The organism is Bradyrhizobium macuxiense (genome assembly GCF_001542415.1).
Taxonomy (GTDB): domain Bacteria; phylum Pseudomonadota; class Alphaproteobacteria; order Rhizobiales; family Xanthobacteraceae; genus Bradyrhizobium; species Bradyrhizobium macuxiense.
Window position 1 is genome coordinate 8,857 of the sequence record NZ_LNCU01000112.1, and the last position, 55,964, is coordinate 64,820.

The window sequence follows — 55,964 nt, forward strand, 5'->3', positions numbered from 1 at the left end:
GAGCCGATACAGGATCGACGTCTTGCCGACCCCCATGTCCCCGAGCAGCATGACCTTCGCGGTAAGCATCAGTGGGACACTTCGGATCGATAGACGTTTTCGAACGACACCCGGCGGTTGCCGCCGACGGTGGTGTCGATCCGGTCGGTGATCGGCATGGTCGCCGCGCGCGACACCAGGGTCAGCCGCGCCGGATCGACCCCGAGCGCGGTGAGCCGCCGCATCACCTGCTCGGCCCGCTTGCGCGCGAGCGCCTTGTTGGTGCCCTCTGTGCCGCTCTGGTCCGCATAGCCGACGATGCGAACCCTGAGATCGTTGTTCGCCAGCAATTTGGCGAGCTCCTCGAGCTGTCGCTCAGCCTGATCGTTATCGAGGAATTCGTCCGAATTGTTCGCGAAGAACACTGCCGTCGAGGTGATGAAGCGCTCGAACCGCGCGGCGGGGCTGTCGACGACCGACTGCAGCGCCGCAGACTGCTCGCTCAGCCTGACGTACTGCTCGCCGAGCTTGTCATATTGCGCTTGCAGCGCTGCGGATTGCCTGTCGCCCGCCTTCGATTGCTCGGCCATCGCCTCGCGCATCTGGTCGACACTCGCCTGCAGGCGCGCCAGGGTCTGCTGCAGGCCGGCAACTCCAGCCTGCGATGCTGCCAACTGCTCCGGCGCGGACACGAGGCCGATCCGGTCGACGACGCGGTATGGCGCGGCAGCCGCCGCGAGCGCATTGATCAGCGGCGCGGTTTCCACCTGGCTCGGCTCGATGCCGGATACCGCGACGCTCCGGTTCCGGTGATCGAACTCGAGCCGAAGCGGAAACGTCGTCAGCAACGGCTGCTTCGCCGCGAGTTGCTCCAGCGCCGCTTGGGTCCGCCGCTCCAACAGGCTCCGCGTCACCGACACCGCGCCGAACCAGAGCAGCAGCGCGGCGGCGGTCGCGAGCAGGCCGAACAGGATGACCTTGCCGCGCCGGCCCGTCGCCTTGCGCGGCGTGTCATCGGTCTCGATCGACGCCGCCAGCGACGCGAGCATCGGGCCATCGCAGTTAGCGCCGCGGTCGATGCGCTCGATCGAATCGAAGAACAGCGAATTGATCCGGGCGTTGTCGGCAGGACGCAGCGGGCCGAGGCACTCCGCCGCGAGGATGAAGCGCGGCGAGGCGCGCAGCGCGATCTGCCGGCCGCCGAAATCGAGCGTCTGCAGATTGCCCTCTCCGGCCAGCGCCTGAACGGAAAACTCCAGGATCGCCGCGACCATCGCGCTGAGCAGGTCGGCGCGTTCGTCGGGGGTCTCGTCGCGCTTCCAGTCCGCGACCAGGCGACCATTGCCGCGTTCGATGAGCAGGAGCCGGTTCACCCGCGGCGGATTGTCCGCCAGCACGAACTCGCTGATCGGACGTCCCGTGACCAGCGACTTGACGCGCCCCGTCCAGAGTTGCGTCGATGTCAGCGCATTGATGCGCTGCTCGAGCCCGGCAACCATTTCCCGCAAGGAATTTGCCACCGCAGCGCTGACCAGCCGGCCGACAATCGGATAGAGCGCCTCGACCATCAGCTCGCGCGAATTCCTGATCTCGCTCCTGATCGCGGAGACCACGGTGGGCGCGATGGCATTGGCAAGCTCGCGCGGCCGATTGACCTCGGCCCGCTCCAGCGCTGCGACCAGGATATCGGCGGTTGCCGTCTCGAGACGGTCGGCGGAGCCGACATATCGCTGCAGCGACGCAAGATCAGACTCCAGCGACTGCAGACGCGTCGCCTCTGGCTGAAACAGCAATGTCTTGAGCTGCTCGATCTCGCGGTTCTGGCCGGCAGCAGCTGCCATGCTATTTTCCCGTGCGGCCGGATCCCAATCCGCTGATGGCCGCACCGAGCTGCGAAATGGACGCACCGATATCCTTCAGCGAGTCGAGCCGCTTCTGTTCGGTGTCGCGCTCGAGGTCCGAGACCCGCGCCTGAACCGCGGCTATCTCGTTGGCGAAGTCGGCCTGCATCTGCTTCAGCGACGCCTGCATCTCCTCGCGCAGGCCCGCCAAATTACCTTCGATCGAGCGTTGCGCGCCGCCGAACAGAAGGTCGCGGACCTGGTCGATCGTCGCCGCCGCGTTGTGCGCAGCCGAATCCGCGCCGTTTCCCGCGGCTGCGGCATCGGCGGTTCCATCCGTATCCCTGGTCTGGCGCTCGCTGCCCTTCATGATCGTAATCCTGCTCGTCCGAAGCTACGCAAATCCGGCTTTGCTGCAAAAAGCAAATCCAGAACAATCCTATAGCCAATTTCGTCGGCCCGGCACAGGGCAACGCGAGCAATCAGGCGGGGATGAAACCGGACGGCGTGCAGAAGCGAGCAATTATTTTTAATAAGTTATTGCCTTTATTGCGAGTTCTGTACGGTTCTTGACCTGGCATTTTTCCAGAATCGTGCTGACATAATTCTTCACGGTTCCCTCAGCCAAGTGCAGCCGTTCGCCGATCTCGGTATTGCTCTTGCCCTCGACGATCAGGGTGAGAATTTCATTCTCCCGCGCCGTCAGCCCGTCGCGAACCGGCAGCTTCGCCGATACGCGTGGGCCGCGCAGTCGCTTGAATTCGTCGAGAATGCGCGCGGCCACGCCGGGTGACAGGCCCGACTGGCCGTTGATCACCGCCCGGATCGTCGCAGCGATTTCCTCCATCTTGGCGTCCTTCAAGAGATACGCCTTGGCGCCCGCGCTCACCGCTTCGAAGATCAGATCGTTGGTCTCGAACGTGGTCAGGACGACGATATGGATCTGCGGCAGCTCGCGGAGGATCCGCTGGGTCGCCGCAATGCCGCCGACCCGCGGCATCTGCAGGTCCATCAGGATGACATCGGGCCGGTAGCGCCGCGCAAACTCGATGGCCTGCTCGCCGTCGGCCGCGCCGGGAAGCATTTCGAAGTCGTCGTTCTGCTGGGCAAGGAGCGTGGCGATCCCTTCCCGGATCAGTGCCTGGTCCTCGGCGATCAGCACCCGCACTTTCTCGATCTTGCTCACGGGTGATTCCATCGTTCTCTCGAAGGCCTCATCATCCTGAATGCCATGATCCTGAATGCGATGGCCGGTAACTCAGTCGGCCAGCATACCGGGAGACGCCGCCGGCGGCACCCCGACCGGCAATGATATCCGGACCAGCGTTCCCTGTCCCGGTGCGCTTTCCACCGCGCAGTCTCCGCCGACGAGTTCAGCAAATTCGGCCATTCCAATCAATCCGAAATGTCCGGGCTTCGGAAGCGCCGTATCGAAGCCGCGCCCGTCGTCGCGAATCTCGACGACCAGTTTACGGCCGACCGCAGCCGGCTCCTCGAACGCACGAAAAGTCACATGCCGTGCTTTGGCATGCGCCTGAACGTTGCGCAGCGCCTCGCTGACGACACGTTGAACCGTCAACGCGCAATCGCGCAATCCGGCGCGCGCACGATCGTCGATCTGGGTCGACACCTTGATGCCGCTTCGCTCCGCGAAGTCGGTCAGCAGTCCTTCGACGTCCAGGTCGAGCTCCAGGTCGTCAGGCATGCGCAGGCGGGCAATGGCTTCGCGGGCGCGCGTCAGGCCGCTCGCCGCCGCGTCTTCCGCCGTCGCAAGTCCATCGGCGACGCGCGCCGGATCGGTCGACAGATAATGCCGGATCAGCCGGATCTGGGTCAGCAGCGCCACGATCGAGTGCACGAGCGTATCGTGAAGGTCGCGCGCGAGGCGAAGGCGGGTGCGCGCGAGCGAGGCGAAGCGCACCTCGGCGCTCGCCGCCTCGAGCTGCTGCTCCATCAGGCGGCGGGCGCGGCGTTCGCTTCCGAGCAGCGTTTCGACCTGACGCGCGGCGAAGTCCGGCATGGCGATCACGAAATAGTGCGACTGCTCGGCATTCCACAGCACCACTGCGGTCACCGGCTGGGCTATCCCCGGCGAAGCGCCACGCACACCTGCGAGCGCGATCATGTCGCGCTCTCCCGCGGCAAGCGCCGCCAGTTCGGCTTCCATTCCGACCAGCAGCACACAGTCGCAGCAATCGGCGCCGATCGCGGGAAGCCATTCCACAAGGCGCCCGATCTTCCGCACCATCGCTCTGTCGGCGCCGATGACAGCGAGGCCGATGACGTCGGCTTCTGCGGCCGGAAGCAAGTCCGCGCTCAGATCGATCATTCGTTGCCCAAATCAGCTCAGCGAGCCGCCCACTCTGGCGTAAGCCCGCGGCGGCCGCAAACGAATATGACTTTCGTCATGACTGATCCTGACTTTCGTCAGATGCCACCGCCGTCCGAAATGCGGTCTCTGTTCAGTAACGAGCGAAATTGTGCAAGCCGCGATGGGCCACAAGCCCGCGCACGCGGCCGTGCCAACCGGACCGCGCCTCAGCAAGGCCGTGCCGATCGACCGGAGTGAGCTGACGGATGAGCGTTGCGCCACGAAAACTGTCGCGCGCGGAGCCGCCTATTTTGGGCGACACGGCAAAGCCCGCAAAGCGCCGTCGCTTGAGCGCGACACAGAAGGCGGCGCTGCAGGAGGCCCTCGCCGGCCGCCTACAGCTCTTTCCGCGCGGATATGCCTCGAGCAAAACGGGCCCATTCCACTCGCGCCGCGCCGTCCTCGGACTGGTGCGCGCAGGTCTGATGAGTATCAGCGCCACGATGCGCTATGCGGCGGCAACAAGGCGCGCGCGGGAAGCCTATGCGGCCACGGCAGCCGGCGGAACAAGCGGGTCCGGCGATCCGCAGGCATCGAAACATCGTGCCAACGGCCGCCTCGATGGTCCCGTCGATTCCGACAACGGGGCCGCGCGCGAATAGGGTGCCGGGCGGGCGGCTATGCACCCGGACATGCACTTCGCCGGCAGCGAGCGCTGTGCTAGTCGGGAACGAGCCGCATCCGTCGCCGTTGAGTTGCGCGACCAAGGCTGCAACAGAAACGAGGATGCATGCTCGCGCTCTGGATCATTGGGTTGGCATTTGTGGGAAGCGGCCTTGCCGCGATCCTGTTCGGCGTCCGCGCGCTTGAAACGCCCTTCGGCAGCGCCCTGCTCGGCAGCGGGCTGATCCTTGTCGCCTCGGGGGTCGTGATTGCGGCGCTCGGCCTCGTGGTCCGGCACCTCGACCAGCTGCGAGAGGCGATCGAGACGCGCGCGGACCCGGCGATGCCGGAGCCGACCGAAATCGCTCCCGTCATTGCGACTGCGACGATGGAACGTCCTTCTCCGCTCAGATCGCGCGAAGCCAGGCGACGGGCTGCACAGGATGCCAGGCCGGACGGCGCGGCCGCGCCGGAGCAGCCAGCGCGCCCTGCGGCAGGCAGGTCGTTGCGGACCGACCTATCCTCGCTGCGCGCGCAGAGAGCGCCTGCCCAAAGCGAGCCGCCGCAGGCACCTGGACCTGGCGTCCTTCACTCCGGCACCATCAACGACATGGACTATCAAATGCGCGCCGACGGGACCATCGTCGTGATGTTGCCCGACCGCAAGTTGGAGTTCGCGTCGATCGACGAGCTTCGCGCCCGCCTCGCGACCCTTCTGCACGACGACGAAGATGCATCGGCCGGCGAACGCTCGGCCTGATCGACGGCATGGCGCCGGATGCGCCTCGATCTGCCGCTAAAGCGCGATGCGATCAGACCGAATCGTCATCGCGCTGTAGCTTCTTGCTTGAGCATGATCTCCGCGCAAACGCGTTCCGCGTTTGTCGCGAGGGAAAACCGCTTCACACTTTGCGCTAACGCGGCCCTGCGGATCCGGATTACGCTCTAGAACGGAAACGCGAACTCCCGCACCGGGTATCTGGAGTCGAAGTCCACACCCGTCGCCGGTCCGGCGCGGTAATGGCCATCGTAGTAGCCAACGGGACGGCGTGCGGCGGGCGGACATGCCAGGTCGGGGCGGCCCGCGAGCATCGGCCGGCGCTCGTGATAGCGCGTTCGCCAGCAGTGGCAGTCCTGATCGCAGACCATCCTGACCTGCTCGACCGGCGGCTGCCATTCGCGCGCCGTGGCCGGGGCGGCCGGGCTGCTCACGACGAGTGCCATCTGGACGAAATCGAGAAGTAAATTTGCCATGACCATATCCGGGACGGTTTGAGCTAGCGGGCCGATCGCAGCGCGACCGGCCGCGTATCGCGCAGCCGTTCGCAGTCGATCCAGAACTTGTCGCCACGGCGGAGCGTGACCTGCCATGGCGAGTTCTTCAGGAAGGTCTGGTCGACCGTCTGGCCGTGCGGATAGGTGACCCGGACGGTTGCCTTGAGCAGCCAGGACCCGATCGGCGCGTAGGGCAGCTCCTCGGATCGGAGGACCTCGGCACGGCAACGTCCGGCCGGTGCTGCCGCGGACACAGCGCCGCTCGAAGCGATGCCCAGGCACAGGATAATTCCGGAAATCGTGCCGCACCTCATCGGACAGACCCGTTTAACCAAGTCGGTTGTCATCTGGCGGTAGTACCGCACAAAGCTGTGCAGATGCTTATTCAATTGTCGGATTCGTGCTATATGTTGATTTGAAGAGAGTGATGGATGGCTCGAAGGATATGCGGTTCCTCGGTCTCGCTCTACGAACGCTCTTTCTGCTGGTTGTGGTGGTGGTAACGGCCCGGGTGGCCACACCCCAAAATGAGAGCCTGTTGACGGTCTACGACACGCCGGCTGACCTGCTCCGTATCCTCCTCGGCGCCGCCGTCTGCTTCTTCGTCATTATCCAGATCTTCCAATACTCGCGGAATCCGGCCGACATGCGCAAGTGGGTGCCGATCGGCCTTACGATCCTGCCGCTCGCGCTGATTTGCGCACGCGTCATCTGGTAGCGCATTCGCTTCCTGTTCAGCAGACATCTTAGCTCGCCGAAGTTCGCACTGTGACGTCGGTGGAGGAGCTTCGTGCTTCCGCCGCTGTCGTATTGCGGACGGCCTTGTCGACCCGACACCATAGGATCGCGGCCTACTGCCGGGGCGTTGACCATGGATGGAGCTCCCTGCCACCGACAGATCAGCTCTGCAGATAAACTGCACAGATAATCTTTACAGTTTATCTGTATATCTGTATCGATACCGACATGAACGATTCACCGGAATCCCCCCGGATGGCACGCGTCTCGGCACTGGCCGAAGACCTGCGCCTGCTGATCGGACGACTGAAGCGCAGGCTGCGCGAGCAGAGCGATCGCGGAGACCTGCCGCCCTCGCAGGTGGCGATCCTGCTTCGGCTCGAGAAAGACGGGCCCGCGACGGTATCGAGCCTGGCGCGCTCCGAAGGGATGCGCCCGCAATCGATGAGCTCGGCCGTCGCCGCGCTCGAGGCGGCGGGCCATGTCACGGGCAGGCCCGATCCGGACGACGGCCGGCAAACCATCATCTCGCTCACGGATGCCTGCCGCGACTGGATCCGCGCCGGGCGCGCCGCGCGGCAGGACTGGCTGTCGCGCACCATCACCGCACGGCTGTCGCCGCAAGAGCAGGACGAACTCGCGGCCGCCGTCGGGCTTTTGAAGCGGCTCATCGACGATTGATGCGGCCTCAACGCATCGGTCGCGGCAGCAAAAGGAACCAACATGGCCCTCACGACACTGGATCCGGTCACGGCCCTTATCGTTGTCGATTTGCAGAGCGGCATCATGGGCTCGCCCTTCGTCCATCCGATCAAAGATGTCGTGGCGTGCGCGAGCGCCCTCGCCACCGCGTTCCGGCGGCACGGCCTGCCGGTCGCACTGGTCAATGTCGACGGCGGTGCACCGGGACGCACTGAGCGGGCCCCGCACCTCAGCGGCCCGTTTCCAGACGGATGGACCGACCTCATTCCGGAGCTTGATCGGCAGGCAGGCGACATCGTCGTGACCAAGCGAACGCGGGGCGCATTTGCAAGCACCGACCTCGAGAGCAGGCTGAGGGCGCGCGGCGTCACGCAGGTCGTGATCGTCGGCGTCGCCACCGCCGGCGGCGTGGAATCAACGGCCCGGCAAGCTTATGAGGCCGGCTTCAACGTCACGCTCGCCACCGACGCCATGACCGACATGCGGCCGGACGTACATGACTACAGCATCGCCAATGTATTCCCACGGCTCGGCGAAACCGGCTCGACGCAGGCGGTCATCGATCTCCTTGAAAGGACGCGCGCACATGAACTGGCTTGACCTCGTCGCCTATTTCTTCGGCGGCGCCTTCCTCACCAATGCCATCCCCGATGTCGTCGCCGGCATGATGGGAGAGCCGTTCCAGACCCCGTTCGCGAAGCCGCCCGGAGAGGGGCTGTCGACGTCGACCGTCAATATTGTCTGGGGCTTCGTCAATCTGCTCGTCGGATATCTGCTGGTCTGCCGCGTCGGCGAATTCGGCCTGCGGACCACGAGCCACGTCGCGGCGCTTGGGCTCGGCGGGCTCGCGATCGGCGTCTTCCTGGCGCGGCGGTTCGGGCAGTTTCACGGCGGCAACGAGCCAAAGCAATCATGACAAGGCAATCATGAGACGGGTATTTCGATCGCTGCGGAGCTTCAACTACCGCGTCTGGGCCGCAGGCGCGCTGGTGTCCAACATCGGCACCTGGATGCAGCGCGCCGCCCAGGACTGGCTCGTTCTCACCCAGCTCACGAACCACAGCGCAGCCGCCGTCGGTATCGTCATGGCGCTGCAGTTCGGACCGCAGCTCCTGCTGATGCCGTGGTCCGGCTATGCCGCCGATCATTTCAACCAGCGCAAACTGCTGATGGCCACCCAGGCCATGATGGGCACGCTGGCCCTCATCCTCGGAATTCTCACCGTCACCGGGCTGGTACAGCTCTGGCATGTCTACACCTTCGCCTTCCTGTTCGGCTGCAGCGCGGCGCTCGACGCGCCGGTGCGCCAGACATTCGTGGCCGAGCTGGTTGGCGATGCCGACCTGTCGAACGCGATCGCACTGAACTCGACCTCGTTCAACGCCGCGCGCATGATCGGACCTGCGGTCGCCGGCCTCGTGATCGCCTCGGTCGGCACCGGCTGGGCGTTCCTGTTCAACGGGACATCCTTCCTCGCCGTGCTGGCGTCGCTCTCGCTGCTGCGCACCTCGGAGTTGCGCCCGAATGCGCGCGCCCACCACACCAAGGGCAGCGTCATGCAGGGGTTTCACTACGTCTGGTCCCGCCGTGATCTCAGGACCACCCTGGTGATGCTGTTCCTGATCGGCACCTTCGGACTGAACTTTCCGATCTTCATCTCGACCATGGCGGTCGGCGTCTTCCACACCGACGCGCGCGGCTTTGGCCTGCTGTCCTCGATCATGGCGGTCGGGACGATGTCGGGCGCGCTGCTGGCCGCGAGCCGCGATCGGCCGCGGTTCGGCGCGCTGTTGCTCGGCGCTGCGATCTTCGGACTGGGTTGCACGCTCGCGGCGCTGGCGCCGGACTACTGGCTGTTCGCCGCCGCATTGGTCGTGATCGGCGTCGCCGCGCTGACCGTCACCAACACCTCGAATGCGCTGATGCAACTCTCGACGGAGCCTGCGATGCGCGGACGGGTGATGGCGCTCCGGCTCGGCGTCGCGCTGGGCGGCACGCCGATCGGTGCACCGATCGTCGGATGGGTCGCCGATCATCTCGGCCCGCGCTGGGCACTCGGCGTCGGCGCCGCCGCGGGCTTTGCCGCCGCGCTCGTTGCGATCGCCGCCCTCGCTCAATGGCGCGCTCAGACCAAGTCCGACGGCCTGCCTCACGCGGCTGAATGATCGGCTACTGACGCTCGGCTTGAGTGTGCTCTCGCGCGGCGCAGTTCTAATAGGCGTAGGAAGTCTTGCTCGGCTGCACGGTCAGACGCAGGGCGACCTCCGTCGACCCGTCCATCAGCTCCAGGACCTGATCGCAGACCAGGCATCGAAACTCTCCCGCGACGCCGCCCTTCGACGTCAATTCGATCCGGCGATAGCCGGCCTGGCATGTGGGACACATCACATCGGATTTGCGCATGGGACAGCAAGCCGTTGTTCGCACTATTCTTCCACACGCCCATGAGCGGAAATGTGACAGCAACGCCGGGAGGCTCGGCGTCTCCCGACATCGACAGCGCGCATTGTTGCCCAGGCGGCTAAACGCACCGACCGGAAATTCTCGGGCTCATCGCGATCGAAGCGGTGGTCGCGGCGACTTCACGCCGGACGCGACGTCATCACAGAGAACCGCCGTCAACCCCGACCTTCGGTCGGAAAACGAGCGAGCGCTCTCTCAGAAAATTTTCACCGCCCCCTTTCCCGACGGCTGGTCCCTGGGCTACCAATTATGCAAGGGCGCAAAAGCGCTCACGCCCGGACCGACAACAACAACAGCGAGTCCGGGACTTTACATGGGAGGAGGCAACGTTGGGTCTCGCGCGCCAGCGACCGACGACGAATGCGTTCGCGATGGACGTGCTGTGTGCACGTATCCTCGAACGTCATCGCGATTCCATCAAGGTCCAGAAGCCGCACCTCGCCGTTCCGAATCTTGCGCGCATCATCGGCGCCACGCTCACACTGTCCAACAAACACGGCTTTCACGCCACCACGCTGCGCCAGCTCGCGGAGGCCTCTGGGCTCAGCATGGGCGGCCTTTATACGTATTTCGACAGCAAGCCCACGCTGCTGTCGATGATCCTCGGCGAAGTCGCGGCGACGGCCACCGAAGTCCTGACGTCGCCGCCCGACGACGTGAAGCAGGATGCCCGCCGTCACCTCGACTGGATCATCGCAACGCACGTCCGCATGAGCGAGGCGATGCAGCCCTGGTTCGTGTTCGCCTTCATGGAGGCGAAGTCGTTTCCGCCCGCCGAGCGCCAACGCGCCGTCGACATGGAAGTCATGACCGAGAAGATCATCGCCGACGTCCTCAAGCAGGGCGTCGCCAGCGGCCTGTTCACCGTCGAGCAGGTCACGCTCACTGCGTCGCTCATCAAGCCGCTGCTGCAGGACTGGTACGTCAAGCGCGCCAAGTACCGCCGGCGCGGCACCTCGATCGACGGATACATCGACGCCGTCGGAACATTCGTCGGTGCCGCCTTGTCGAACAAGAGCCGGCTCGGCACTCGTTCAAGACCAAGGCAGATGGCGCAGCCATAGCCGACAAGGGGATCAGGCAATGAAGCGATTGCGATTCAATCAACAGGAGATCGTCTTCGCCGTCTTTGCCGTGCTGTTCCTGGCGTTCTCGGTCTTCCTGCGCGGCTTCCTGACGCCAGAGAACATGCTCACGCTGCTGCAGAACGTCGCGGTGCTCGGCATCCTCGGGCTTGCCATGGCGATCGTCGTGATCGGGCGCGGCATCGACATCTCGCTGATCGCAGCACTCGCGGTGCCGCCGGGGCTCGTGCTGCAGATGGTGCAGGACGGCCACTCGCTGCCGGCGTCGCTGCTGACCGCCGTGCTGCTCACGATCGCCTTCGGCCTGGTCAATGGCTGGCTGATCGCCTACGCGGAAGTACCTTCGCTGTTTGCGACATTGGCAACCGGCCTGCTGCTGGCCGGGCTCGGACAGGCGGCGCTGTTTCAGCTCGACGTCGTACAGTGGAGCGACGGCATGAAGGGCTTCGAGCGGCTCGGACAGGGTACCATCCTCGGCATTCCGACCTCGATCGTGATGTTCGCGATCGCCTGCATCGTGGTGGCGTTCCTGCTGCGGCGGACGCGCTGGGGTGCCTATATCTACGCGATCGGCGACAACCCCTACGCGGCCCGCGTCACCGGCATCCCCTCGCGGCCAATCATCGTCCTGCAATATGTCGTGGCGGCACTGATCGGCTGCTTCGCGGGCCTGGTGATGGCGGCGTCCGTCAACTCGATGCCGACCCGCATCTTCAATTCGACCCTGATCTACGACGTCATCCTGGTCGTCGTGCTCGGCGGCATCGGCCTGTCGGGCGGCCGCGGCGGCGTTCTCAATGTTATCATCGGAACGCTGCTGATCGGCACCATGCTCAACGGCATGACCATCATGGACATCTCTTATGCCGGACAGAATCTCGTCAAGGGGGTGGTCCTGCTGCTCGCCGTCATCACGGATTCCTTCCTGAATCCGCGCAACGAAGAAACGGCGCAGCAGGGCGACATCTGAGTGAAACGCCAACGACACCAACCAAGGAGGAAGCAGTGAAGCGCGTGATCAGGACTGCAAAGATACTCGTTGCCACACTCGGGCTTGCGGCAATCGCCGGGCCGGCCCTGGCCCAAAAGGGCCTCGACGAGCCGTTTCAGAAGCCCTTCAAGGAGGCCCTCACCGGCAAGACGGTGGCCTATGTTCCGGTCGCCATGAACTTCGATCTCACCGAAGGCTGGTACGCCGGCCTGAAGAAGGAACTCGAGCCGTTCGGGGTGAAGTTCGAGATCCGCGATCCCAACTGGAACACCAACGCCGGCGCGCAGGCGGTGACCTCGCTGATCTCCGAGAAGCCCGCCGTGATGGTGATCCACAATCCGGACGTGCAGACCTACGCCAAACTGCTGCAGCGCGCCGAGAACGAAGGCATCTACGTCATTCAGATCAACATGGGCTCGGCCTATCGCAGCTCGGCCTTCGTCGGCGCCAACTGGATCGAGATCGGTGAGAAGGACACCGAAGCGGTGGTCAAAGCCTGCCAGGGCAAATCGAACAAGATCGCCATCGTGCAAGGCGCGCTCTCGGCGGCCGCCAGCGCCTACACGCTCAAGGGCGTCGAGAACGTCCTCGCCAAGCACCCGGAGATCAAAGTGGTGTCGAGTCAGGCGGCCGATTGGGACGCGGCAAAGGCCAAGGCGATCACCCAGACCGTGCTGAAGCAGAATCCCGATCTCTGCGGCATCGTCGGCTTCTGGGACGGCATGGACATCGGCACCGCGGCGGCGGTGAAGGAAGCCGGCCTCACCGGCAAGGTGTTCGTCGCAACCTCCGGCGGCGGCGAGCGCAAGGGCGCCTGCGAACTGGTGAAGTCCGGCGCCTTCGACCTCAACCTGAGCTACGACGTGCCGACGCAGGCGGCGCAGATGGCGGGCACGATCAAGTGGCTGCTGTCATCGGGCGCCAAGCCCGGCTCGATCAAGGGTTCAGAATACACCACGCTGATTCCGATCACCAAGGAAAACGCCGATAGCCAGACCGCGTGCTGGAACCTCAGCGACCTGAAGAAATAGCCAAGACGAAAACGTCCCGGGCCGCTGTGCGCCCGGGACGCCATCCCCCGCCATTCGAAGCCGCGATGGAATGCCGATGCGCGACACCCTGACGAGCCTGCGTTATCGCTATTGGCCGGATCATCTCCTCGGTGAGATCCTGTCCAAGCGATGGACCGAAACTGCCGTTCCGGTCATCCTTCTCCTGATCGTCGGCTTCGCGCTGAGCCAATCCATCGATCATTTCCTGTCGCCCGCAAGCCTCGCCGATACCGCACGTCAGGCCGGAGAGATCGGCTTCATCGGGCTCGGCATGGCGCTGGTGGTCATTGTCGGCGGCATCGATCTATCGGTCGGATCGATTTTTGCGCTGACCGATTTCTGCGCGCTCTATCTGCTCGACGTGCTGGGCTGGCCGGTGCCGGCGGTGGTGGCGGCCACCCTGCTCTGCGGCGCGCTGCTCGGCGCCGTCAACGGCGTGCTGATCGGATACCTGCGACTGCGCGCCTTCATCACCACGCTGATCACTCTGATCATCTACCGCTCGGCCTTCGATCTCCTGATCCAGCGCTACTCCAACGACATTGCCGCCGCCTTCCCCGACATTCCGTCCTGGAACTTCATCGGCGGCGGTGACGTGTTCGGGATTCCGAGCGTCGCGCTGGTCTATATCGCGATCGCGATCTTCGGCCACGTCTTCATGACGCGGCTGCGCCCGGGCTGGCACATCACCGCAATCGGCGGCTCGCGCCGTTCGGCCTACAACTCCGGCATCCCGGTACGGCGCACGATTGCACTTTGCTACGTCGCAAGCGGCGTGCTGACCAGCATCGGCGCGCTGTTCTTCGCCGCGCGCCTCGGCACCGTCGGCGGCGACATCGGCGTCGGGCTCGAGGTGATCGTGCTGACCGCAACCGTGCTCGGCGGCATCACGCTCGGCGGCGGCAAGGGCTCGGTCACCAAGTCTCTCGTCGGCGTGCTGATCGTACTCCTGATCACCAACGGCCTGACCACGCTGAACGCGCGCGGCGGCATCAATCGCATGGCGCTCGCCGGCATCCTGCTGGTCGCCGCCATGGTCGACATCCGCTGGCAAAAGAACCGCACGCGCATCATCAGCAAAGTCTATGTCGCGCCGACCTACCACGCCCTACCGCCGCCTCCGCCAACCGAGATCGGCAAGGGCGGGCCGTTCGAGCAGAACGACAAGCTGCGCGACGTCCAGTTGATCGGCCTCGGCCGTATCGAGGCGCCGGAGGACGTGATCCTGGATCGCAACGACAATCTCTACGCCGGTTCACGCCACGGCGACATCATGCGTTTCCTCGCGCCCGACTATCAGCGCATGGAGGTGTTCGCCCATATCGGCGGCCAGCCGCTCGGCATGGCCTTCGACCGGCAGGACAATCTCTACGTCTGCATCGGCGGCATGGGCCTTTACCGCATCAAGCCAGACGGCACGGTGGAGAAAGCCACCGATGAAACCAATCGCAGCATGCATTCGGTCAATGACGATAGCCGGCTGCGGCTGGCCGACGACCTCGACATCACCGATGACGGCCTGATCTTCTTCTCCGAAGCCACCGTGCGCTACGAGATGGACGAATGGCCGATCGACGGCCTGGAAGCCCGCGGCAACGGCCGCATCATCTGCTACGACACCAAGACCGGCGCCACGCACACGGCGCTGCGCGGCCTCAAATTCCCCAACGGCATCTGCGTCGCCGGCGACGGCCAGTCGATCCTGTTCGCCGAGACCTTCGGCTGCTCGATCAAGCGCTATTGGTTCGCGGGCGCCAAGAAGGGCACGGTCGAGGTGGTGATGGACAATCTGCCGGGCTACCCTGACAACATCAACCTCGCCTCCGACGGCAATTACTGGCTGGCGCTGGTCGGCATGCGCAGCCCCTCGCTCGACCTCGCCTGGAAGATGCCCGGCTTCCGCCGCCGCATGGCCAAGCGGGTCCCGGTCGACGAATGGCTGTTCCCGAACATCAACACCGGCTGCGTCGTCAAGTTCAACGAACAGGGCAAGATCCTCGAGTCGTTCTGGGACCTGCGCGGCGAGAACCATCCGATGATCACGTCGATGCGCGAGCATCGCGGCTATCTCTATCTCGGCGGCATCGCCAACAACCGGATCGGCCGCTACAAGCTCGACAACGCCGATCCGAAGTTCGTGCAGTATGACAAGCGCTGGGGGAAGTTGTCGTGATCGCGGCCGTCAGGGAATTCACCAACCGCTTCCTCGGACGCGGCGAAGCCACCATCACCGTGCCGTCGTTCGACGGCGCGCTCAAGCCGAACCAGAAGCTTGAGGCCGCGACGACCTTGCTGGAATGCGAGGCGCCCGAGGACATCGCAACCGATGGACGCAACCTCTACATCGCGGACGACCGGCGCCTGCTGCGCCTGGACGGCAACGCCGCGACCGAGATCCGCAGCTTCGAGCAGCCTATCTCGGCGCTGTGCGCGCTGACAGACGGTGGCATCGCGGTTGCACTCGGTGGACGCGAGGTGCGCCTCTATCCAAGCCCCGCTTCAGGCGAGCCGAGCGTCACCTTCAATGACGCGACCTTCAATGCGATCAACGCGCTGGCGCCGGCGGACGACGGCACCTTGATCGCGACCGACGGCTCGACGACATGCGGCGTCGACGACTGGGCGCGCGACCTGATGGAGCTCAACCGGAGCGGCCGCGTCTTCCGGCTCGATCCCAAGGCCAGGTCGGTGACGCAACTGGTCTCCCGGCTCGGTTACGCCTTCGGCGCCTGCGCCCATGGCGACGGCGTGCTGGTCAGCGAGAGCTGGCGCCATCGCGTAGTGCGCGTCGCAGGCGGGCAATCGCCGCAAGTCGTACTCGCTCACCTGCCCGTCTACCCGTCGCGGCTGTCGAAGGCGGCCGGTGGCGGTTATTGGCTCACGGCATTCACGGCGCGCACCCAGCTGATCGAGTTCGTGCTGCGCGAACCTGCCTACCGCCGCCGCATGATGGCCGAGATCGATCCGGCCTACTGGGTTGCGCCGCGGCTGCGTTCGGGCTTCTCGTTCAAGGAACCGATGCAGGGCGCGCACATCAAGACGATGGGCGTCATCAAGCCGTGGGCACCGCCGCGCTCCTACGGGCTCGTCATCCGCCTGAGCGCGGACGGCAAGCCGCTCTACTCGCTGCACAGCCGCGTCGACGGCGTCAATCACGGTGTCGTTGCAGCGCTGGAGATCGGCGCCGACCTCATCCTGATCGCCAAGGGGCCGGGCCGCATCCTGAAACTGCCTCTCGCCGGCCTTGCCGAGGAGTCCGGCTCATGACCGATACCGTGCTTTCACTGCGCAAGGCCACCAAGCTCTACGCGGGCGTGCCCGCCATCGAGGGCGTGGACTTCGAACTCCGCCGCGGCGAGATCCACGCACTTGTCGGCGAGAACGGCGCCGGCAAGTCGACCCTGACCAAGGTGATGGCGGGTGTCGTGACGCTGACCTCCGGCAGCATGACGGTCGACGGCGCGGAGGTCATGCCGCGGACACCGCTGGAAGCCCGCCACCTCGGCATCGCCATGGTGTTCCAGGAGAACAGCCTGGTGCCGACCATGACCGTGGCGCAGAACCTCTTCCTCGGGCAGGAGAAATTCTACAACCGCCTGCGCGGCATCTACATCGCCGCGCAGCAATTCCTGCAATCGCTCAATTTCGACGTGACGCCGACCGCGACCGTGAGCGGGCTCGGAGCGGCCAAGAAGCAGATGGTCGAGATCGCGCGCGCGGTCCTGCACAAGGCCAAGGTCATCATCTTCGACGAACCGACCGCGTCGCTGACGCCGGAGGAGAAAAAATACTTCTTCGACCTCGTCCGTGACCTGAAGAAGCGGGGCGTCTCGATCGTCTTCATCTCGCACGCGCTGGAAGAAGCCCTGCTGCTCGCCGACCGGATCACCGTGCTGCGCGACGGCAAGCACGTCGTCACCGACGACGCCGCAAAGTTCGACCGCGCGGCGATCGTGCAGGCGATGGTGGGGCGCGATCTCTCCAATACGCTCTATGGCACGCGGAAGAAGACCGTGCGGCCGGCCGGAGCGCGTGTCCTCACGGTACAAAACCTCAAGATGGCGCCGATGGTGAAGAACAATTCGCTGTCGGTTTTTGCCGGACAGATCACCGGCGTGTTCGGCCTGGTCGGCGCCGGCCGCACCGAAACTTTCAAGATCGTCTCAGGTGTGTTGAAGCGCGACTTCTTCCACGGCGGCGAGATCCTGCTGCACGACAAGCCGGTGCGCTACCGGGTGCCAGCACCGGCCGTGAAGGCCGGCATCGCCTATGTGACCGAGGATCGCAAGGTCGAGGGCTTCTTCGAAACCGCCTCGATCGCCCGCAACATCTATCTCGGCCTGCTCTCGAAGTTTCCGAAGGGCCGGATGATCCTGTCGGGCCGCGAGACCAATGCGGCCGGCAAGACCTGGACCGAGCGGCTGAAGGTTCGCGCCATCGGCGACGAGGCCAAGGTGGTCGAGCTCTCAGGCGGCAACCAGCAGAAGGTCGTGATCGCCAAATCCCTCGTGCAGGAGCCCGACCTGATCATCTTCGACGAGCCGACGCGCGGCGTCGACGTCGGCGCCATTGTCGAGATCCACGAGCTGATCAATCAGCTCGCCGACGAGGGCAAGGCCGTGGTGGTCATCTCATCCTATTTGCCCGAGATCATGGCCCTCTCCGACCGCATCCTCGTCTCGCGTCAGGGCAAGGTCGTCGAGGAGTTCTCCGCCGTCGAGGCGACCGAAGAGAAGATCATGTACGCGGCGATCCATTGACGGCCCGACGCGGCATCAGGAATCCGCACCCTTCGAACGGTTCGCCAGTCCGCCGCGGCGCGACATGATCGTGCGGCCAAGCTATTGCTTGGGCCCGACCGTCCCAGCTTGCTTCAGTCGCGCCGATCTCACCCAGCCCGAGACGTTGTTGCCCGTCGTAGGATTTGCATACATCACGGACGACCAGCCGTCACGGGTTTGTGCGTAGGTCACGAGCTCATCCTTCGGAACGACGAAGACGCCGTTGATCGGGCAATGCAGGTTCGGCGCCGAATAGAATTGCACGCGTCGCGTCCCTGTCACCACGCTGGCGAGCGGCGGCGAGAACAGTGGTGCGCCCTTGGCGCCCGCATGCGTCCCCTTGCAGCTCGACGGCGTCTGCGCGTGCACCGACGCGCCCAGCGAACCCAGGATCATGGCACTGCAGAGGATGGAGGCGAGTATCGACTTGTCCGACATCAATTCATCTCCTGGACCGCGCTGGCGCCGATCACCGATTGCTTCGATGTATCTGTCGCCGACCAAGGGTAGCAGGTTCTGACGATGCGACGAAAATGCCGCGCTGAACAGAGCGCGGCAGCATTGCCGATTTGACCATGACGCAAATCACCTGCGGAGCCATGGCTTGTGGCCCGCGCATCAGACCTTGGCCCCTCGAGGCACAATTGGGCGTTACCCGCTGTCAGTGGGCGTGCGGAAGCATCGAGAGACCCGCGAGTTGATCGATGCTGTCACGATGGCGATCGAAGTTGCCAAGGACATCCCCTTGCAGCACCCGACCTCCAGACAATTTGACCCGGAGAGGATCAACGTTGCGGCCGTTGATCCGGACCTCGTAATAGAGATGCGGCCCCGTCGACAGCCCCGTCGATCCGACGAAGGCGATCGTCTCGCCCTGACGGACGCGGTCGCCCACCTTCAGCCCGCGCGGGAAGTTCGCGACATGCGCATAGGTGGTCTCGTAGCCGCGGTCGTGGAGCACCCTGATATATTTCCCGTAGCCTCGCTCGAATCCCATGGTCTCGACGACGCCGGCACCGGCTGCTGCAACCGGCGAACCAAAGGGCGCGGCGAAATCGGCGCCCTCGTGGAAACGGCGATCACCCAGGATCGGATGAATGCGCCAGCCAAAACCGTCGCCGAGTCGGCCATTGACGACCGGCTTGCGCAACAGGAACTTGGTGATGGAATGCCCACTCTCGTCGTAGAAATCCGAGCTGCCGTCGTCCGGCGCGGTGAAGCGGTAGTAGCGGCGCGTCTGTCCGCCTGCCGTGAGGTCGACGAACACCAATTCCGGTTGGCCGAGCTCGTTGGGCGCGTAGATGATCTTGGCTACATCGCCCTCGCCAAGCGGCTCGCCGAGGTCGAAATCGCGGCCGCACAGGCGCATGAGCTCGGCGACGATCGCTTCGTCGACATGATTGGAGCGTGCAAGCGCGTCGAGCCCGTCACGCAGCGTCTCTCCAGAGACAGGGCGGGTGTCGACCGTGTCACGCAACAAACTCTCGGCAGGTCGGGCGGCGCCCGCTTGTTCCGGCACGATCGCCTGGTAGTCGCCCGCATCCGTGCGACCGACCGCAGCGACAGCCGAATCTGCCCGCTCGATCGACACTTTCAGGATATGACCGCGTGGCACGCCGGCGTCCGCGTCCTGTTCGATGATTGTGATCTTCTCGCCACCGGACAACGTCGCCGGGCCGCCGGGCCGCGAGAAGGCCGCCAGGATCGCCGGTTCATCCTCCGCTCCCGCGGCCACCGCGCGCAGAATGGCCGAGAGCGTGTCGCCGCTCCTGCCGATCACGACATGTCGATGAGTATCAGCCAAGGCGGATGACTTCGGAACGCTGCTGACGTTGAGCGCCTCGCCGATCGGAGACAGCGGCGACCGCGCGTCTCCGTCGTCAGCATAGGAGCTGACGCTGCCGGGCAGTCTACGGCGTGACGAGCCGAAGCGAATGATGGGCGGTAGCTGCGATGACGATGTCCCCTGCTGGTCAGCGTGCCGGTTATTCTCGCCGTCTCCCGCCGGTGCGCGACCGTCCTCCGGATGCGGCTCCGGGTCGATCTCGGCGAGCCGGGCCGACACGCGTGTAAATGGACGGACCGCCCCCGCGTCACTCAACTGCTCGATCCTGATCGCTGAGGGATGGCCCTTCCGTCCCGGCTTCCGGTCCAGACGGTCGCCGCGCCCGGCTTCGTCGACCATCTGCCGAGCGAGGCGCTGAATGGAGACAATGGGTGACATGGCGAATTGAGCGCGCTCGCCAAAGACTCCACGAAGCGCTCCGCCAAACAAGGTGACCGCGGCAACCCCCATCAGAACAGTCCCGGCCATCCAGCGAAAACTGGCCGTCCGCCGATCCGGCGGCCCGCCTTCGCCGCCCAGCGGCGGCTCGTTGCCAAGGACCTCGCGCATGCTCTGCGAATACGCATTCGCTGCCCGCGCGTCGCTGCGGTTGGTCATCGGCGTACTTTTCATCCGGTCGGCTCGTTCTGGGGCGACGTCCGCGGCAGGGTTGCGTTCGATGTGCACCGTTGATGGGCGGGCGATCATCACCTGCGGGCGGGCTTGATTGCCCGCAGCGAGTCACAGCGGAAGGAGGCATGCACCTGAGGCGATTGTTTGACCGCCGCTCGATTCCGTTCGCTATTGCCGTTCCGCCGGTGCGAGTTTACCCGGCACGGAAAATGCCCCTTGGATGATTTGTCGAAACCGGGTCCGGCCGTTCGTCGATCCGTTGAAGAGAACACCGTTACAGGAGACGTCATGACGAAGTACCTGGTCACTATTCACCATCCCGACGACTACGACCCGTCCCTCGAGGACGAAGCGATGCGCCGCGACATCGAGGCGCTCAACGACGAGATGAAAGCCGCCGGTGTCAGGATTTTCGTAGGTGGCCTGCACCCGCCAAGCCGCGCGAGGTCGCTGCGGGCACAGCCCGATGGCAAGGTGCTGATCACCGATGGGCCGTACCTGGAGACCAAGGAGTATGTGGGCGGATTCTGGGTGCTGGAAGCCGCTGACATGGACGAGGCGCTAGCGTGGGGCCGCAAGGCCGCCGTCGCTTGTCGGGCACCGGTCGAGGTGCGGCCGTTTCACTGACGGCGAATACAACCGCAGGACAGGACGCTTTGCGTAGCGAATATTCGGCGAAAATGGCGCGCCCGGAACGATTCGAACGTCCGACCCTCAGATTCGTAGTCTGATGCTCTATCCAGCTGAGCTACGGGCGCATTTTCGCGGCAGGGCTTGGGCCCGTGTGGGTCCGGGAAGGCCCGGACCGACGCGAAAGAGCGCTCTAGCTACAGGCTCCGGGTCCAGTTGGCAAGGTCTGGCAGGCATGTTCAGGCCGGCGATTTGAAGGGAGAGCCGGAAACCGCGCCCGAAGCAGCCCTTTCGGTCATTCCGGCACACGATGGCGTCCGGAAGCGCCGCGGTATCAAGCATTTCCGGGCGTCATGCAGGGATCCCTTGGATTGGCGACGGGATCCGGCCCGGCTTATGCCCGCGCCCGCTCGTTTCGGATCGAAAGCAGTTCCACCGGGCGGTCCGGGATCGAGATCCGGAACGTGGCGCCGATCGTGCCCTCGACCAGATGGATGTTGCCGCCATGGGCGCGGATCAGCTCGGCGGCGATGGCAAGACCGAGCCCGCTGCCGCCGGGACGGCCGGAGGTCTGGAACGCCTCGAACAAATGCTCGCGCGCCTTCGCCGGCACGCCGGGGCCGGTGTCGGAGACCTCGATGATTGCCACCGTCCCCTCGCGGCGACCGGTGATGCGGATCTGCGTGCTTGAGGCATCGGGATGGCTCTCCAGCGCCTGCACTGCGTTGCGCACCAGGTTGAGCAGCACACGGAACAGCTGGTCCGGATCCGCGTCGATGGTCAATCCGCGCTCAATCGCACAGATCCAGGTGATCGCGGCGTCCGTCGCGAGGCCCGCCGATTCCCGAACCTCGGCAACCGCGGGCTCGACCAGCATCACGCGGCGGTCGGGCGCCGCTTCCTGCGCGCGGCCGTAGGACAATGTCGACTGGCAGAACGCGATGGCACGCTCGAGCGAGCGCAACAGCTTCGGCGCGAAGCGCTGCACGCGCGGATCGGGCACGCTGGCAAGCTGGTCCGACAACAGTTGCGACGACGCCAGCAGGTTGCGCAGATCGTGATTGATCTTGGACACGGCGAGCCCGAGCGCGGCGAGCCGGCTCTTCTGATGCAGCATCGAGACGAGGTCGCGCTGCATATCCGATAGCTCGCGCTCGGCCACCCCGATCTCGTCGCCGCGCTGGCTCGGCACGATGATTCGCGCTGAACTCTCGGGATTTTCGTGGAAGCCGACCAGGCTCGCAGTCAGCCGCCGCATCGGGCGGACGAACAGATAATGGAGCGCGAGATAGACGAGGCCGGCGGTCAGGCCCGCAATCAGCAGCGCGACGACGAGCACGTTGCGGGAGAAGCGGTACATCGCCTGCCGCAGCGGCTTCTCGTCGATCACGACCTCGATGAACTGCGCCTTGCCGGGTGCAGGACCGACCACGCGGATAGTCTGGTCGCCATGCTCGAGCATCAGTTCGATGGAATCGACGATCGCCGACCACACCGTCATGGTCCGCATGTCGACGTCATGGTCGATCGAGGCTGGCAGGTCGGCACTAGCGAGCAGGCGGCGTTGCTGCCCCAGCTTGATGGCGACGGCGCGGGCGCCGATGCTGGTCAGAATCTGCCGCGCCAGCGAATCCGGCACCATGCCGGAGGGCGCGGCGTCCAGCACCAGCGCCGCGGTGTTGGCGGCGGCCAGACGGTCGTTGAGCCTGTTCATGCGGAAGTTGGCGATCGCGGGCACATAGATCAGGAGCCCGGCAATCATCACCAGGGGGATGGTCAGCAGCAGAAGCTTGCCCGACAGCCCGAGCCGGAGGGACGGCTTGGGCCGCTGCTTCAGCGCGGTTGCCTGATCGTCAGTTACGGCCACAAGAGAAAGCCTTGTTTGGCTCAGGGGTCGGAAGATGCGGCCCGGCCCCCAAGCCGGTCAAATTACGGATCGCTAATGTCGGCGGGTTCCCCCAGGGTGCCGCAAAGCGCCTCCCCTCACCGTCAAAAACCCCGCGAAAACAGATATATTCGCCTCAATTGCGACGTTTCGAAGAAGGCCTTTTGCGTCACCCTGTGACATTGACGAAAAGGGGGCACTCCCTTATAAGCCGCGCCAACTGTCCGCGATGGCCCGGTTCTTGACCCGGGGGCGGCTCATTTGGGGCCGTGAACGGCCCGTTTGGGCCCGCCAGCATTATCGGACTTCATCTCAATTCAACGGCAAATTGCCCGGTCAGCGGAGACTTACCCGTGAAGCGGACTTATCAACCCAGCAAACTGGTGCGCAAGCGCCGTCACGGCTTCCGCGCCCGTCTCGCCACGGCCGGCGGCCGCAAGGTCCTCGCCGCACGCCGCGCGCGCGGCCGCAAGCGCCTGAGCGCCTGAGCCCGGACATCTCCTCTTCGGAGATTCTTTATGGATCGGCTAAGGCAGCGGGCGGACTTCCTCGCCGTTGCCAATGGCGCACGGGCGACGTGCGCAGCCTTTGTGCTGCAGGGGCGCCGGCGCGGCGATGACGGCCCGATCCGCGTCGGCTTCACCGTCACCAAGAAAAACGGCAGCGCGCCCGAGCGCAACCGCATCCGCCGCCGGCTTCGCGAGGTGGTAAAGCAGGCCGGCGTCATATCGATGCGACCGCACCATGATTATGTGCTAGTCGGCCGCCGTGATGCGCTGACGCGTGACTTTGCGACCATGCTTGACGATCTGCGGTCGGCGCTGCGCCGCCTCGACCGGCCTGCGCCCCAGGCGCGTAACAAGGCGCGTAATCCGAACGGAATGACGAGACCTTAAGAGATGTCCGACAACCGCAATACGATCCTTGCCGTCATTCTGTCCGGCCTCGTCCTGATCGCCTGGCAATATTTCTACAACATGCCGCAGATGGAGAAGCAGCGCGCGGAACAGCAGCGGCAGGCCGAGTTGCAGAAGCCGACCCCCAAGGCGACCGCGACGCCGGGCCAGACCTCGACGACTCCCTCGCCGTCCGCCACCGGCGCGCCCACGAGCGCGCAGCCGACCGCCGCTGCCGCCGGGCCGACCGTCAGCCGCGAGGCGGCGCTGGCCGCGGGCCCGCGCGTCAAGATCGACACCCCGCACGTCACGGGCAGCATCTCGCTGAAGGGCGCCCGCATCGACGACATCGCGCTGGTCAAGTTCCGCGAGACGGTCGATCCCAATTCGCCGCCGATCGTGCTGTTCTCTCCGTCGCAGACGGCCGCTCCCTATTACGCCGAATTCGGCTGGGTGCCCGCGACCGGATCGACGGTGCGGCTCCCTGACCAGAACACCGAGTGGCAGCAGGAAGGCTCGGGCAGCCTGACCCCGACGACGCCGGTGACGCTGAAATACGACAATGGCGAGGGCCTGACCTTCCGCCGCACCATCTCGATCGACGACCGCTATTTGTTCACCATCAAGGACGAGGTCAGCAATGTCGGCAACGCGCCGGTCACCCTGTATCCGTTCGCGCTGATCGCGCGTCACGGCACGCCGCAGGTCTCGGGCTATTACATCCTGCATGAGGGCCTGATCGGATATCTCGGCGAGCACGGCCTGCAGGAATTCTCCTACAAGAAGATCGACGACGCCAAGTCGGTCACCTTCGACGCCACCAATGGCTGGCTCGGCATGACCGACAAGTATTGGGCGTCGGCGCTGCTGCCCGACACTTCGGCCAAGCTGCATGTGCGCTACTCGTCCGAAGCGGTCGGCGACAGGCACGATTACCAGACCGATTATCTTCTTGGCGCGCAGACACTCCCGATCGGCGGCACGATCAGCGCCAACGCGCGGCTGTTCGCCGGCGCCAAGGAAGCCAGCGTGGTCGGCATGAACTTCCCGCTGGTCGGCTTCGGCGGCTACAACAAGGAGCTCGGGCTGAACCATTTCGATCTCCTGATCGACTGGGGCTGGTTCTACTTCATCACCAAGCCGATGTTCCTGGCGCTCGACTGGTTCTACCGCCTGTTCGGAAACTTCGGCGTCTCGATCCTGCTCGTGACCGTGATCGTGAAGCTGCTGTTCTTCCCGCTCGCCAACAAGTCCTATGCCTCGATGGCGAAGATGAAGTCGGTGCAGCCGCAGCTGCAGGCGCTGAAGGAACGCTATCCCGACGACCGCGTGAAGCAGCAGCAGGAGATGATGGAGATCTACAAGAAGGAGAAGATCAACCCGATCGCCGGCTGTCTTCCCATCGCTCTCCAGATCCCGGTGTTCTTCTCGCTCTACAAGGTGCTGTTCGTCACCATCGAAATGCGGCATGCGCCGTTCTTCGGCTGGATCAAGGACCTCTCGGCGCCCGATCCGACCAACCTGTTCACGCTGTTCGGCCTGCTGCATTACGATCCGACGCAGCTTCCGATCTTCGGTCACTATCTGGCGCTCGGCATCTGGCCGATCATCATGGGCATCACGATGTGGTTCCAGATGAAGCTCAACCCGGCGCCGCCGGATCCGACGCAGAAGATCATCTTCGACTGGATGCCGCTGATCTTCACCTTCATGCTGGCAGGCTTCCCGGCAGGTCTCGTGATCTACTGGGCCTGGAACAACACGCTGTCGGTGCTGCAGCAGAGCTTCATCATGCGCAAGAACGGCGTGAAGGTGGAACTGTTCGACAATCTGAAAGCGACGTTTGCCAGGAAGGCGACGTAGCGCTTCCAGGCAAATCAGCCTTCTCAATCATGATGCCCGGCCTTGTGCCGGGCATCAGCGTATTGGAGGGTGACAAACATTGGACGTGGATGGTTGGGCCGAGCCCCCGCCATGACGAACCGGAGATCTTCTGGATGGCCGCCGAACCGGACGCGAAACTGATCGAGCAGGGGCGAAAGCTGTTTGCCGGCGACTGGCGCTTCATCTGGGCCTCACCCTCGATCGAGACGCTGCCGCCGATGGCAGGGCTCGAGGTCGCCTTTGCCGGCCGTTCCAATGTCGGCAAGTCGAGCCTGATCAATGCGCTGACCGGCCGCAGCAATCTGGCGCGCACATCGCACACGCCGGGCCGCACCCAGGAGCTGATCTTCTTCGAGGGCCCCGAAAAGGCCGGCTTCCGCCTCGTCGACATGCCCGGCTATGGCTACGCCTCGGCGCCGAAGACCAAGGTCGCCTCGTGGACTGAGCTGATCCACAAATTCCTGCTCGGGCGGGCGACGCTGGCGCGGGTCTACGTGCTGATCGATGCCCGCCACGGCATCAAGGACGTCGATCTCGACGTGCTGAAGACGCTCGACAAGTCCGCGGTCAGCTACCAGGTCGTGCTGACCAAGGCCGACCAGGTGAAGGCCGGCGAACTGAAGACCGTCATCGCCGACACCACGGCGGCGCTGGCGAAACACCCGGCGGCGTTCCCCGAGCTGCTGGTGACGTCGTCGCGCACCGGCGACGGCATGCCGGAGTTGCGCGCCGCGATGGTGCGCCTGATCGAGGAACGGCGCCGATGAGCGGCTTGCCCCGCCTCCTGACCGGCCTCGCCGCCATCATGGGCGGCTGCGGTGTCATACTGGCGGCCGCCGCAGCCCATCTGCCGGATGCCGCGCGCCTGGGCGCGGCATCTTCGATGCTGCTGTTTCATGCGACCGCGGTACTCGCGACCGTTGCGCTCGTGGACAGCACCGTCGTTCATGCCCGGATCGGCGTTGCGGCGGCGGCCGGCTTCGTCATCGCGGCGTCACTGTTCGCAGGCGACCTGACGGCGCGCCAATATGCCGGCCACGGGCTGTTTCCGATGGCTGCTCCGACCGGCGGAACATTACTGATCCTGAGCTGGCTGGTGCTCGCAGTCGCGGCGGCCTGGCCGAAACGTTGACGCGTCTTCTTCCCATCTCCACAAGGGGAGAGGGTGAAGAGCACTTTGCGCCTGCCCGGCAATCAGATAGAACCGCCCCGCCCCCTCCGTGACGACGAGACCAGCCCCATGACCGACCAGCATATCAGCCCGCTCGATCAGGCCCGCATCCTGTCCGAGGCGCTGCCCCACATGCAGGAATATGACGAAGAGACCATCGTCATTAAGTATGGCGGCCATGCCATGGGCGCCGAGGACACCGCAAAAGCCTTCGCGCGCGACATCGTGCTGCTCGAGCAGACCGCGATCAATCCGGTGGTGGTGCACGGCGGCGGGCCGCAGATCGCGACCATGCTGAAGCGCCTCGGCATCCAGTCCGAATTCGCCGCCGGCCTGCGCATCACCGATGCCGCGACCATCGAGATCGTCGAGATGGTGCTGGCCGGCTCGGTCAACAAACAGATCGTCGGCTACATCAACGAGGCCGGCGGCAAGGCCGTGGGCCTTTCCGGCAAGGACGGCAACATGGTGAAGGCGTCGAAGACGACGCGCACCATGATCGACCCGGGTTCTAATATCGAGAAGGCCATCGATCTCGGCTTCGTCGGCGATCCCGAAAAGGTCGACCTCACGCTGCTCAACCAGTTGATCGGCTACGAGCTGATCCCGGTGCTGGCGCCGCTCGCGACCTCGAAGGAGGGCCAGACGCTGAACGTCAACGCCGACACCTTCGCCGGCGCGATCGCAGGCGCGCTGAAGGCCAAGCGCCTGCTGCTGCTGACCGATGTCCCCGGCGTGCTCGACAAGTCCAAGAAGCTGATCCCCGATTTGTCGATCAAGGACGCCCGCAAGCTGATCGCCGACGGCACCATTTCCGGCGGCATGATCCCGAAGGTCGAGACGTGCATCTACGCGCTCGAACAGGGCGTGCAGGGCGTCGTGATCATCGACGGCAAGATGCAGCATGCGGTGCTGCTCGAACTCTTCACCAACCAGGGGACCGGCACGCTGATCCATAAGTAATGGCAGGCGGGGTCAAGCGATCGAGGGCCATCACGGCCGGGTTTGTCCCGGCCATCCCCGCCCTGCGCAGCGAACGCCATACGACCATACACGCCCGCATCGCTGCGGTCCTGAGGCGGTCGCGGCGGCGATCGCCGCTCGCACGGCTGATGATGTCGCTCCCCGCCGCGATCGCTTCGCTCATGTTCTCGTCAGAGCCGGCGCATGCCGACCTGAAGCTCTGCAACCGGATGAGCTATGTGATCGAGGCCGCGATCGGCATCGACGACAAGGCCGCGACGGCGACGCGGGGCTGGTTCCGCATCGATCCGGCGACTTGCCGCGTCGTGGTGCAGGGCGCGCTGACCGCCGACCGCGTGCTGCTCAATGCGCGCGCGCTCGGCGTCTACGGCGCCTCGCCGATCCCGCAGAACGGCACCGATACGCTCTGCGTCGCGCAGGATAATTTCGTGATCGCGGCCGCGCGCCAGTGCCGCTCCGGCCAGACGCCGGCACAGTTCACCCAGATCACCCCGACCCAGACCGATGACGGCAATCTCGTCGCCTATCTCGCCGAAGACAGCGAGTATGACGACGAGCAGGCGCGGCTCGCCGGCATCCAGCGCCTCCTGGTGATCGCGGGCTACGACGCCGCGCCGATCGATGGCGTCGACGGCCCGAAGACGCAGTCTGCGTTGTCCGCCTTCCTCAAGAGCCGCGGGCTCGCCAACGACATCGTGCAGTCGCCGAACTTTTTCGCCACAATGATCGACGCCGTGCAGAAGCCGTCGCCATCGGGGCTGACCTGGTGCAACGACACGCCGCACAAGGTAATGGCCGCGGTTGCCACCGATGACGGCAAGGCGGTGACCAGCCGCGGCTGGTATCGGATCGATCCCGGCAAGTGCCTGCATCCCGACGTCACAGGCACGCCGAAACAGATCTACTCCTTCGCCGAAGCCGTCGACAGCGACAACCGCACCATCCGCATCAAGGACAAGCCGCTCAACTGGGGTGGCCTGACGCAACTCTGCACGCGCGACAGCAAGTTCGAGGTCAACGACCAGGGCGACTGCGCCAACCGCGGTCTCACCGCGATCGGCTTCGCCCCGGTCGACATGACCAGCGGCGGCAAGACGCTGCGCTTCGCGATGCCATGATCATTTCCTTCGTCGTTGCTGCGAAAGCTGAGACGACCCGTGGAGAAAGCCATGACTAAGACCCCCCGCAACTTCGTTCACGTCGACACCTGGGTGTTCGACCTCGACAACACGCTGTACCCGCACCACGTCAATCTGTGGCAGCAGGTCGATGCGCGGATCGGCGAATTCGTCAGCAACTGGCTGAGCGTGACGCCGGAAGAGGCGCGGCGGATACAGAAGGACTATTACCTGCGCTACGGCACCACCATGCGCGGCATGATGACCGAGCACGGCGTGAGCGCGGATGATTATCTCGCCTATGTGCACAAGATCGACCACTCGCCGCTGCAACCGAATCCGGCGATGGGGGCAGCGATCGCGAGGCTGGCGGGGCGCAAGCTGATCCTGACCAACGGCTCGACCGATCATGTCGAGGCGGTGCTCGACCGGCTCGGTATCAGCCACCATTTCGACGGTGTGTTCGACATCATCGCCGCCGATCTCGAGCCGAAGCCTGCGCCGCAGACCTACGCCAAGTTCCTGAAGCTTCACGACGTCGACCCGACCAGGGCGGCGATGTTCGAGGACCTTGCACGCAATCTGGTGGTGCCGCATGAGCTCGGCATGACCACGGTGCTCGTCGTACCCGACGGCAGCCGAGAGGTGGTGCGCGAGACCTGGGAGCTCGAAGGCCGCGACGCCGCGCATGTCGACCACGTCACCGACGATCTGACCGGCTTTTTGCAGCGGCTGAAGCCGTAGCCCGACTGGAGGAAGCGAAATCCGGGCGACGGCGTGGGCCAGCCTTGACTCCGCGGCCGCAAATCCCGAAAAAGCGAACCGAATCCCCAGCAAATTCCGCCCAAGGATCGCCCAATGTCCCTGTCCGCCCTCGAATCCACTGTCAACGCCGCGTTCGACGCCCGCGAAGGCGTTTCGACCTCGACCAAGGGCGAGGTCCGTGACGCCGTCGACCATGCGCTTGAGTTGCTCGACAAGGGCGAGGCCCGCGTCGCCGAGCGCGAGACCGGCGGCAAGTGGAAGGTCAATCAGTGGCTGAAGAAGGCGGTGCTGCTCTCGTTCCGCCTCAACGAGATGGGCCAGATCGCGGGCGGCCCCGGCAAGGCGTCGTGGTGGGACAAGGTGCCCTCGAAGTTCGAAGGCTGGGGCGAGAACCGCTTCCGCGATGCCGGTTTCCGCGCGGTGCCGGGCGCGATCGTCCGCCGCTCGGCCTTCATCGCCCGTAACGTCGTACTGATGCCCTCCTTCGTCAATCTCGGCGCCTATGTCGATGAAGCGACCATGATCGACACCTGGTCGACGGTCGGCTCCTGCGCCCAGATCGGCAAGCGCGTGCATATCTCCGGCGGCGTCGGCATCGGCGGCGTGCTCGAGCCGCTGCAGGCCGAGCCCGTCATCGTCGAGGACGATTGCTTCATCGGCGCCCGCAGCGAGGTCGCCGAGGGCGTGATCGTGCGCAAGGGTGCAGTGCTGGCGATGGGCGTCTTCCTCGGCGCCTCCACCAAGATCGTCGACCGCGAGACCGGCGAGACCTTCATCGGCGAAGTGCCGGAATATGCCGTCGTCGTCCCCGGCACGCTGCCGCCCAAGCCGATGAAGAACGGCCAGCCTGGCCCGGCCACGGCCTGCGCCGTCATCGTCAAGCGCGTCGACGAGCGCACCCGCGCCAAGACCAGCATCAACGAGCTGCTGCGCGACTGATCGGCCTCATCGATCACTGTCACCGCCGCGCAACGGCTTTGCCGTTGTCGCTGGCCGAGGCCACGAAAATGGTGCCGCACAAAGCTGGCCCACCCGCGGTGCGACGTGTTAAGCGGGAGGTATGACCGATGCCGTCTCCATCACCCGCGATCTCGTTCGCTGCCCGTCCGTCACTCCGGCCGATGCCGGCGCGCTCGGCGTTCTCGAAAATCTGCTGAAGACCGCGGGCTTCGACGTCCATCGCGTGACTTTCTCGGAGCCCGGCACCGCCGACATCGACAATCTCTATGCCCGCATCGGCAGCGCCGCGCCGCACATCACCTTTGCCGGCCACACCGACGTGGTGCCCCCCGGCGATGAATCGGCATGGACGGTCGGCGCGTTCTCCGGCGAGGTGAAGAACGGCTATCTCTACGGCCGCGGCGCGGTCGACATGAAGGGCGGCATCGCCTGCAGCGTCGCCGCGGTGCTGCAATATCTGAAGGACCACAACGGCAAGTCAAAAGGCTCGATCTCGTTCCTGATCACCGGCGACGAGGAAGACGTCTCCATCAACGGCACCGTCAAGCTGCTGCAATGGTGTGCCGAGCGCGGCGAGAGGTTCGACCATTGCGTGCTCGGCGAGCCCTCGAATGTCGAGGTGCTCGGTGACATGATCAAGGTCGGCCGCCGTGGCTCGCAATCCGGTACATTGATCGTCGATGGCGTGCAGGGCCATGTCGCCTACCCGCACCGCGCCTCCAACCCGGTGCCTGATATTTCGCGGCTGATCGTGGCGCTGAGCGACGAGCCGCTCGACCACGGCAGCGCGCAATTCCAGGCGTCGAATCTCGAATTCACCTCGGTCGATGTCGGCAACAGTGCGAGCAACGTGATCCCGGGCCAGGCCCGCGCCAAGTTCAACATCCGCTACAACGACAATCACACGCAGGAGAGCCTGCGGCAGCTCGTTGACGAGCGCTTGGTCAAGGCCTGCGGCAACCGCATCCGCGCTCACATCGAATGGATGCCGTCAAACTCCAACGTGTTCGTCACCAAGCCCGGGCCGTTCACCGACCTCGCGGTGGCCGCGATCGAGGAGGTCACCGGCCGCAAGCCGGAGCTGTCCACCTCGGGCGGCACCTCAGACGCGCGCTTCATCTCGAGCTACTGCCCGGTGATCGAATTCGGTCTGGTCGGCCAGACCATGCACCAGATCGACGAACGCGCGCCGGTGGCCGACCTGGAGAAGCTGACCAAGGTCTATCGCGGCATTCTGGATCGGTATTTTGCGTAGTCCTGCCGGTCGGCTGGACCAAAACATCGAAAACAACCCCATGCACAGTAGGGATTGGGGGCGCTAATAATCCACCCGCACCAGATACAGTCCCTCCGGCGGTGCGACCGGGCCACAGGCGGCGCGGTTGCGGGCGGCGAGCGCGGCGAACAGATCGTCCGCACTCCAGCGCCCCTCGCCGACCCAGACCAGCGATCCCACCATCGAGCGCACCTGGCTGTGCAGGAACGAGCGCGCCGACGTCACGATGTTCACGGCATCGCCGTCGCGCGTGACGTCGAGCTGATCTAGCGTCTTCTCCGGTGATTTGGCCTGACACTCCGTGTCGCGGAAGGTCGTGAAATCGTGCTTGCCGAGCAGCCGCTGCGCGGCTGTATGCATGGCAGCGGCGTCGAGAGCGCGCGGCACACGCCAGACGCGGCCGATGTCGAGCGCAAGGTTCGCGCGCGTGTTGACGATGCGATAGAGATAGTGCCGCTTCGTCGCCGAGAAGCGCGCCTCGAAATCGTCAGGCACGATGTCGGCCGCAAGGACCGCGATCGGATTCGGGCGCAGATGCGCGTTCAGCCCGTCGCGAAACCGGCCCGGCGGAAAGCTCTTGGCGATGTCGCAATGCGCGACCTGGCCGCGCGCGTGCACGCCGGCGTCGGTGCGGCCGGCGCCGTGGACGCGGACGTCTTCGCCGCAGATCGCCTTAACCGCCGCCTCCAGCGCGCCCTGCACGGTCGGCGCGGTGTCCTGGATCTGCCAGCCGGAGAACGGCGTGCCGTCATATTCGATGGTGAGCTTGTAGCGGGGCATAGATCCGATCTGGTTGAGCCGTCATTGCCGGGCTTGCCGCCTTCGCTGAAGCATCGGCGCGCCTCAGACCGTAGCCTCGTCGAAGCCCTGGCGTAGACGGGACCCGGCAATCCATCGCCTTCAGGGCAAACTTTTTCGAGATGGATGCGCGGGTCAAGCCCGCGCATGACGATCTCACGAAAGCCGCGCCGGCGGCTTCAGCGGCGTCCCGCGCAAAAAATCCGCCGCCTGCATCCGCGCCTTGCCTTCGCGCTGCAGCTCGAGCAGGCGGATCGCGCCATCGCCGCAGGCGATCGCAAGATTGCCGTCGAGCACGTCGCCGGGCGCGCCCGAACCCTTGGCCAGCTCGCAGCGCAGGATTTTCAGGCGCACCGGGGTGCCGCCATCATCCAGTTCCGCCCACGCGCCCGGGAACGGCGAGAGCCCGTGAATGTGCCGCAGCACCGCGTGCGCCGGCTTGCTCCAGTCGATCCGCGCCTCGGCCTTCTCGATCTTGGCGGCGTAGGTGACGCCGTCCTCGCTCTGCTTCCTGAACTGCAATCCGCCGCGCTCCAGCGCGCCCATCGCGCGCACCATCAGGTCGGCGCCGAGCGGCGCCAGCGCATCGTGCAGGTCGGACGCCGTCATACTGTCCGAAATCGCGAGCCGCTCGGCCATCGCGACGTCGCCGGTGTCGAGGCCGACATCCATCTTCATCACCATCACGCCGCTCTCGGCATCACCCGCCATGATGGCGCGGTTGATCGGGGCGGCGCCGCGCCAGCGCGGCAGCAGCGACCCGTGCAGATTGAAGCAGCCGAGCTTCGGCACATCCAGGATCGCCTGGGGCAGGATCATGCCGTAGGCCACGACGACCGCAGCATCCGCATCATGCGCGCGAAATTCCTCGAGCGCTTCGGGCGTCTTCAGCGTCTTCGGCGTCAGGACGGGAATGCCGAGCCGTCGCGCCTCGCGCTCGACCGGCGTCGGCTGCAATTGCAGGCCGCGGCGGCCACCCGGCTTCGGCGCGCGGGTGTAGACGGCCACGACCTCATGGCCGTGCGCCACCAGCTCCAGCAGCGTCGGCACTGCGAAATCGGGCGTGCCCATGAAGATCAGGCGGAAAGGCATGCGGTCAGATTCTTCCGGGAGGATCCAATTTTCCTCATGGCCGGGCTTGTCCCGGTCATCCACGTCTTTGGCCCCTCCAGAAGGAAGACGTGGATGCCCGGGCCACGCCCGGGCATGACAGCGGAGAGCGTGCGGCTACTCCACCGCGCGCTTGGCGGCCTTGGCGAATTTCTTCAGCACGCGGTCGCGTTTCAGCTTCGACAGATAGTCCACGAACAGCACGCCGTTGAGATGGTCGATCTCGTGCTGGATGCAGGTGGCGTACAGCCCCTCGGCATCCTCTTCATGCACCTTGCCGTTGAGATCCAGGAAACGGACGCGCACCCGCGCGGGACGTTCGACCTCCTCGTAATATTCGGGGATCGAGAGACAGCCCTCTTCATAGACCGACAGCTCTTCCGAGCGCGCAATGATCTCCGGATTGATGAAGACACGCGGTTTCGGCGTCGACTCGCCGTTCTCGTCGCGCTTCGCAAGGTCCATGGTGATCAGCCGCAGCGGCTGCGCGATCTGGATTGCCGCAAGCCCGATGCCGGGAGCGTCGTACATGGTCTCGAACATGTCGTCGGCGAGCTTGCGGATCTCCGGCGTCACCTTCTCGACAGGTTTCGACACCAGCCGCAACTGCTTGTCCGGCAGGATGATGATTTCTCTGATAGCCATGCGCGCGATTTAAGCCGCTGACTTGCGGGGGTCAATGCGCTCTGGAACCGGTTAAGCCAGCCTTAACCACGTTTCTTCAGGTCGCGTTAACCGCGAAAATCAATGATGGATTAACCATAAGCGTTCCCTCTTCGTTCGCGCTTCACGGCGAATCGGCTACAACGGATGGTATGAACGAGATTCTCCTGACAATCGGCGACCTCCCCATCCGCGTCTCCGACGCGCTGATCGCCCTTGGCGTGCTGGCCCTGGTGCTGCTGCTGACCATTGCCGTGGTGATCGCGCGGGCGAGCCGGCGCGGCGCGGAACTCGCCGTCGCCCAGACCATCCGGGCCGACGAGTTGGAGGAGCGGCTCGCCGACATGCTGCGCGCCCAGAGCGAGGCATCCGGGCGGGTCGATGCCATGGCGCAGGCGCTGGCCGGCCGCCAGACCGAGATGGCACGCGCCGTCAACGAGCGGCTCGATTCGGTGACCCATCGGGTCGGCCAGTCGATGGAACAGTCGACGCGCAACACGATGGACAGCCTCCGCGTGCTGCACGAGCGGCTCGGCATCATCGACCACGCACACAAGAACCTCAACGAGCTTACGACCCAGGTGACGACGCTGCGCGACGTACTCGCCAACAAGCAGTCGCGCGGCGCGTTCGGCCAGGCGCGGATGGAGGCGATCGTCCAGGACGGCATGCCGAAGGGCTCCTACGAGTTCCAGTATACGCTCACCACGGGCAAGCGGCCGGATTGCGTGGTGTTCCTGCCCGACCAGCGCCCGCTCTGCATCGACGCGAAGTTTCCGCTCGAGGCGATGACCGCGTTGCACGACGCGCGCAGCGACGAGGAGCGCAAGTTCGCGAGCCAGCGGCTGCGCGGCGACGTGCTGAAGCACGTCAGCGACATCGCGGAAAAATACCTGATCCCCGGCGAGACCCAGGACACCGCGCTGATGTTCGTGCCGTCGGAGTCGGTCTATGCCGAGATCCATGACGGCTTCGACGACGTGATCCAGAAGGCCTATCGCGCCCGCGTCGTGCTGGTCTCGCCGTCGCTGTTGATGCTGGCGATCCAGGTGATGCAGCAGATCCTGAAAGACGCGCGCATCCGCGACGCCGCCGACCAGATCCGCAACGAGGTGATGCATCTCGGTGACGACCTGGCCCGCCTGCGCGAGCGCGTGGTGAAGCTGCAAAACCACTTCGGCCAGGTGAACGAGGATGTCAGGCAGATCCTGATCTCCGCCGACAAGATCGAGAAGCGCGCCGGCCGCATCGAGGAGCTGGACTTCAGCAAGTCCGAAGCCCCGATCGAGGTTCCCCGCTTCGTCAAGACCGCGACGCCCGAGCTGTTCCCGGCCCCGCGCAAGCTGCAGGCGGGGGAATAAGCACTAGCGTCGCAACAAACTCGGTGGATCGCCCGGCCTTGTGCGCAATTGCGCACTAGGACCGGGCGANGATCCAGTATTCCAAAGGCGGGTGGGAACGAGATTGTCTCCACTTGTCGTCCCTGCGAAAGCAGGGACCATACGCCGCGGCTTTCATTGTTGAGGAGCTCGTTGTTCCGACATCGCCCACCAACCGCCATTCGTGGTTATGGGTCCCTGCTTTCGCAGGGACGACACCGAATTTGATGTGGCATCCCCGCCAGGCGATGACAGTCTTTGTGGGGCCGAATCTGGTAACACCGACTCTATGACCGCACCTGAAGCCACGTCAGACGCGTCTGCCAAGCCGGCACCGGCCCCCACCCCCACCTCCTGGCGTGACAGCCTTGCGGTGTATCTGCAGCCGCGCGTGCTGGTCGTGATGCTGCTCGGCTTCTCCTCGGGCCTGCCGCTAGCGCTGTCGGGCTCGACGCTGCAAGTGTGGATGAAGGAAGCCGGGGTCGATCTCGGCACCATCGGGCTGCTCGCGCTGATCGGCACACCCTACACGCTGAAGTTCCTCTGGGCGCCTCTGGTCGACGCGCTGCATGTGCCGCTGTTCACGCAGATCTTCGGACGCCGCCGCGGCTGGCTGCTGTTCTCGCAACTGTTGCTGATCGTCACCATCCTCGTCCTGGCAATGGCCGATCCGGCGCGATCGCCGTGGTTTGCGGCCTTCGCCGCGCTCCTCGTCGCCACCGCCTCATCGACGCAGGACATCGTGGTCGATGCGTTCCGCGTCGAGAGCCTGCCTGAAACCGAGCAGGCCGCCGGCATGGCATCCTATGTCGCAGCCTATCGCGTCGGCATGCTGGTCTCGACCGCGGGGGCACTGTTCATCGTCAGCGGCTTCGAGGCGGCCGGACTTGCCCGCACGTCGGCCTGGATGTGGGGCTATGTGGTGATGGCCGCACTGATCCTGGTCGGCACCATCACCGCGCTTGCCGCGACCGAGCCCTCGCAATCCAAGAACGCCGAAGCGGCGACGCATGCACAGACTGCGGCCCAACGCGTGCTGCGCGCAGCGGCCGGTGCGTTCTCCGAATTCCTCAGCCGCAAGGATGCGTTCGCGGCGCTGGCCTTCGTGGTGCTGTTCAAGTTCACCGACGCTTTTTCCGGCACCATGACGGCGCCGTTCGTGATCGATATCGGCTTTTCCAAGGTCGACTATGCCGCGATCGTGAAAGGCGTCGGCCTGGCCGCGACGCTGATCGGCGGCTTTGCCGGCGGCTTCGTCGCGCGCCGCTATTCGCTCGCGACCAGCCTGTGGATCGGCGGCGTGCTGCAGGCGATCGCCAATCTCACCTTCTCCTGGCTCGCGCATGTCGGCGTCAATCAATGGGCGCTGGCGCTCGCGATCACGGCGGAGAACTTCACCAGCGCGATCGGCACCGTGATCTTCGTCGCCTATCTCTCGGCGCTGTGCCGCAACCCGCTGCACACCGCGACCCAATATGCGCTGCTGACCGCACTGGCCGCGGTCGGCCGCACCTATCTGTCGTCAGGCGCGGGCTATGTCGCCAAGGCCGTCGGCTGGCCGGTGTTCTTCGTGATCTGTGTGCTGGTCGCGATTCCGAGCCTGATCCTGCTCACCTGGCTGCAGCGGCGCGGACATTTTGATGAGCTGGGGCCGGTGAAGGTTTAGCTCCCCTGTCGCGGCAATGACTCCGAACGCAGTATGCGGTGTCGTCCCTGCCTAGTGCGCAATTGCGCACGGGAGCAGGGACCCATAACCACCGGGCCAAATTGTTGGACGAGGTCCGCGTTCCGATCAGTTGCAACCTCGTTTGACGCGATAGATCGCCGTCCGCCCGTTGCGCCTCAAACGATGCCCTGTGGTTATGGGCCCCTGCTTTCGCAGGGGCGACAGCGAGTTTGTGGTGCGACTGGCGGAGATGTGAGGCGATATTGCCATTCGCGAGATGTCGTCCCTGCGCAAGCAGGGACCCATACTCCGCGGCTGATGTCGTTGACGGGACTCGTCGTTCCAACGTCATTCAACAATGACCATCGGTGATTGTGGGTCCCTGCTCCCGTGCGCAATTGCGCACTAGGCAGGGACGACAGCGATGGATTATGCAACAACCTGGCGAACAGTGCGGTGTCATCACCCGCGCGCGAGCCGGGCGATGACATTGCAATTGTGGTGCGTCCTACTTCGTCACCACGCTCCACTTAGTGACGATGGCTTCGCTCATCTGGCCGGCGTCCTGCGCGCAGGCGATCTCGTCGACCTTCACCGAGATTTCCCTGCCGGCGAGGCTCCTGAGCTGAGCGGCCTGGGCCTCGCTGGTGGTGACGAGCTGGAAGGTCTCGGGTCCGGTCTCGAGATTGCACAGACCGTTCGGCGGCGGCAGGCGGCGCGGCTCGCTGGTGATCTGGTAGGTCGCGACGCGCTTGCCGCCCTTCCTGGCATCGCGGACACGCATGGCGTTGAGCTCTCCCGACAACACGTCCCCACTCCTGATCAGCTTGCCGGGCTTCTGCGGCGTGTCGTTCTGCTGCGCGCCGACGCACGGCGCGAGCAAGGTCGCCGCCAGGAACGCAAAGCCCAGGCGTACGCCGAATCGGTGTGTCGTCATTTCCAGTGGTTCCGTATCTGATTCGTCAGAGCGTGAATGACCGTCCCCGAATCGTCATCCAACCCTATCATGTTGTTTCAGCGCGATCATTTTGAAACGCGCTGATCGCACGGCGCCCCGCTGTCTTGGATCGCGTTCTAGAACAGCGTCCGCTGCCGCATGGCTGCGGATAGCGTACCTTCATCGAGGTAATCAAGCTCGCCGCCGACCGGCACGCCATGCGCCAGCCGCGTCACCCGCACATTGGCGTCCGCCAGGAGATCGGTGATGTAATGCGCGGTGGTCTGGCCATCGACGGTGGCGTTGAGCGCCAGGATGATCTCACTGACCTCGGGCGCGTGCGCGCGCGCCACCAGTTGATCGATGGTGAGGTCTTGCGGTCCGACACCATCGAGCGGCGACAGCGTCGCACCCAGCACGTGATAGCGGCCATTGGTCGCGTTGGCGCGTTCCAGCGCCCAGAGATCGGCGACATCGGCGACCACGACGATGATCGAGGGATCGCGGCGCGGATCGGTGCAGACCGTGCACGGGTTTTGTGTATCGATGTTTCCGCAGGTCTTGCAGACCTGGATCTTGTCGATCGCGACCTGCAGCGCCGAAGTGAGCGGCGTCATCAGCGCTTCGCGCTTCTTGATCAGATGCAGCGCCGCGCGCCGCGCCGAACGCGGGCCGAGCCCCGGCAGCCGCGCCAGCAACTGGATCAGGCGTTCAATCTCCGGACCGGCAACGCTTGCGGCCATTTAGGTGAGACCAAGTCCCGGTGGCAGGCCGAGGCCGCCGGTCAATGCCGCCATCTTCTCCTGCATCGCAGCCTCCGCCTTGCGGCGGGCATCGCCATGCGCGGTGACGAGCAGGTCCTCGAGCACCTCGCGCTCTTCCGGCTTCATCAGCGAGGGGTCGATCTTGACGCCCTTCACTTCCATCTTCGCGGTCATGCGCACCGCGACAAGGCCGCCGCCGGAAACACCCTCGACCTCGACATTGCCGAGCTCTTCCTGCATCGCCTGCATCTTGGACTGCAGCTGCGCTGCTTGTTTCATCATGCCGAGAAAATCAGCCATGCGTGCATCCTGTCTTCAGATCAATCGTCGTCGCCGTCGGAAGTTTCAATCGGATCTTCGCCGGTCGCATCCGCAACCGGAACCTCGACAGCAAGGCGGCGAACCTCGACCACCTTGGTGCCGGGGAAGCGCGCCAGCACCTCCTGCACGCGCGGATCGGCTTCCGCGGCGCGCTGATGCTCATTGCGCGCCAATTCGTTCTGCGAACGCACCGTGGGCTGGCCGGCCTCGTTGGAAATGATCACGGTCCAGCGCCGGCCGGTCCATAGTTCGAGCTTGCGCGGCAGATCGGTGACGAGCGCGCGCTGTGCCTTCGGCTCGAGGGCGATCTCGAGCTGGCCGTCCTCGATACGCACCAGCCGCACATCGGCCTCGAGTGCGCTCTTGGTCATGATGTCGCGCTTCTCGCCGGCGAGCGCGATCAACTGCGGAAAGCTCGTGATCCGCAGCGCCGGCGCGGCATTGGCGGCCGGCGACGCCATCTGCGGCCGCGCGGCGAGATCGGCGCGCGGCGCAGCCTGCGGTGCGCGAACCGGCGCCGACGGCATGGCTGACATCGCCGATGTCGGAGCGCCACGCGAGGCCTGCGGCGTGCCTGAACCAGACGTCGCAGGAGCCGCGCCGCCGCCATTCTGCTCGATCATCCGGATGGCCTCATCCGGCGTCGGCAGGTCGGCAACATACGCGATCCGCACCAGCACCATTTCAGCGGCGGCCGCCGGGCGCGTCGCGGTTTGCACCTCGGCGATGCCCTTGAGCAGCATCTGCCACATCCGCGACAGCACCCGCATCGACAGCTTCGCGGCGAATTCACGCGCGCGCACGCGCTCGGTCTCGCCGAACGCGACATTATCGGCCGTCGTCGGCACGACCTTCACGCGGGTGACGAAATTGACGAATTCGGCGAGGTCGGACAGCACCACGACCGGATCGGCGCCGACGTCATATTGCGCGCGGAACTCGGCGAAGGCGCTGGCGAGATCGCCGCGCGCCAGCGAATCGAAGAGATCGATGACGCGGGTGCGGTCGGCCAGCCCCAGCATCTGCCTGACGGCGTCGGCCTTCACCTGGCCTGCGGCATGCGCGATCGCCTGGTCGAACAGTGAGAGCGAATCACGCACCGAGCCCTCCGCGGCGCGGGCGATGATGCCGAGCGCCTCGGGCTCGACCTCGACGCCCTCCTTGGTCGCGATATTTCCGAGATGCTTCATCAGCACGTCGGCTTCCACGCGACGGAGGTCGAAGCGCTGGCAGCGCGACAGCACCGTGATCGGAACCTTGCGGATCTCGGTGGTGGCAAAGACGAACTTGGCGTGCTCCGGCGGTTCTTCCAGCGTCTTCAGGAAGGCGTTGAAAGCCGCGGTCGACAGCATGTGGACTTCGTCGATGATGTAGACCTTGTAGCGCGCGCTCGCCGGCGCATAGCGCACGCTGTCATTGATCTGGCGGACATCGTCGACGCCGGTATGGGACGCAGCGTCCATCTCCAGCACGTCCATGTGCCGGCTTTCCATGATCGCCTGGCAGTGGATGCCGAGATCGGGCATGTGGATGGTCGGCCCCTTCACCGAGCCGTCCGGCTTCTCGTAGTTCAGCGCGCGGGCAAGGATGCGCGCGGTCGTGGTCTTGCCGACCCCGCGCACGCCGGTCAGGATCCAGGCCTGCGGTATCCGCCCGGTCTCGAACGCATTCGAGACGGTGCGCACCATGGCCTCCTGGCCGATCAGGTCCTCGAAACTGGAGGGGCGGTATTTGCGGGCGAGGACGCGGTAGGGCTTTGCGGCGTCGGGCGCGCCGCCCAAATCAAAACCGCCTTGGTCAAAGCCGCCGTCCAGGCTTCCTTTGCCCGCACCGTCGGACTGATGGGAAGGGTCGCCAGCGTCATTCATGCGTCAATCCGCAACTTGGATTTCTCTTGCAGCCGGCGTGCGGATAGAGCCGAAATCGAGCGCCGGGCGCGGAGACCGCCGTTCCAGCGCGATTCGCTCGGAAAAACAGGTAGGAGACTGACGAGCGACCCGATCCGGACCTCGTTAGGGCTGCTTCCTTCCGGACCTGACCCGGTTGGCGAGTGGCTCGTCCACCGCCAATCTCCCGGTCCCTATTTGGGGCCAAAACAGCCGGAAAGCAAGCGGCCTGACCGTGCTTTGTGGGACTTGTAAGGGAACACGGAAAGGCATTATTTCCCCCTCATGCCCGCCTCCAACTGGACGCTGCATTCGCAGCTCAAGAAAGACACCATCGACATCGGCGACCTGCCGCTGTGCAAGGTTCTCGTTATCAAGGATGCGCATTATCCGTGGCTCCTGCTGGTGCCGCGACGCGACGGCGCGGTCGAAATCATCGACCTCGACGAGGTCGAACAGGCGCAGCTGATGACGGAGACCTCCCGGGTCGCGCGGGCCCTGAAAGAGATCACCAAGTGCGACAAGCTGAATATCGCGGCACTCGGCAATCTGGTCCCGCAGCTTCACGTCCACATCATCGCGCGCCGCGCCAGCGACGCTGCATGGCCGCGTCCCGTTTGGGGCGTGATGCCGCCGCTGGCGCATGACGCCGAGGAAGTGCAGAATTTCATCAACGCGCTTCGCCGCAAGATCTGGTTGGGTTGAGATGTCAACATTCGACAAGTTTCCGCTCGGGCAACCTGCCTTCGTCACACACGTTCTGGATCGCGCCGCGCATCTGCGCACCAGCGACGAGAAGCTGTTCGCGCTCGAAGGCCATCGCGAAGCCCGCGCCTATGTGGTCTATCGCGACTCGCTGGTGGTGAAGCAGGACGCCGACGGCCCCCGCGCGCTGCTCTCCTTCGCGGAGGCGCAGGGCTTCGGCGCCAATCCCGGCACGATCTTCCTGGGGCTGCGCGACGGCGCGCCGATCTTCGGCATGGGCATCTCCCCGCAGGCAGCCGAAAAGCTGGTCGGCCGCAGCGACGTCACCGTGACCGAGCTGCGCGGCATGGCGATGCAGGGCGCCGTCCCGGCGGAGCAGCTTTCGGCGATCGCCATGGCGAAGTCGATGGTGAGCTGGCATCAGCGCCACGGCTTCTGCCCGAACTGCGGCACGCGCACCTCGATGCGAGATGGTGGCTGGAAGCGCGAATGTCCGAGTTGCAAGACCGAGCATTTTCCGCGCACCGATCCGGTCGTGATCATGCTGGTCACCTACGGCGACAAGGTGTTGCTGGGCCGGCAGAAGCAGTTCATGCCCGGCATGTATTCCTGCCTCGCCGGCTTCGTCGAAGCGGCAGAGACCATCGAGGACGCGGTACGGCGCGAGATCTTCGAGGAGTCGGGCATCCGCTGCACCGACGTCAATTACTACATGACGCAGCCCTGGCCCTATCCGTCATCCCTGATGATCGGCTGCACCGCGCGCGCCACCACCGAGAACATCGTGGTCGACCGCACGGAGCTGGAGGATGCCCGCTGGTTCAATCGCGATGAGGCAACGCTGATGATCGAGCGGCAGCATCCCGACGGCCTCGCCGGACCGCACCCCTTCGCGATTGCCCATCACCTGCTCGGACGGTGGGTGCATCACGGGGACGCTTCGGGCAAATAACCGGAACCGGACATCGTCCCACCAGATTAAATCCGGGCACAGGTTCTGACAGAACCGTCATGACGGGCCGCCGCATGAATTTTCAGACCGGAGCGCCGAAAATCCCGCCTCGGATTCTCTGCATCGGCATGCCGGTGCGAGACCTCACGTTCCGCGTCAGCAGCGTACCTGCGCGCGGATCGAAGGCGCGCGCCAGCCATTTCGAAGAGATCTGCGGCGGAAATGGACTCAACGCCGCAATCGGCATCGTGCGGCTCGGAGGCCGCGCGTCGCTGTGCGGACCTATGGGTGATTCGCGGGAGACCTCGAGCCGCTTCATCTTCGACAAGCTCGCCGAGGAAGGCGTCGAGACCACGCACATCGTGCATGTGCCCGATCTCGCCACCCCGATCTCGACCATCATGATCGATCCGGGCGGCGAGCGCACCAACGTCACCTTCCGCGATCCCGGGCTCTGGAACGTGAAGCTGCCGCCGACCGAGCTGCTGCTGGAGGATTGCGCGGCGATTCTGACCGAGAGCCGCTGCGCGCCCTTCTGCACCGAGCTTTGCGCCGAGGCGGTTAGGCGCGGAATCCCCGTGATCGTCGACGTCGACCGCGTGATGTCGCTGGAGGACGGGCTGCTGTCCGCCTCGTCCCACCTGATCTTCTCCAGCGGGCCGCTGCAGGAGACGGCCGGCGTCACCGACGACGGCGAGGCGCTCCGGCAGATGGCCAAGCTCAGCGCATCCTTTCTGGCCGCCACGCGGGGGCCGAGGGGCACGATCTGGCTGAATGAAACGGGCGAGCTGGAGGAGACCGCGGCCTTCCCGGTCAACAGCGTCGACACGCTCGGCGCCGGCGACGTCTTCCACGGCGCGTTCGCGCTCGCCATGACCGAGAAGCGGGAGCTGCGCCTGGCGCTGCGGTTCGCCTCGGCCGCCGCAGCACTGAAATGCACCCGCTTCGGGGGTGCTTATGCCGCACCGCAACGTACTGAAGTTGAAGAGTTTTTGGACCAGCACCACGACGAGCGGCTGGCCTAGGCCGGGAAGGAACCACTTGCCAGAGAAGATTTTTCTATATATGAGGTATATCAACCGATCATATGGAACTTTCTTCTATGACTGACCTTGCCGTTCAGATTCACCAGGACAGCCGCCGTCTCGACGCCATCGACCGCAAGATCCTGACCGTGCTGCAGGAGGACGCCTCGCTCTCCGTCGCAGAGATCGGCGACCGGGTCGGGTTGTCGTCGACGCCGTGCTGGAAGCGCATCCAGCGGCTGGAGGCCGACGGCGTGATCCTGCGCCGCGTCGCCCTCGTCGACCAGAACAAGATCGGGCTCGGGATTTCCGTGTTCGTCTCGGTCGAAAGCGCCGACCATTCGGACGCCTGGCTGCGCAAATTCGCCGACGCCGTCAGCGCCATGCCCGAGGTGATGGAGTTCTACCGGATGGCCGGCGACGTCGACTATATGCTGCGCGTCGTGGTCGCTGACATGCAGAGCTACGACATCTTCTACAAGAAGCTGATCAGCGCCGTGCCGCTGAAGAACGTCACCTCGCGCTTCGCGATGGAGAAGATCAAGTCGGTGACCGCGCTGCCGGTGCCGGCGGCGTAAGCGCCGCGGCACATCGCCAGACGGCAACCGACACGATCCCAAGCAGACACGCCCCCAAGCAGACATGCTCCCAAGTAGTCTGCCGCGACGGCGTTTACCTGAAGTTAGCGCCGTCAGCGGTATCGTCCTGCCATGGAGCGGGGGGACACCATCCCGACGACGCGACGGCCTGCATGGCTTGGCGCGGCTGCGTTGCTGATCGCGAGTTGGATCGCAGTTGCGGCCCTGTCGCTGCAGGTTCGCGCCGGTGCCGAGGTGGTGGCCGTGGCTTTTCCGCCGTGGTGGGGGACCGAGCGCGCGCTTGTTGCCGCAGCGTCCGCCAACGCGTCGATCGTCCGGCTGACGGCCCTTCCGACCCTGCTGGTGGTGCGGCCCGACCGCGATGGCGGGCTCAACCGCCTGTATGAGTCCGGTGCCTGGCTGACCATCGATCCGCGGGCGGTCGCTGCCTGCCTGAAGCCAGACGATTTGGGAGCTGGGGATGACCTTCGAGGGCGATGATATGGCGGCCTTGCGCGAGACCGCCAGCAAGATACTCCTCGTCGTGCTTTGGCTCCACGTTCCGATCGCTGTCATCGTCGGTATCGTGCTGCACGCCGATTGGCTGATGCCGGCCGCCTTCATGGTGGCGATGGCATCGTCCGCGACCGTGTCCTGGCATGTCTCGGGGAATGGGCCGGCGACCCGCATGGTCGTCGCCGTCGCCCTGATGGCCGGCGTGTCGATGCTGGTCTTTCAGTTCGCCGGCCACGCCTGGCAAGTCGACATGCACATGTACTTCTTCGCTGCGCTGGCGTGCCTGGTCGCCTATTGCGACTACCGGCCGATCGTCGCGGGCACAGTGGCGGTCGCGCTGCATCATCTGGCGCTCAACTTCATGCTGCCGGCCGCCATCTATCCCGGCGGTGCCGATCTTGGCCGTGTCATCCTCCATGCCGTCATCCTCCTGATCGAGGCCGGCGTGTTGATCTGGCTCGCGCACACCCTCGCCCGGCTGTTCGAGACGGCGGCCGAGAAAGCGGCCCAGGCCCAAGCTGCCAGTGCCGCGGAAGCGCGCGCCAATGCCGACCGGCTCGAGGCCGAGCAGGCCAAGCGGGACCGCGATGCGGCAAGGCGCGACCTCGCCGCCGGCTTCGAGCGCAAGATTGCCGATGTCGTCGAGGCCGTCGCGGCGGCAGCGAGTGCGATGCAGGCGCTCTCGGCATCGATGGACGGCAGCAACGCGGAAACCATGCGCCAGGCCACGGCCGTTGCCTCCGCATCGACGCTGGCGTCGACCAATGTGGAAACCGTCGCATCGGCGACGGAGGAGCTCACCGCTTCGATCAAAAACATCGCCGAGCAGGTGACGCGCTCCGCCCGGATTGCCGCCAAGGCCGCCGAAGAGGCGCATCGCACCAACACCGTCGTCGAAGGCCTTGCCGCCGGAACGCAGAAGATCGGCGAGGTGGTGACGTTGATCCAGACCATCGCCAGCCAGACCAACCTGCTGGCGCTGAACGCCACCATCGAGGCGGCACGCGCCGGCGAGCATGGCCGGGGATTTGCTGTTGTCGCCAGCGAGGTCAAGGCGCTGGCCAATCAGACCGCGAAGGCCACCGAGGAAATCTCGGCGCAGATCCAGGATATCCAGAGCGCGACCGGCAAGGCCGTCAGCGCCATCGAGGTCATCGGCGGCACCATCGCCGAGATCGACCAGATCTCCGGCGAGATCGCAGCCGCCGTCGATCAGCAGGGCGCGGCGACCCGGGAGATCTCCGGCAATCTGCAGCAGGCCGCCGACCGCACCAGGGATGTCAGCAAGGGCATCCTCAGCGTCAACCAGGCATCCGAACAAGCCGGCAAGGCGACCGCGCAGCTGCTCGACGCCGCGAACGGCCTGTCGTCACAATCGGAATGGCTGAAGACGGAGTTGGACAGTTTCCTGGGTTCGCTGCGCGCGGCGTGACAAGACGTCGGCACCAATCTCGGCCGTCATCGCCCGGTCCTAGTGCGCAATTGCGCACTAGGACCGGGCGCTCCAGTATTCCAGAGGCAATCGCGATTGAACCGATGTGCCGCGGCGTCCTGGATCACCCGCATGCGCATGCGCGGGTGATGACACCTTCAAATGCGGCGAATGCTGTCGCTAGATCTTCTGATTGTATTCGCCGACCTCGGGATGCGTGCGCAGCACGGAATCCATCGCCTCGAACATGTCGTGCATACGCCGCTCGCTGGCGGGGCTTTCAACCACGACGACCAGCTCGGGCTTGTTCGAGGACGCGCGCACCAGTCCCCAGCTGCCGTCCTCGACCGTGACGCGCACGCCGTTGACGGTGACGAGATCGCGGATCGGCTGTCCCGCGACCTTGCCGCCCTTCTGCTGCAGTGCCTCGAAGTGCTTTACCACGGCATCGACGACACCGTACTTCGCCTCGTCGGCGCAATGCGGCGACATCGTCGGCGACGACCAGGTCTTCGGCAGCGCGTTCTTGAGGTCGGCCATCGACTTGCCGGGTGCACGGTCGAGCATCTCGCAGATTGCGATCGCCGAGACGAGGCCGTCGTCATAGCCGCGGCCGAACGGCTTGTTGAAGAAGAAGTGGCCGGACTTCTCGAAACCGGCGAGCGCGCCGAGCTCGTTGGTGCGGCGCTTCATGTAGGAATGGCCGGTCTTCCAATAAACCGTCGTCGCGCCCTGGCTCGAGAGCACGGGATCGGTGACGAACAGCCCGGTCGACTTCACGTCGACGACGAACTGCGCATTCTTGTGGATCGCCGACATGTCGCGCGCCAGCATCACGCCGACCTTGTCGGCGAAGATCTCCTCGCCGGTGTTGTCGACGACGCCGCAGCGGTCGCCGTCACCGTCGAAGCCCAGGCCCACATCCGCCTTGTGCGCCAGCACCGCATCGCGGATCGCGTGCAGCATCTCCATGTCTTCGGGATTCGGATTGTATTTCGGGAAGGTGTGATCGAGCTCGGTGTCGAGCGGAATCACCTCGCAGCCGATCGCCTCCAGCACCTGCGGCGCGAACGCGCCCGCGGTACCATTGCCGCAGGCCGCCACGACCTTCAGCTTGCGCTTCAGCTTCGGCCGGTTGGTGAGATCCGCGATGTAACGCGCCGGATAGTCCTCGTGGAATTGGTAGGAGCCGCCGGCCTTGTTCTTGAACTCTGCATTGAGCACGATCTCCTTCAACCGCGTCATCTCGTCGGGGCCGAAGGTGAGCGGGCGGTTGGCGCCCATCTTCACGCCGGTCCAGCCATTGTCGTTATGCGAGGCGGTGACCATCGCGACGCAGGGCACATCGAGGTCGAACTGCGCGAAGTATGACATCGGCGTGACGGCAAGGCCGATGTCATGCACCTTGCAGCCCGCCGCCACCAGGCCCGAGATCAGGGCATATTTGATCGAGGCGGAATAGCCGCGGAAATCATGACCGGTGACGATCTCCTGGCGGACGCCGAGCTCCGTGATCAGCGCGCCGAGCCCCATGCCCAGCGCCTGCACGCCCATCAAATTGATTTCCTTGTTGAACAACCAGCGCGCGTCATATTCGCGAAACCCGGTCGGCTTCACCATCGGCTCGGATTCGAAGGCATAGGTATTCGGAACCAGCACGGATTTCGGCTTGGGGAACATTGAACGGCCTTATCGTCGATTGCGGAAGGACATCGCCGCAGCCTTAGCGAATGCGGGACGTGAGCGAAAGATGAGACTGGGGGCTGGTGGCCGATAAATGCGGCAGAATTGGCGGCCTAACTCGTCGAGCGTGCAATCTCCTGTTCGATGACGGCCCTCAGGGGCGGCAGCGCACGCTCGACCGTGTCCCATACAAGCTGGGCGGCAACATCTTCATAGTCATGGCGATAGACGTTGCCGGCCCCTGCCATCTGTCTCCATGCAATACCAGGATGTCGCGCCTTGAGATCGGCGGGGAGACGCCGTGATGCCTCCGAGATGATTTCCAGACAGCGCGTTACCGCGCAGACGGAACGCGTGTCCGCCTTGAACGCCTGACGAGGCCTTCGACAAACCTCGTCGACAGGTCAATATGGAGGACGTGTGGAGCGCACCGTCCGCGCGATCAGAAGGCGCAGATGGCATCACCCGTCGCGGCAGGCCGGACGTGTGATTTCAGAGCGTCGCGATTGACCACGTCGACAGGTCGCTCGAAAAGCCCGGAAATGTACTCCTTGAGATCCACGTAGTCGAAGACAGTCAGGTGCGCGTCCGGATCGATTTCGATCATGATATCGATATCGCTATCCGGACGAAAATCGCCGCGCGCGACCGAGCCGAACAAGGCGGCATGCATCACCCCACGCCTGCGCAGGGTCTGCTCAGATCGCCGTAACGTGTCGATTGCATCAGAACCGTCCATGAGCCGAATATAGCATGCGCCAGCTCCAACCGGGAGAGGCTCCCGAACCGGCAACGGGCACGCCGCGGCCTATTGCTCCAGCACCAGCTTGCCGTTGGCGTATTCGAAACGCTTCAGCTTCGACAGGAAGGACAGGCCGAGCAGGTTCTCGGACAGCGCCTCATCCGGCAGCACCATGGCGTCGACGTCGCGCACGATGAGGCCGCCGAGCTCGATCATGGCGATGCGGGTGCGCGCGGCCTTGATGGTGCCGTTGGCCGTGGTGACGCGCGCGGTGTAATCGCCCGGCACCGGACGCAGGCCGAAGCGCGCCGCGGACGTTTCGTTCAGCGCGACCACCGATGCGCCGGTGTCGACCATGAAGTCGAGGCGTTGTCCGTCGATGCGGCCGCCGGTCGCGAAGTGGCCGCGGGCGTCGGGGGGAATCGTCAGCGTGCGGGCGCTGGTCGGCGCCGCCGCGACGACGGGCGTCACCACAGTCTTCTGTGCTTGCGCAGTGGTCGCGGCGGCGGGCGTCATCTTGCTGGCCATTTGAGCCATGAACGTGCCCAGCCCGATCATGATGGCCGCGAAAATCATCAAGTTACGCATGACACCACACTCGGAAAACCGAAACGCAATTTGACCACGCCGGACGCCCCGCCGCGAGCGACGCTGTGGGACCAAGCCTGTCATTTTGACGAAAAGGATGAGCGAAGGGTTAATGCAACCTCAGAGAAGCCCTATCGAGGCGCCTGACGGCATCGGTCACCTCGGCAAGGTGACGGGCCTACGTTCGTCATTGCTGTGCATGTTCACTAATTCGCTGATTGGATTGCTCTTCTGGAGGACGATCCGATGCGCGATAACAGCTACGACCGGACAATAGAACGCAACTATTTGCAGAAGTGGCGATTTTTGATTCCGGAGTATGAGGCGGTGAAGGCCGGCCGGTCGGAGTTGTTCAAGCGGGTTGGCGATTTTTACCGCCACCACGGGACCTGCTCGCAGACCTTCCGCAAGTATTACAATCGCTATTTGCAGAGTGGCGATGAAGCGGACTTGTTGCCGCGCCGCCGCGGACCCAAATGGCGGGAGCGGCGTCAGCCGGAAGGGATCGAGGCCGAGATCATCGCCTGCCGCTAGCGGGGGATGAACCGTTACGAGATCCATGCGGTCTTGCGCGAGCAGCGGGACACGGTACCTTCGCCGGTGACGATCTACCGGGTGCTGAGACGCCATCAGCTGAACCGCCGCACGCCGGCGATGCGCGAGGAGAAACGTCGCATTATCAAGGACAAGCTCGGGGAACTGGGGCACGTCGATCTGCATCAATTGCCGCGCGATACGTTCCTCGCGCCACCCCCGGTCGCGGCCTACATCGTCAGCCTGATCGACAGCTGCTCGCGCCTGGCCTGGGCCGAGGTCCTGACCTCCAAGAAGGCGCTGCCAGTCATGTTCAAGACACTGAAGATGATCAACACCCTCAACGTCACTTATGGGATCGCATTCCAGGAAATCTTGTCCGACAACGGCGCCGAGTTCGCCTCCCGCAACACCCCTCAGGAACATCCCTTCGAGGCCATGCTGCTCGAACTCGGCATCAAGCATCGCTACACCAGGCCCTACCGGCCGCAGACCAATGGCAAGATCGAGCGCTTCTGGCGAACCCTCGACGAGGACGTCATCGAAGGCGCAACCTTCGACAACCTCGACCACTTCGCCAATGAGTTGTTCGAGTACCTCATCTACTACAACAACCACAGGCCTCATCAGGCCTTGGCAGGCCAAACCCCGAAGGCCTTCGCAGCTACCAAGACCACCGCAATCCAATCAGCGAATTAGTGAACATCGACAATTGCGAGCCAACGGGTCGCGCAAATGCGCGCCCGATGACAGGCTCCGCGAAGCAATCCATCGTGCCGCGTACGCGGGAGCATGGATTGCTTCGTCGCTACAGCGCAAAATTGCTCTGCAATTTGTCGCGAGCTCCTCGCAATGACGGGAGGAATAGATTCACCGCCTGCGACGGCCTCAGGCGGTACGGCGTCAAGCGGTCTTGGCGACCGGACTCGCCAGCGCGGTGCGCAGCGCGTAATAAACCGCACCGGCAATCCCGACACCGAAGAACCAGCCGTAGACCGCCCACCAGGACGGCAGCAGCGAGGTGAAGTTCGGCAGGATCGACGAGAACAGCGCACCGATCGCCGCGGCAACGAGCGCGCTGACGTTCCAGCCGTTCTGGAAGCGGTACTCGCCGTCTTCCTGGTACAGCGCCGGCACGTTCACCCTGCCCTTCGCGATCAAATAATAGTCGACCATCATGATCCCGAAGATCGGTCCCATGGTCGCGCCGATCAACCCGACAAACGAGGCTGCGCTACCCTCCCAGGGCGCGAAGGGATACAGCACGAGCGCGATCAGGGCCGCGATGTAGCCGCCCTTCTTGAAGTCGATCTGGCGCGGGAACACGTTGGAGAAGTCGAACGCCGGCGAGACGAAATTGGCGACGACATTGATGCCGAGCGTGGCGACAGCGAAGGTGACCGCGGCGAGCAGCGCCAGGAACCAGCTGTCGAACTTCGCCGAGATCTGGTCGGGATGCAGCAGCACCTCGTGATAGACGTTGAATGCCGCGATCGTGGTGACGCCGGCGACCAGCGAGAACAGGATCAGGTTGACCGGCAGCCCCCAGATGTTGCCCTTGCGTAACGCCGCCGCGTCAGGCGCGTAACGCGAGAAGTCGCAGAAGTTGAGATACAGCGCCGCGAAATAGGTGATCCAGGTCGCGGCAACCGCGAACAGCGCGGGCCACGTGCCGGGCTCGCCGGGCACGCCGGCATCCTTGGTCTTCTCCAGCAGCACATCCTGCGGGATCGGCGCCCTGAGCGAGATGCCGCCGGCCGTGATGCAGAGATAGATCGCGAGGATCAGCATCATCAGCCACACGGCAGGCCCCGCCCAGTCCTGGAAGCGGCGCACCGTCTCCATGCCGCGCTGGATGATCAGAAGCTGCAGCGCCCAGATCACGACGAAGCAGATCACCTCGAGGCCGGAATGGCCGAGCACGTGCGTCGACTGGTGGAAGGATTTGAAGCTGTCGATGCGGGTCAGCAGCGCAACAATCGCGCCTGAAGCTGCCGCCGTCTGCGCGCCGTACCAAAAGCACGCGACGATGGCGCGGACCAGCGCCGGGATGTTGGCGCCCCAGACGCCGAACGACGCGCGCGCCAGCACCGGATAGGGCACGCCCGTCTTCACGCCGGCATTGCCGATCAGGCTCATCAGGACAAAGATCACCAGCGAGCCGACGCCGATCGCCAGGATGAAATTGACGAAGCTGCCACAGAGCAGGAACAGGCTGGCCGCTAGATAGTAGCCCCAGAGGCTGTGGACGTCAGACGTCCAGACGTTGAAGATACTGAAGGCGCCCCAGTTGCGTTCCCTCGCGGGGGCCAGATCTTCATTGTAAAGTGACGGCGATGCGTTCCTGATCTCCAAGGCAGCCTCCCCAAAAGTGCGAGCCTGTGATCCCGACGCACAAATTTAACCACCGTTTCCAGGCATTCGCCAGCGCTAGAATTCATCCAGCTCGTCATCTGTGGCCACGCGCTCGCTTCACCTCTCCCGATTGGGGAGAGGTGAAGCTTCGCTGCTGGTCCAGTTCAACCTGATTTCATCACGCTTTAGCGCGAAGACGCGCTTCGCGCTTCTGCCGGCCATGACGAAGAACGAAATTCAGATGTTAGAATGTTTCCGAGCCGCTTCCGTCGGACTCTCAAGTGCCGCGCGGTTTCACCCGTCGGGTCGGCATGGCGCTGGCGGGATCTTCCGGCCAGGGGTGGCGCGGATAGCGGCCGCGCAGGTCGGAGCGCACGGCGGCATAGCTGCCGCGCCAGAAGCCCGGCAGGTCGCGCGTCACCTGCACCGGTCGCTGTGCCGGCGACAGCAGTTCCAGCACCAGCGGCACCGCACCCTTGGCGATCGAGGGATGGGTGTTGAGCCCGAACAACTCCTGCAGCCGCACCGCGATGGTCGGCCCCTGCTCGGCCTCGTAGTCGATCGCAAGCTGCGTGCCGGTCGGCGCCTCGAAATGCGTCGGCGCCTCGCGGTCGAGCCGCGCACGCAGCTCCCATGGCAACAGCACCATCAGCGCGTCCGACAAGTCGCCGGCCGACAGGTCCTTCAGCGCGGTCTTGTCGTAGAGCGCGGGCACCAGCCAGCCGTCGGCGCGGGCAGCGAGCGCGGCATCGGACAGATCGGGCCAGCTCTCGCCCTCGGCCTTGCGCAGGAACATGACGCGATCGCGCCACTGCTTCGAATGCTTCGACCAGGGCAGCCGGTCGAACCCCGCGGCGATCAGGCCGTCGGCGAAGATGCGCGCGGTCTCGGCCGACGGCGACAGCGACATCGGCGCCTCCGACAGCGTGATCGCATGCAGCGAGCGCCTGCGGCGCGCCCGCAGCGCCATAGCGCCGCGGTCGAAAGTCACCTCTTCGAGCGATTCGATCTGGTCGGCGAAGCGCTGCTCGATCTCCTCCTGGGTGATCGGCGCCGCCAGCAGGATGCGGCCGCTCGCCGCCGTGCCGGTCAGTTCGGCGACGGCGATATAGGGCGCGCGCGCCAGCGCCGAGGTCTGCTCGACGGCTGCGCCACGGCCATTGGCAAGCACGAAGCTGCCATTGCCGCGATTCTTCGCGACGCGGTCGGGAAAGGCGAAGGCCAGCATCACGCCGGTGGAGAGATCGCGATCATCGACAGGCACCACCTTTGTGGCCCCCCCTCCCCGGCCCTCCCCCACAAGGGGGGAGGGAGAAGAACGTGTCTCGGACTTCTCGACCTGCGCGGCCCAGCGCTGCGCCATGTTGCGTGCGCGGGTCGCGCGCTGCGAGCGGTCACGGCGGAACTGATCGAGCCTGACATCGAGATCGACGCTGTCGCCTCCGAGCCCGCGCTCGGTCAGGATCGCCGCGATCTCGGCGGCCTCTTCCGCCGCATCGAACCGCGCGGAGTCCACGATCATGCGCGCCAGCCGTGGCGGCAGCGCCAGCGCGCGCAGGCTGTTGCCCTCCGCGGTGATGCGGCCGTCGCCGTCGAGGGCACCAAGTTCGCTGAGCAGCGACTTCGCTTCTTTCAGCGCCGGCGCCGGCGGCGGATCGAGGAAGGCAAGGGTAGCGGGATCGTTGACGCCCCATTGCGCGAGGTCGAGCACCAGCGAGGACAGATCGGCGGACAGGATTTCCGGCGCAGTGTAGGCCGGCAGCGAGGCGGTCTGCGGGTCGTCCCACAGACGGTAGCACACGCCAGGCTCGATACGGCCGGCACGACCGCGCCGCTGGTCGACCGCCGCGCGCGAGGCCCGCACGGTCTCCAGTCGGGTCAGCGCAATATCAGGCTCGTAGCGCGGCACCCGCGCCATGCCGGAGTCCACCACGATCCGGACGCCCTCGATGGTGAGCGACGTCTCGGCGATCGAGGTCGCCAGCACCACCTTGCGGGTCCCTTTCGGCGCCGGCGCGATGGCGCGATCCTGCACGCCGGCATCGAGCGCGCCGAACAGTGGCACGATCTCGACCGCGGGATCCTGCACGCGCTCGGCGAGCAAGTTCTGCGTGCGGCGAATCTCGGCCGCACCCGGCAGGAACGCCAGCACCGAACCGGCATCCGCGCGCAACGCGGTTGCGATCGCATCCGCCATCTGCCGCTCCAGCGGCGCATCCGCCTTGCGGCCGAGATAGCGGGTCTCGACCGGGAAGGCGCGCCCCTCGCTCTCGACCACCGGCGCATCGCCGAGCAGTTTCGCGACGCGCGCGCCGTCGAGGGTTGCCGACATCACGAGGATGCGGAGATCCTCGCGCAACCCGGTCTGCGCGTCCCGCGCCAGCGCGAGCCCGAGATCGGCGTCGAGCGAGCGCTCGTGGAATTCATCGAACAGCACGGCGGCGACGCCGTTGAGCTCGGGATCGTCGAGGATCTGCCGCGAGAAGATGCCTTCGGTGACGACCTCGATCCGCGTCGCGCGCGACACTTTCGAGCCGAAGCGGACGCGATAGCCGACGGTTTCGCCGGCGCGCTCGCCGAGCGTCTTCGCCATCCGCTCGGCGCTGGCGCGGGCGGCGATGCGGCGCGGTTCCAGCACGATGATCTTCTTGCCCCTGGCCCAGGGTGCATCGAGCAGCGCCAGCGGCACGCGCGTGGTCTTGCCGGCACCGGGTGGAGCGACCAGCACCGCGGCGTTGTGGCCGGCGAGCGTGCGGTCGAGCTCATCGAGCACGGCGTCGATGGGAAGCGGCGTATCAAACTTGCGCGGCAAAACCAATCATCCGTCATCACCCGCGCAAGCGGGTGATCCAGTAACCACCATCATGCCCGGCCGCGAAGACCGGGCTTGCTGGATACCCCGCCTCCGCGGGGTATGACAGCAGTATTGAGGCTACGTCCGCGGCAGCGGCGCGCGGCCGACGCTGTCATAGGCAAAGCCGTGCGCGGCCATGTCCTCGGGGCGATAGATGTTGCGCAGGTCGATCACGACCGGCTGCTTCATGTCCGCCTTCAAGCGCTCGAGATCGAGCGTGCGGTACTGCACCCATTCGGTGACCACGACCATGGCGTCGGCACCCTTGGCGCACTCATAGGCATCGTCGCAATACTCGATGTCGGGCAGCTCCTTGCGGGCCTGCTCCATGCCGACCGGGTCATGCGCACGCACCCTGGCGCCCATGTCGAGCAGGCCGGTGACGAGCGGGATCGACGGCGCCTCGCGCATGTCGTCGGTGTCGGGCTTGAAGGTGAGGCCGAGCACCGCGACGGTCTTGCCGCGCAGGCTGCCGCCGGAGAGGTTTGCGACCTTGCGCGCCATCGCGCGCTTGCGGATGTCATTGACGCCGAGCACCGCCTCGACGATGCGCAGCTGCACATCGTGG

At 65.0% G+C, this 55,964-nt stretch carries 58 protein-coding genes, 1 tRNA gene and 1 other RNA gene (1 of these 60 running past the window's edge); 34 read left to right on the forward strand and 26 right to left on the reverse strand.

Going from position 1 to position 55,964, the window contains the following annotated elements:
- Positions 1-68: 68 nt before the first annotated feature.
- The 4 genes from AS156_RS33545 to AS156_RS33560 all read right to left on the reverse strand — a co-directional run bounded on the left by AS156_RS33545 (position 69) and on the right by AS156_RS33560 (position 4,149).
- Entirely contained in the window at positions 69-1,820 is a 1,752-nt protein-coding gene (locus tag AS156_RS33545) for an OmpA family protein (protein WP_066513647.1), read from the reverse strand.
- Between the two features lies 1 nt (position 1,821).
- Entirely contained in the window at positions 1,822-2,190 is a 369-nt protein-coding gene (locus AS156_RS33550; protein ID WP_066513648.1) for a hypothetical protein, read from the reverse strand.
- 159 nt (positions 2,191-2,349) lie between these two features.
- Positions 2,350-2,988 (reverse strand): response regulator transcription factor, encoded by a 639-nt coding sequence (locus tag AS156_RS33555; protein ID WP_245313190.1) that lies wholly within the window; start codon positions 2,986-2,988, stop codon positions 2,350-2,352.
- 90 nt (positions 2,989-3,078) lie between these two features.
- On the reverse strand, positions 3,079-4,149 hold the full coding sequence (locus tag AS156_RS33560; protein WP_066513650.1) for a sensor histidine kinase: 1,071 nt from the start codon (positions 4,147-4,149) through the stop codon (positions 3,079-3,081).
- 329 nt (positions 4,150-4,478) lie between these two features.
- Here AS156_RS33560 and AS156_RS33565 point away from each other — a divergent pair, with 329 nt between their 5' ends.
- Positions 4,479-4,793, forward strand: a complete 315-nt coding sequence (locus AS156_RS33565; protein ID WP_201456151.1) for a hypothetical protein — start codon at positions 4,479-4,481, stop codon at positions 4,791-4,793.
- Between the two features lie 128 nt (positions 4,794-4,921).
- Positions 4,922-5,554, forward strand: coding sequence for a hypothetical protein (locus tag AS156_RS33570; RefSeq protein ID WP_066513652.1), 633 nt, complete (start codon positions 4,922-4,924; stop codon positions 5,552-5,554).
- Between the two features lie 185 nt (positions 5,555-5,739).
- Here the strand turns inward: AS156_RS33570 and AS156_RS33575 are convergent, their stop codons facing one another.
- Together AS156_RS33575 and AS156_RS33580 are read right to left on the reverse strand one after the other, a co-directional pair.
- On the reverse strand, positions 5,740-6,048 hold the full coding sequence (locus AS156_RS33575) for a hypothetical protein (RefSeq protein WP_136626578.1): 309 nt from the start codon (positions 6,046-6,048) through the stop codon (positions 5,740-5,742).
- 23 nt (positions 6,049-6,071) lie between these two features.
- Entirely contained in the window at positions 6,072-6,323 is a 252-nt protein-coding gene (locus AS156_RS33580; protein ID WP_066513654.1) for a hypothetical protein, read from the reverse strand.
- A gap of 173 nt (positions 6,324-6,496) precedes the next feature.
- Here AS156_RS33580 and AS156_RS33585 point away from each other — a divergent pair, with 173 nt between their 5' ends.
- The 5 genes from AS156_RS33585 to AS156_RS33605 all read left to right on the forward strand — a co-directional run bounded on the left by AS156_RS33585 (position 6,497) and on the right by AS156_RS33605 (position 9,674).
- Positions 6,497-6,787 (forward strand): hypothetical protein, encoded by a 291-nt coding sequence (locus AS156_RS33585; protein WP_066513655.1) that lies wholly within the window; start codon positions 6,497-6,499, stop codon positions 6,785-6,787.
- 275 nt (positions 6,788-7,062) lie between these two features.
- Positions 7,063-7,488, forward strand: coding sequence for a MarR family winged helix-turn-helix transcriptional regulator (locus AS156_RS33590; protein WP_430641831.1), 426 nt, complete (start codon positions 7,063-7,065; stop codon positions 7,486-7,488).
- A 42-nt stretch (positions 7,489-7,530) separates the two neighbouring features.
- A complete protein-coding gene (locus tag AS156_RS33595; RefSeq protein ID WP_066513657.1) occupies positions 7,531-8,109 on the forward strand; it encodes an isochorismatase family protein in 579 nt (192 codons plus the stop codon).
- The gene (locus tag AS156_RS33600; RefSeq protein ID WP_066513658.1) at positions 8,096-8,425 is read left to right on the forward strand and encodes a hypothetical protein; all 330 of its coding nucleotides are present in this window, start codon (positions 8,096-8,098) and stop codon (positions 8,423-8,425) included. The genes AS156_RS33595 and AS156_RS33600 overlap by 14 nt, the downstream gene beginning before the upstream one ends.
- Positions 8,426-8,435: 10 nt before the next feature.
- A complete protein-coding gene (locus AS156_RS33605; RefSeq protein ID WP_066513659.1) occupies positions 8,436-9,674 on the forward strand; it encodes an MFS transporter in 1,239 nt (412 codons plus the stop codon).
- 46 nt (positions 9,675-9,720) lie between these two features.
- Here the strand turns inward: AS156_RS33605 and AS156_RS33610 are convergent, their stop codons facing one another.
- Positions 9,721-9,912 (reverse strand): hypothetical protein, encoded by a 192-nt coding sequence (locus AS156_RS33610; RefSeq protein ID WP_066513660.1) that lies wholly within the window; start codon positions 9,910-9,912, stop codon positions 9,721-9,723.
- 431 nt (positions 9,913-10,343) lie between these two features.
- On the opposite strand from AS156_RS33610, the gene AS156_RS33615 reads away from it, so the two are divergent.
- The 6 genes from AS156_RS33615 (at position 10,344) to AS156_RS33640 (ending at position 17,860) form a co-directional block, all read left to right on the forward strand.
- Positions 10,344-11,036 (forward strand): TetR/AcrR family transcriptional regulator, encoded by a 693-nt coding sequence (locus tag AS156_RS33615; protein ID WP_066513698.1) that lies wholly within the window; start codon positions 10,344-10,346, stop codon positions 11,034-11,036.
- A 19-nt stretch (positions 11,037-11,055) separates the two neighbouring features.
- Entirely contained in the window at positions 11,056-12,027 is a 972-nt protein-coding gene (locus AS156_RS33620; protein ID WP_066513661.1) for an ABC transporter permease, read from the forward strand.
- A gap of 35 nt (positions 12,028-12,062) precedes the next feature.
- Positions 12,063-13,079, forward strand: coding sequence for a sugar ABC transporter substrate-binding protein (locus AS156_RS33625; RefSeq protein WP_066513662.1), 1,017 nt, complete (start codon positions 12,063-12,065; stop codon positions 13,077-13,079).
- A 70-nt stretch (positions 13,080-13,149) separates the two neighbouring features.
- On the forward strand, positions 13,150-15,273 hold the full coding sequence (locus AS156_RS33630; protein WP_066513663.1) for an ABC transporter permease: 2,124 nt from the start codon (positions 13,150-13,152) through the stop codon (positions 15,271-15,273).
- Entirely contained in the window at positions 15,270-16,367 is a 1,098-nt protein-coding gene (locus AS156_RS33635; RefSeq protein WP_066513664.1) for an SMP-30/gluconolactonase/LRE family protein, read from the forward strand. The genes AS156_RS33630 and AS156_RS33635 overlap by 4 nt, the downstream gene beginning before the upstream one ends.
- Positions 16,364-17,860: a sugar ABC transporter ATP-binding protein gene (locus AS156_RS33640; protein WP_066513665.1), complete on the forward strand. Its 1,497-nt coding sequence runs from the start codon at positions 16,364-16,366 to the stop codon at positions 17,858-17,860. The genes AS156_RS33635 and AS156_RS33640 overlap by 4 nt, the downstream gene beginning before the upstream one ends.
- Before the next feature lie 81 nt (positions 17,861-17,941).
- Here the strand turns inward: AS156_RS33640 and AS156_RS33645 are convergent, their stop codons facing one another.
- Positions 17,942-18,319 carry a hypothetical protein gene (locus AS156_RS33645; protein WP_066513699.1) on the reverse strand — a complete coding sequence of 126 codons (378 nt, stop codon included), beginning with the start codon at positions 18,317-18,319 and terminating at the stop codon, positions 17,942-17,944.
- A gap of 223 nt (positions 18,320-18,542) precedes the next feature.
- Positions 18,543-20,324 carry a M23 family metallopeptidase gene (locus tag AS156_RS33650; protein ID WP_066513666.1) on the reverse strand — a complete coding sequence of 594 codons (1,782 nt, stop codon included), beginning with the start codon at positions 20,322-20,324 and terminating at the stop codon, positions 18,543-18,545.
- 303 nt (positions 20,325-20,627) lie between these two features.
- On the opposite strand from AS156_RS33650, the gene AS156_RS33655 reads away from it, so the two are divergent.
- The gene (locus tag AS156_RS33655; protein ID WP_066513667.1) at positions 20,628-20,966 is read left to right on the forward strand and encodes a YciI family protein; all 339 of its coding nucleotides are present in this window, start codon (positions 20,628-20,630) and stop codon (positions 20,964-20,966) included.
- Between the two features lie 54 nt (positions 20,967-21,020).
- Here the strand turns inward: AS156_RS33655 and AS156_RS33660 are convergent.
- Positions 21,021-21,097: transfer RNA gene (locus AS156_RS33660), tRNA-Arg, on the reverse strand.
- A gap of 266 nt (positions 21,098-21,363) precedes the next feature.
- Positions 21,364-22,836 (reverse strand): sensor histidine kinase, encoded by a 1,473-nt coding sequence (locus tag AS156_RS33665; RefSeq protein WP_066513668.1) that lies wholly within the window; start codon positions 22,834-22,836, stop codon positions 21,364-21,366.
- A 371-nt stretch (positions 22,837-23,207) separates the two neighbouring features.
- Between AS156_RS33665 and rpmH the strand changes: the two genes are divergently transcribed.
- The 10 genes from rpmH (at position 23,208) to dapE (ending at position 31,887) form a co-directional block, all read left to right on the forward strand.
- Positions 23,208-23,342 (forward strand): 50S ribosomal protein L34, encoded by a 135-nt coding sequence (gene rpmH, locus AS156_RS33670; protein ID WP_008542748.1) that lies wholly within the window; start codon positions 23,208-23,210, stop codon positions 23,340-23,342.
- A 30-nt stretch (positions 23,343-23,372) separates the two neighbouring features.
- On the forward strand, positions 23,373-23,750 hold the full coding sequence (gene rnpA, locus AS156_RS33675; protein ID WP_066513669.1) for a ribonuclease P protein component: 378 nt from the start codon (positions 23,373-23,375) through the stop codon (positions 23,748-23,750).
- Positions 23,751-23,753: 3 nt separating this feature from the next.
- Positions 23,754-25,613, forward strand: a complete 1,860-nt coding sequence (yidC, locus tag AS156_RS33680; protein WP_066513670.1) for a membrane protein insertase YidC — start codon at positions 23,754-23,756, stop codon at positions 25,611-25,613.
- 134 nt (positions 25,614-25,747) lie between these two features.
- Positions 25,748-26,401: a ribosome biogenesis GTP-binding protein YihA/YsxC gene (gene yihA / locus AS156_RS33685; RefSeq protein ID WP_066513671.1), complete on the forward strand. Its 654-nt coding sequence runs from the start codon at positions 25,748-25,750 to the stop codon at positions 26,399-26,401.
- Entirely contained in the window at positions 26,398-26,766 is a 369-nt protein-coding gene (locus AS156_RS33690; RefSeq protein WP_066513672.1) for a DUF423 domain-containing protein, read from the forward strand. The genes yihA and AS156_RS33690 overlap by 4 nt, the downstream gene beginning before the upstream one ends.
- 108 nt (positions 26,767-26,874) lie before the next feature.
- On the forward strand, positions 26,875-27,768 hold the full coding sequence (argB, locus tag AS156_RS33695; RefSeq protein WP_066513673.1) for an acetylglutamate kinase: 894 nt from the start codon (positions 26,875-26,877) through the stop codon (positions 27,766-27,768).
- A 152-nt stretch (positions 27,769-27,920) separates the two neighbouring features.
- The gene (locus AS156_RS33700; RefSeq protein WP_066513700.1) at positions 27,921-28,907 is read left to right on the forward strand and encodes a DUF1036 domain-containing protein; all 987 of its coding nucleotides are present in this window, start codon (positions 27,921-27,923) and stop codon (positions 28,905-28,907) included.
- Between the two features lie 51 nt (positions 28,908-28,958).
- The gene (locus AS156_RS33705; RefSeq protein WP_066513701.1) at positions 28,959-29,651 is read left to right on the forward strand and encodes a pyrimidine 5'-nucleotidase; all 693 of its coding nucleotides are present in this window, start codon (positions 28,959-28,961) and stop codon (positions 29,649-29,651) included.
- Between the two features lie 114 nt (positions 29,652-29,765).
- A complete protein-coding gene (dapD, locus tag AS156_RS33710; protein ID WP_066513674.1) occupies positions 29,766-30,611 on the forward strand; it encodes a 2,3,4,5-tetrahydropyridine-2,6-dicarboxylate N-succinyltransferase in 846 nt (281 codons plus the stop codon).
- Positions 30,612-30,732: 121 nt separating this feature from the next.
- Entirely contained in the window at positions 30,733-31,887 is a 1,155-nt protein-coding gene (gene dapE, locus AS156_RS33715) for a succinyl-diaminopimelate desuccinylase (RefSeq protein WP_066513675.1), read from the forward strand.
- A gap of 63 nt (positions 31,888-31,950) precedes the next feature.
- On the opposite strand, the gene truA is transcribed toward dapE, so the two are convergent.
- The 3 genes from truA to def form a co-directional block, all read right to left on the reverse strand.
- Positions 31,951-32,688: a tRNA pseudouridine(38-40) synthase TruA gene (truA, locus tag AS156_RS33720; protein ID WP_066513676.1), complete on the reverse strand. Its 738-nt coding sequence runs from the start codon at positions 32,686-32,688 to the stop codon at positions 31,951-31,953.
- A 174-nt stretch (positions 32,689-32,862) separates the two neighbouring features.
- Positions 32,863-33,798: a methionyl-tRNA formyltransferase gene (gene fmt / locus AS156_RS33725; protein ID WP_066513702.1), complete on the reverse strand. Its 936-nt coding sequence runs from the start codon at positions 33,796-33,798 to the stop codon at positions 32,863-32,865.
- Between the two features lie 135 nt (positions 33,799-33,933).
- Positions 33,934-34,461, reverse strand: a complete 528-nt coding sequence (gene def, locus AS156_RS33730; RefSeq protein WP_066513677.1) for a peptide deformylase — start codon at positions 34,459-34,461, stop codon at positions 33,934-33,936.
- A 170-nt stretch (positions 34,462-34,631) separates the two neighbouring features.
- Between def and AS156_RS33735 the strand changes: the two genes are divergently transcribed.
- Together AS156_RS33735 and AS156_RS33740 are read left to right on the forward strand one after the other, a co-directional pair.
- Positions 34,632-35,840: a DNA recombination protein RmuC gene (locus AS156_RS33735; protein WP_066513678.1), complete on the forward strand. Its 1,209-nt coding sequence runs from the start codon at positions 34,632-34,634 to the stop codon at positions 35,838-35,840.
- Between the two features lie 307 nt (positions 35,841-36,147).
- Positions 36,148-37,524, forward strand: a complete 1,377-nt coding sequence (locus AS156_RS33740) for an AmpG family muropeptide MFS transporter (RefSeq protein ID WP_066513679.1) — start codon at positions 36,148-36,150, stop codon at positions 37,522-37,524.
- Positions 37,525-38,032: 508 nt separating this feature from the next.
- Here the strand turns inward: AS156_RS33740 and AS156_RS33745 are convergent.
- The 5 genes from AS156_RS33745 to ffs all read right to left on the reverse strand — a co-directional run bounded on the left by AS156_RS33745 (position 38,033) and on the right by ffs (position 41,620).
- Entirely contained in the window at positions 38,033-38,461 is a 429-nt protein-coding gene (locus AS156_RS33745; RefSeq protein ID WP_245313192.1) for a hypothetical protein, read from the reverse strand.
- A gap of 137 nt (positions 38,462-38,598) precedes the next feature.
- Entirely contained in the window at positions 38,599-39,204 is a 606-nt protein-coding gene (gene recR, locus AS156_RS33750; RefSeq protein ID WP_066513680.1) for a recombination mediator RecR, read from the reverse strand.
- Positions 39,205-39,525: a YbaB/EbfC family nucleoid-associated protein gene (locus AS156_RS33755; protein WP_066513681.1), complete on the reverse strand. Its 321-nt coding sequence runs from the start codon at positions 39,523-39,525 to the stop codon at positions 39,205-39,207.
- A gap of 20 nt (positions 39,526-39,545) precedes the next feature.
- Positions 39,546-41,414: a DNA polymerase III subunit gamma/tau gene (locus AS156_RS33760; protein WP_082747894.1), complete on the reverse strand. Its 1,869-nt coding sequence runs from the start codon at positions 41,412-41,414 to the stop codon at positions 39,546-39,548.
- 109 nt (positions 41,415-41,523) lie between these two features.
- Positions 41,524-41,620, reverse strand: an RNA gene (ffs, locus tag AS156_RS33765) — signal recognition particle sRNA small type.
- 97 nt (positions 41,621-41,717) lie between these two features.
- On the opposite strand from ffs, the gene AS156_RS33770 reads away from it, so the two are divergent.
- From AS156_RS33770 to AS156_RS33795, 6 genes are all read left to right on the forward strand, one after another.
- A complete protein-coding gene (locus AS156_RS33770) occupies positions 41,718-42,137 on the forward strand; it encodes an HIT domain-containing protein (protein WP_066513682.1) in 420 nt (139 codons plus the stop codon).
- 1 nt (position 42,138) lies between these two features.
- Complete coding sequence (nudC, locus tag AS156_RS33775) at positions 42,139-43,089, forward strand: NAD(+) diphosphatase (protein WP_066513683.1); 951 nt, start codon at positions 42,139-42,141, stop codon at positions 43,087-43,089.
- Between the two features lie 74 nt (positions 43,090-43,163).
- Positions 43,164-44,114 (forward strand): sugar kinase, encoded by a 951-nt coding sequence (locus tag AS156_RS33780; RefSeq protein ID WP_066513705.1) that lies wholly within the window; start codon positions 43,164-43,166, stop codon positions 44,112-44,114.
- A 77-nt stretch (positions 44,115-44,191) separates the two neighbouring features.
- The gene (locus AS156_RS33785; protein WP_066513684.1) at positions 44,192-44,692 is read left to right on the forward strand and encodes an Lrp/AsnC family transcriptional regulator; all 501 of its coding nucleotides are present in this window, start codon (positions 44,192-44,194) and stop codon (positions 44,690-44,692) included.
- Positions 44,693-44,824: 132 nt separating this feature from the next.
- Positions 44,825-45,193, forward strand: a complete 369-nt coding sequence (locus AS156_RS33790) for a hypothetical protein (protein WP_066513685.1) — start codon at positions 44,825-44,827, stop codon at positions 45,191-45,193.
- Positions 45,174-46,640 (forward strand): methyl-accepting chemotaxis protein, encoded by a 1,467-nt coding sequence (locus tag AS156_RS33795; protein WP_066513686.1) that lies wholly within the window; start codon positions 45,174-45,176, stop codon positions 46,638-46,640. The genes AS156_RS33790 and AS156_RS33795 overlap by 20 nt, the downstream gene beginning before the upstream one ends.
- Before the next feature lie 180 nt (positions 46,641-46,820).
- Here the strand turns inward: AS156_RS33795 and AS156_RS33800 are convergent, their stop codons facing one another.
- The 4 genes from AS156_RS33800 to AS156_RS33815 all read right to left on the reverse strand — a co-directional run bounded on the left by AS156_RS33800 (position 46,821) and on the right by AS156_RS33815 (position 49,653).
- Positions 46,821-48,320, reverse strand: coding sequence for a phosphomannomutase/phosphoglucomutase (locus AS156_RS33800; RefSeq protein WP_066513687.1), 1,500 nt, complete (start codon positions 48,318-48,320; stop codon positions 46,821-46,823).
- A gap of 116 nt (positions 48,321-48,436) precedes the next feature.
- Positions 48,437-48,649, reverse strand: coding sequence for a HepT-like ribonuclease domain-containing protein (locus AS156_RS33805; protein WP_066513688.1), 213 nt, complete (start codon positions 48,647-48,649; stop codon positions 48,437-48,439).
- 116 nt (positions 48,650-48,765) lie between these two features.
- Positions 48,766-48,996 carry a nucleotidyltransferase family protein gene (locus AS156_RS33810; protein ID WP_347336660.1) on the reverse strand — a complete coding sequence of 77 codons (231 nt, stop codon included), beginning with the start codon at positions 48,994-48,996 and terminating at the stop codon, positions 48,766-48,768.
- A gap of 135 nt (positions 48,997-49,131) precedes the next feature.
- Complete coding sequence (locus tag AS156_RS33815) at positions 49,132-49,653, reverse strand: TIGR02281 family clan AA aspartic protease (RefSeq protein ID WP_066513690.1); 522 nt, start codon at positions 49,651-49,653, stop codon at positions 49,132-49,134.
- A gap of 246 nt (positions 49,654-49,899) precedes the next feature.
- Here AS156_RS33815 and AS156_RS33820 point away from each other — a divergent pair, with 246 nt between their 5' ends.
- Both AS156_RS33820 and AS156_RS33825 read left to right on the forward strand, forming a co-directional pair.
- On the forward strand, positions 49,900-50,187 hold the full coding sequence (locus tag AS156_RS33820; RefSeq protein ID WP_066513691.1) for a helix-turn-helix domain-containing protein: 288 nt from the start codon (positions 49,900-49,902) through the stop codon (positions 50,185-50,187).
- Positions 50,188-50,193: 6 nt separating this feature from the next.
- Entirely contained in the window at positions 50,194-50,886 is a 693-nt protein-coding gene (locus tag AS156_RS33825) for an integrase core domain-containing protein (protein ID WP_066513692.1), read from the forward strand.
- 204 nt (positions 50,887-51,090) lie between these two features.
- On the opposite strand, the gene AS156_RS33830 is transcribed toward AS156_RS33825, so the two are convergent.
- The 3 genes from AS156_RS33830 to AS156_RS33840 all read right to left on the reverse strand — a co-directional run.
- Positions 51,091-52,542, reverse strand: coding sequence for an NCS1 family nucleobase:cation symporter-1 (locus AS156_RS33830; RefSeq protein ID WP_066513693.1), 1,452 nt, complete (start codon positions 52,540-52,542; stop codon positions 51,091-51,093).
- Between the two features lie 277 nt (positions 52,543-52,819).
- On the reverse strand, positions 52,820-55,354 hold the full coding sequence (gene hrpB, locus AS156_RS33835) for an ATP-dependent helicase HrpB (protein WP_066513694.1): 2,535 nt from the start codon (positions 55,352-55,354) through the stop codon (positions 52,820-52,822).
- A 120-nt stretch (positions 55,355-55,474) separates the two neighbouring features.
- Positions 55,475-55,964 carry the final stretch of a UDP-glucose dehydrogenase family protein gene (locus tag AS156_RS33840; RefSeq protein WP_066513695.1) on the reverse strand. The gene runs 830 nt beyond the window's last position, so 490 of the gene's 1,320 nt are visible here — the last part of the coding sequence; the start codon falls outside the window, past its right edge; its stop codon occupies positions 55,475-55,477.

Bases quoted from the DNA above. Each gene is read 5' to 3' on its own strand.
- AS156_RS33545 (WP_066513647.1), bottom strand. From the start codon at position 1,820: ATGGCAGCTGCTGCCGGCCAGAACCGCGAGATCGAGCAGCTCAAGACA.
- AS156_RS33550 (WP_066513648.1), bottom strand. From the start codon at position 2,190: ATGAAGGGCAGCGAGCGCCAGACCAGGGATACGGATGGAACCGCCGAT.
- AS156_RS33560 (WP_066513650.1), bottom strand. From the start codon at position 4,149: ATGATCGATCTGAGCGCGGACTTGCTTCCGGCCGCAGAAGCCGACGTC.
- AS156_RS33570 (WP_066513652.1), top strand. From the start codon at position 4,922: ATGCTCGCGCTCTGGATCATTGGGTTGGCATTTGTGGGAAGCGGCCTT.
- AS156_RS33575 (WP_136626578.1), bottom strand. From the start codon at position 6,048: ATGGCAAATTTACTTCTCGATTTCGTCCAGATGGCACTCGTCGTGAGC.
- AS156_RS33585 (WP_066513655.1), top strand. From the start codon at position 6,497: ATGGATGGCTCGAAGGATATGCGGTTCCTCGGTCTCGCTCTACGAACG.
- AS156_RS33590 (WP_430641831.1), top strand. From the start codon at position 7,063: ATGGCACGCGTCTCGGCACTGGCCGAAGACCTGCGCCTGCTGATCGGA.
- AS156_RS33595 (WP_066513657.1), top strand. From the start codon at position 7,531: ATGGCCCTCACGACACTGGATCCGGTCACGGCCCTTATCGTTGTCGAT.
- AS156_RS33600 (WP_066513658.1), top strand. From the start codon at position 8,096: ATGAACTGGCTTGACCTCGTCGCCTATTTCTTCGGCGGCGCCTTCCTC.
- AS156_RS33605 (WP_066513659.1), top strand. From the start codon at position 8,436: ATGAGACGGGTATTTCGATCGCTGCGGAGCTTCAACTACCGCGTCTGG.
- AS156_RS33610 (WP_066513660.1), bottom strand. From the start codon at position 9,912: ATGCGCAAATCCGATGTGATGTGTCCCACATGCCAGGCCGGCTATCGC.
- AS156_RS33615 (WP_066513698.1), top strand. From the start codon at position 10,344: ATGGACGTGCTGTGTGCACGTATCCTCGAACGTCATCGCGATTCCATC.
- AS156_RS33620 (WP_066513661.1), top strand. From the start codon at position 11,056: ATGAAGCGATTGCGATTCAATCAACAGGAGATCGTCTTCGCCGTCTTT.
- AS156_RS33630 (WP_066513663.1), top strand. From the start codon at position 13,150: ATGCCGATGCGCGACACCCTGACGAGCCTGCGTTATCGCTATTGGCCG.
- AS156_RS33640 (WP_066513665.1), top strand. From the start codon at position 16,364: ATGACCGATACCGTGCTTTCACTGCGCAAGGCCACCAAGCTCTACGCG.
- AS156_RS33645 (WP_066513699.1), bottom strand. From the start codon at position 18,319: ATGTCGGACAAGTCGATACTCGCCTCCATCCTCTGCAGTGCCATGATC.
- AS156_RS33650 (WP_066513666.1), bottom strand. From the start codon at position 20,324: ATGACCAACCGCAGCGACGCGCGGGCAGCGAATGCGTATTCGCAGAGC.
- AS156_RS33655 (WP_066513667.1), top strand. From the start codon at position 20,628: ATGACGAAGTACCTGGTCACTATTCACCATCCCGACGACTACGACCCG.
- rnpA (WP_066513669.1), top strand. From the start codon at position 23,373: ATGGATCGGCTAAGGCAGCGGGCGGACTTCCTCGCCGTTGCCAATGGC.
- yidC (WP_066513670.1), top strand. From the start codon at position 23,754: ATGTCCGACAACCGCAATACGATCCTTGCCGTCATTCTGTCCGGCCTC.
- yihA (WP_066513671.1), top strand. From the start codon at position 25,748: ATGGCCGCCGAACCGGACGCGAAACTGATCGAGCAGGGGCGAAAGCTG.
- AS156_RS33690 (WP_066513672.1), top strand. From the start codon at position 26,398: ATGAGCGGCTTGCCCCGCCTCCTGACCGGCCTCGCCGCCATCATGGGC.
- argB (WP_066513673.1), top strand. From the start codon at position 26,875: ATGACCGACCAGCATATCAGCCCGCTCGATCAGGCCCGCATCCTGTCC.
- AS156_RS33700 (WP_066513700.1), top strand. From the start codon at position 27,921: ATGTCGCTCCCCGCCGCGATCGCTTCGCTCATGTTCTCGTCAGAGCCG.
- AS156_RS33705 (WP_066513701.1), top strand. From the start codon at position 28,959: ATGACTAAGACCCCCCGCAACTTCGTTCACGTCGACACCTGGGTGTTC.
- dapD (WP_066513674.1), top strand. From the start codon at position 29,766: ATGTCCCTGTCCGCCCTCGAATCCACTGTCAACGCCGCGTTCGACGCC.
- dapE (WP_066513675.1), top strand. From the start codon at position 30,733: ATGACCGATGCCGTCTCCATCACCCGCGATCTCGTTCGCTGCCCGTCC.
- truA (WP_066513676.1), bottom strand. From the start codon at position 32,688: ATGCCCCGCTACAAGCTCACCATCGAATATGACGGCACGCCGTTCTCC.
- fmt (WP_066513702.1), bottom strand. From the start codon at position 33,798: ATGCCTTTCCGCCTGATCTTCATGGGCACGCCCGATTTCGCAGTGCCG.
- def (WP_066513677.1), bottom strand. From the start codon at position 34,461: ATGGCTATCAGAGAAATCATCATCCTGCCGGACAAGCAGTTGCGGCTG.
- AS156_RS33735 (WP_066513678.1), top strand. From the start codon at position 34,632: ATGAACGAGATTCTCCTGACAATCGGCGACCTCCCCATCCGCGTCTCC.
- AS156_RS33740 (WP_066513679.1), top strand. From the start codon at position 36,148: ATGACCGCACCTGAAGCCACGTCAGACGCGTCTGCCAAGCCGGCACCG.
- AS156_RS33745 (WP_245313192.1), bottom strand. From the start codon at position 38,461: ATGACGACACACCGATTCGGCGTACGCCTGGGCTTTGCGTTCCTGGCG.
- recR (WP_066513680.1), bottom strand. From the start codon at position 39,204: ATGGCCGCAAGCGTTGCCGGTCCGGAGATTGAACGCCTGATCCAGTTG.
- AS156_RS33755 (WP_066513681.1), bottom strand. From the start codon at position 39,525: ATGGCTGATTTTCTCGGCATGATGAAACAAGCAGCGCAGCTGCAGTCC.
- AS156_RS33760 (WP_082747894.1), bottom strand. From the start codon at position 41,414: ATGAATGACGCTGGCGACCCTTCCCATCAGTCCGACGGTGCGGGCAAA.
- AS156_RS33770 (WP_066513682.1), top strand. From the start codon at position 41,718: ATGCCCGCCTCCAACTGGACGCTGCATTCGCAGCTCAAGAAAGACACC.
- nudC (WP_066513683.1), top strand. From the start codon at position 42,139: ATGTCAACATTCGACAAGTTTCCGCTCGGGCAACCTGCCTTCGTCACA.
- AS156_RS33780 (WP_066513705.1), top strand. From the start codon at position 43,164: ATGAATTTTCAGACCGGAGCGCCGAAAATCCCGCCTCGGATTCTCTGC.
- AS156_RS33785 (WP_066513684.1), top strand. From the start codon at position 44,192: ATGACTGACCTTGCCGTTCAGATTCACCAGGACAGCCGCCGTCTCGAC.
- AS156_RS33790 (WP_066513685.1), top strand. From the start codon at position 44,825: ATGGAGCGGGGGGACACCATCCCGACGACGCGACGGCCTGCATGGCTT.
- AS156_RS33795 (WP_066513686.1), top strand. From the start codon at position 45,174: ATGACCTTCGAGGGCGATGATATGGCGGCCTTGCGCGAGACCGCCAGC.
- AS156_RS33800 (WP_066513687.1), bottom strand. From the start codon at position 48,320: ATGTTCCCCAAGCCGAAATCCGTGCTGGTTCCGAATACCTATGCCTTC.
- AS156_RS33810 (WP_347336660.1), bottom strand. From the start codon at position 48,996: ATGCATGCCGCCTTGTTCGGCTCGGTCGCGCGCGGCGATTTTCGTCCG.
- AS156_RS33815 (WP_066513690.1), bottom strand. From the start codon at position 49,653: ATGCGTAACTTGATGATTTTCGCGGCCATCATGATCGGGCTGGGCACG.
- AS156_RS33820 (WP_066513691.1), top strand. From the start codon at position 49,900: ATGCGCGATAACAGCTACGACCGGACAATAGAACGCAACTATTTGCAG.
- AS156_RS33825 (WP_066513692.1), top strand. From the start codon at position 50,194: ATGAACCGTTACGAGATCCATGCGGTCTTGCGCGAGCAGCGGGACACG.